This is a genomic window from Curtobacterium sp. MCSS17_007 (genome assembly GCF_003234175.2).
Taxonomy (GTDB): Bacteria; Actinomycetota; Actinomycetes; order Actinomycetales; family Microbacteriaceae; genus Curtobacterium.
In genome coordinates this window covers 3,014,528-3,071,791 of the sequence record NZ_CP126257.1, presented here as the reverse complement: position 1 = coordinate 3,071,791, position 57,264 = coordinate 3,014,528, and the positions used below count along the sequence as shown (strand labels likewise).

The 57,264-nt window shown below is 71.7% G+C and carries 53 protein-coding genes (2 of these 53 only partly in view); 36 read left to right on the top strand and 17 right to left on the bottom strand.

All coding sequences use genetic code 11. The features are described from left to right. The 4 genes from DEJ22_RS14530 to DEJ22_RS14515 form a co-directional block, all read left to right on the top strand. On the top strand, positions 1-915 hold the 3' portion of the coding sequence (locus DEJ22_RS14530; protein WP_111227407.1) for a DNA-directed RNA polymerase subunit alpha. 81 nt of this gene lie to the left of the window's left edge; the window shows 915 of its 996 coding nt (coding positions 82-996); the start codon falls outside the window, past its left edge; it ends in the stop codon at positions 913-915. Positions 916-981: 66 nt separating this feature from the next. Continuing rightward, complete coding sequence (gene rplQ, locus DEJ22_RS14525; RefSeq protein ID WP_111227408.1) at positions 982-1,539, top strand: 50S ribosomal protein L17; 558 nt, start codon at positions 982-984, stop codon at positions 1,537-1,539. A 167-nt stretch (positions 1,540-1,706) separates the two neighbouring features. Next, a complete protein-coding gene (locus DEJ22_RS14520) occupies positions 1,707-2,819 on the top strand; it encodes an FUSC family protein (protein ID WP_111227409.1) in 1,113 nt (370 codons plus the stop codon). 51 nt (positions 2,820-2,870) lie between these two features. Further along, entirely contained in the window at positions 2,871-6,074 is a 3,204-nt protein-coding gene (locus DEJ22_RS14515) for an AfsR/SARP family transcriptional regulator (RefSeq protein WP_111227410.1), read from the top strand. Positions 6,075-6,085: 11 nt separating this feature from the next. On the opposite strand, the gene DEJ22_RS14510 is transcribed toward DEJ22_RS14515, so the two are convergent. Both DEJ22_RS14510 and DEJ22_RS14505 read right to left on the bottom strand, forming a co-directional pair. Beyond that, positions 6,086-6,925, bottom strand: coding sequence for an ABC transporter permease (locus DEJ22_RS14510; protein WP_111227411.1), 840 nt, complete (start codon positions 6,923-6,925; stop codon positions 6,086-6,088). Next, positions 6,922-7,917, bottom strand: coding sequence for an ATP-binding cassette domain-containing protein (locus tag DEJ22_RS14505; RefSeq protein WP_111227412.1), 996 nt, complete (start codon positions 7,915-7,917; stop codon positions 6,922-6,924). The genes DEJ22_RS14510 and DEJ22_RS14505 overlap by 4 nt, the downstream gene beginning before the upstream one ends. Positions 7,918-8,082: 165 nt before the next feature. Here DEJ22_RS14505 and DEJ22_RS14500 point away from each other — a divergent pair, with 165 nt between their 5' ends. The 6 genes from DEJ22_RS14500 to glmM all read left to right on the top strand — a co-directional run bounded on the left by DEJ22_RS14500 (position 8,083) and on the right by glmM (position 15,698). Then, positions 8,083-9,015 carry a tRNA pseudouridine synthase A gene (locus tag DEJ22_RS14500; RefSeq protein WP_111227413.1) on the top strand — a complete coding sequence of 311 codons (933 nt, stop codon included), beginning with the start codon at positions 8,083-8,085 and terminating at the stop codon, positions 9,013-9,015. Continuing rightward, on the top strand, positions 9,012-9,758 hold the full coding sequence (locus DEJ22_RS14495; protein WP_111227414.1) for an MBL fold metallo-hydrolase: 747 nt from the start codon (positions 9,012-9,014) through the stop codon (positions 9,756-9,758). The genes DEJ22_RS14500 and DEJ22_RS14495 overlap by 4 nt, the downstream gene beginning before the upstream one ends. 195 nt (positions 9,759-9,953) lie before the next feature. Further along, the gene (locus DEJ22_RS14490) at positions 9,954-13,019 is read left to right on the top strand and encodes an ExeM/NucH family extracellular endonuclease (RefSeq protein WP_111227415.1); all 3,066 of its coding nucleotides are present in this window, start codon (positions 9,954-9,956) and stop codon (positions 13,017-13,019) included. A 311-nt stretch (positions 13,020-13,330) separates the two neighbouring features. Beyond that, a complete protein-coding gene (rplM, locus tag DEJ22_RS14485; RefSeq protein WP_022904636.1) occupies positions 13,331-13,777 on the top strand; it encodes a 50S ribosomal protein L13 in 447 nt (148 codons plus the stop codon). A gap of 36 nt (positions 13,778-13,813) precedes the next feature. Next, a complete protein-coding gene (gene rpsI, locus DEJ22_RS14480) occupies positions 13,814-14,299 on the top strand; it encodes a 30S ribosomal protein S9 (RefSeq protein WP_111227416.1) in 486 nt (161 codons plus the stop codon). 22 nt (positions 14,300-14,321) lie between these two features. Next, a complete protein-coding gene (gene glmM, locus DEJ22_RS14475; RefSeq protein WP_111227417.1) occupies positions 14,322-15,698 on the top strand; it encodes a phosphoglucosamine mutase in 1,377 nt (458 codons plus the stop codon). A gap of 117 nt (positions 15,699-15,815) precedes the next feature. On the opposite strand, the gene coaA is transcribed toward glmM, so the two are convergent. Further along, positions 15,816-16,760, bottom strand: coding sequence for a type I pantothenate kinase (gene coaA / locus DEJ22_RS14470; RefSeq protein WP_111227418.1), 945 nt, complete (start codon positions 16,758-16,760; stop codon positions 15,816-15,818). A 122-nt stretch (positions 16,761-16,882) separates the two neighbouring features. Next, positions 16,883-17,368 (bottom strand): glutathione peroxidase, encoded by a 486-nt coding sequence (locus DEJ22_RS14465; protein WP_111227419.1) that lies wholly within the window; start codon positions 17,366-17,368, stop codon positions 16,883-16,885. Positions 17,369-17,438: 70 nt separating this feature from the next. Between DEJ22_RS14465 and glmS the strand changes: the two genes are divergently transcribed. The 9 genes from glmS (at position 17,439) to DEJ22_RS14420 (ending at position 25,531) form a co-directional block, all read left to right on the top strand. Further along, on the top strand, positions 17,439-19,286 hold the full coding sequence (glmS, locus tag DEJ22_RS14460; RefSeq protein ID WP_111227420.1) for a glutamine--fructose-6-phosphate transaminase (isomerizing): 1,848 nt from the start codon (positions 17,439-17,441) through the stop codon (positions 19,284-19,286). 6 nt (positions 19,287-19,292) lie between these two features. Continuing rightward, on the top strand, positions 19,293-19,667 hold the full coding sequence (locus tag DEJ22_RS14455; RefSeq protein WP_111227421.1) for a holo-ACP synthase: 375 nt from the start codon (positions 19,293-19,295) through the stop codon (positions 19,665-19,667). Continuing rightward, positions 19,664-20,767 (top strand): alanine racemase, encoded by a 1,104-nt coding sequence (gene alr, locus DEJ22_RS14450; RefSeq protein WP_258379637.1) that lies wholly within the window; start codon positions 19,664-19,666, stop codon positions 20,765-20,767. The genes DEJ22_RS14455 and alr (DEJ22_RS14450) overlap by 4 nt, the downstream gene beginning before the upstream one ends. Further along, positions 20,764-21,924, top strand: coding sequence for an alanine racemase (gene alr / locus DEJ22_RS14445; protein WP_181430841.1), 1,161 nt, complete (start codon positions 20,764-20,766; stop codon positions 21,922-21,924). The genes alr (DEJ22_RS14450) and alr (DEJ22_RS14445) overlap by 4 nt, the downstream gene beginning before the upstream one ends. Beyond that, positions 21,921-22,433, top strand: a complete 513-nt coding sequence (gene tsaE, locus DEJ22_RS14440) for a tRNA (adenosine(37)-N6)-threonylcarbamoyltransferase complex ATPase subunit type 1 TsaE (protein WP_111227424.1) — start codon at positions 21,921-21,923, stop codon at positions 22,431-22,433. The genes alr (DEJ22_RS14445) and tsaE overlap by 4 nt, the downstream gene beginning before the upstream one ends. Positions 22,434-22,515: 82 nt before the next feature. Beyond that, positions 22,516-23,139, top strand: coding sequence for a tRNA (adenosine(37)-N6)-threonylcarbamoyltransferase complex dimerization subunit type 1 TsaB (tsaB, locus tag DEJ22_RS14435; RefSeq protein ID WP_111227425.1), 624 nt, complete (start codon positions 22,516-22,518; stop codon positions 23,137-23,139). After that, positions 23,136-23,681: a ribosomal protein S18-alanine N-acetyltransferase gene (gene rimI, locus DEJ22_RS14430; protein WP_349775149.1), complete on the top strand. Its 546-nt coding sequence runs from the start codon at positions 23,136-23,138 to the stop codon at positions 23,679-23,681. Before tsaB ends, rimI begins: the two co-directional genes overlap by 4 nt. Next, positions 23,668-24,723: a tRNA (adenosine(37)-N6)-threonylcarbamoyltransferase complex transferase subunit TsaD gene (gene tsaD, locus DEJ22_RS14425; protein ID WP_111227426.1), complete on the top strand. Its 1,056-nt coding sequence runs from the start codon at positions 23,668-23,670 to the stop codon at positions 24,721-24,723. Before rimI ends, tsaD begins: the two co-directional genes overlap by 14 nt. A 91-nt stretch (positions 24,724-24,814) precedes the next feature. Beyond that, on the top strand, positions 24,815-25,531 hold the full coding sequence (locus DEJ22_RS14420; protein WP_181430842.1) for a DUF4190 domain-containing protein: 717 nt from the start codon (positions 24,815-24,817) through the stop codon (positions 25,529-25,531). A gap of 102 nt (positions 25,532-25,633) precedes the next feature. Here the strand turns inward: DEJ22_RS14420 and DEJ22_RS14415 are convergent, their stop codons facing one another. Next, complete coding sequence (locus tag DEJ22_RS14415; RefSeq protein ID WP_111227428.1) at positions 25,634-26,836, bottom strand: class I SAM-dependent methyltransferase; 1,203 nt, start codon at positions 26,834-26,836, stop codon at positions 25,634-25,636. 159 nt (positions 26,837-26,995) lie between these two features. On the opposite strand from DEJ22_RS14415, the gene groES reads away from it, so the two are divergent. Together groES and rarD are read left to right on the top strand one after the other, a co-directional pair. After that, positions 26,996-27,292, top strand: a complete 297-nt coding sequence (gene groES / locus DEJ22_RS14410; RefSeq protein ID WP_056121496.1) for a co-chaperone GroES — start codon at positions 26,996-26,998, stop codon at positions 27,290-27,292. Between the two features lie 159 nt (positions 27,293-27,451). Beyond that, complete coding sequence (gene rarD, locus DEJ22_RS14405) at positions 27,452-28,414, top strand: EamA family transporter RarD (protein ID WP_111227429.1); 963 nt, start codon at positions 27,452-27,454, stop codon at positions 28,412-28,414. A 100-nt stretch (positions 28,415-28,514) separates the two neighbouring features. Here rarD and DEJ22_RS14400 read toward each other — a convergent pair whose 3' ends face one another. Then, entirely contained in the window at positions 28,515-29,849 is a 1,335-nt protein-coding gene (locus DEJ22_RS14400) for an ABC transporter substrate-binding protein (RefSeq protein ID WP_111227430.1), read from the bottom strand. A gap of 334 nt (positions 29,850-30,183) precedes the next feature. Here DEJ22_RS14400 and DEJ22_RS14395 point away from each other — a divergent pair, with 334 nt between their 5' ends. Further along, positions 30,184-31,002 (top strand): SDR family oxidoreductase, encoded by an 819-nt coding sequence (locus DEJ22_RS14395; protein ID WP_111227431.1) that lies wholly within the window; start codon positions 30,184-30,186, stop codon positions 31,000-31,002. A gap of 193 nt (positions 31,003-31,195) precedes the next feature. Here the strand turns inward: DEJ22_RS14395 and guaB are convergent, their stop codons facing one another. Continuing rightward, positions 31,196-32,698 carry an IMP dehydrogenase gene (gene guaB, locus DEJ22_RS14390; RefSeq protein WP_111227432.1) on the bottom strand — a complete coding sequence of 501 codons (1,503 nt, stop codon included), beginning with the start codon at positions 32,696-32,698 and terminating at the stop codon, positions 31,196-31,198. Positions 32,699-33,003: 305 nt separating this feature from the next. On the opposite strand from guaB, the gene DEJ22_RS14385 reads away from it, so the two are divergent. From DEJ22_RS14385 to DEJ22_RS14355, 7 genes are all read left to right on the top strand, one after another. Continuing rightward, positions 33,004-34,422 carry a branched-chain amino acid ABC transporter permease gene (locus DEJ22_RS14385; protein ID WP_258379638.1) on the top strand — a complete coding sequence of 473 codons (1,419 nt, stop codon included), beginning with the start codon at positions 33,004-33,006 and terminating at the stop codon, positions 34,420-34,422. A gap of 12 nt (positions 34,423-34,434) precedes the next feature. After that, positions 34,435-35,421, top strand: coding sequence for a branched-chain amino acid ABC transporter permease (locus DEJ22_RS14380; RefSeq protein ID WP_058727582.1), 987 nt, complete (start codon positions 34,435-34,437; stop codon positions 35,419-35,421). Then, positions 35,414-36,328 (top strand): ABC transporter ATP-binding protein, encoded by a 915-nt coding sequence (locus DEJ22_RS14375; protein ID WP_111227434.1) that lies wholly within the window; start codon positions 35,414-35,416, stop codon positions 36,326-36,328. The genes DEJ22_RS14380 and DEJ22_RS14375 overlap by 8 nt, the downstream gene beginning before the upstream one ends. Then, on the top strand, positions 36,325-37,134 hold the full coding sequence (locus tag DEJ22_RS14370; RefSeq protein WP_111227435.1) for an ABC transporter ATP-binding protein: 810 nt from the start codon (positions 36,325-36,327) through the stop codon (positions 37,132-37,134). The genes DEJ22_RS14375 and DEJ22_RS14370 overlap by 4 nt, the downstream gene beginning before the upstream one ends. A 206-nt stretch (positions 37,135-37,340) precedes the next feature. Then, positions 37,341-37,556, top strand: coding sequence for a hypothetical protein (locus DEJ22_RS14365; protein WP_146241810.1), 216 nt, complete (start codon positions 37,341-37,343; stop codon positions 37,554-37,556). 76 nt (positions 37,557-37,632) lie between these two features. Beyond that, on the top strand, positions 37,633-38,754 hold the full coding sequence (locus tag DEJ22_RS14360; protein WP_111228189.1) for a GuaB3 family IMP dehydrogenase-related protein: 1,122 nt from the start codon (positions 37,633-37,635) through the stop codon (positions 38,752-38,754). A 91-nt stretch (positions 38,755-38,845) separates the two neighbouring features. After that, positions 38,846-40,792, top strand: a complete 1,947-nt coding sequence (locus DEJ22_RS14355) for a glycerol-3-phosphate dehydrogenase/oxidase (RefSeq protein ID WP_258379723.1) — start codon at positions 38,846-38,848, stop codon at positions 40,790-40,792. Positions 40,793-40,904: 112 nt separating this feature from the next. On the opposite strand, the gene DEJ22_RS14350 is transcribed toward DEJ22_RS14355, so the two are convergent. Continuing rightward, a complete protein-coding gene (locus DEJ22_RS14350) occupies positions 40,905-41,423 on the bottom strand; it encodes a hypothetical protein (RefSeq protein ID WP_111228190.1) in 519 nt (172 codons plus the stop codon). Between the two features lie 74 nt (positions 41,424-41,497). Here DEJ22_RS14350 and DEJ22_RS14345 point away from each other — a divergent pair, with 74 nt between their 5' ends. From DEJ22_RS14345 to guaA, 5 genes are read left to right on the top strand one after another with little or no spacing between them, the layout of a single operon-like run. Continuing rightward, on the top strand, positions 41,498-42,028 hold the full coding sequence (locus DEJ22_RS14345; protein WP_058728934.1) for a cation:proton antiporter regulatory subunit: 531 nt from the start codon (positions 41,498-41,500) through the stop codon (positions 42,026-42,028). A gap of 3 nt (positions 42,029-42,031) precedes the next feature. Beyond that, complete coding sequence (locus tag DEJ22_RS14340) at positions 42,032-43,537, top strand: cation:proton antiporter (protein ID WP_111228191.1); 1,506 nt, start codon at positions 42,032-42,034, stop codon at positions 43,535-43,537. Positions 43,538-43,542: 5 nt separating this feature from the next. Further along, positions 43,543-44,322 carry an SURF1 family cytochrome oxidase biogenesis protein gene (locus DEJ22_RS14335; protein ID WP_111228192.1) on the top strand — a complete coding sequence of 260 codons (780 nt, stop codon included), beginning with the start codon at positions 43,543-43,545 and terminating at the stop codon, positions 44,320-44,322. Between the two features lie 10 nt (positions 44,323-44,332). After that, the gene (locus tag DEJ22_RS14330; RefSeq protein WP_111228289.1) at positions 44,333-44,779 is read left to right on the top strand and encodes a DUF3817 domain-containing protein; all 447 of its coding nucleotides are present in this window, start codon (positions 44,333-44,335) and stop codon (positions 44,777-44,779) included. Continuing rightward, entirely contained in the window at positions 44,776-46,371 is a 1,596-nt protein-coding gene (guaA, locus tag DEJ22_RS14325) for a glutamine-hydrolyzing GMP synthase (protein ID WP_111228193.1), read from the top strand. Before DEJ22_RS14330 ends, guaA begins: the two co-directional genes overlap by 4 nt. A gap of 232 nt (positions 46,372-46,603) precedes the next feature. On the opposite strand, the gene DEJ22_RS14320 is transcribed toward guaA, so the two are convergent. Both DEJ22_RS14320 and DEJ22_RS14315 read right to left on the bottom strand, forming a co-directional pair. Further along, the gene (locus DEJ22_RS14320) at positions 46,604-47,473 is read right to left on the bottom strand and encodes a Bax inhibitor-1/YccA family protein (protein WP_111228194.1); all 870 of its coding nucleotides are present in this window, start codon (positions 47,471-47,473) and stop codon (positions 46,604-46,606) included. A 31-nt stretch (positions 47,474-47,504) separates the two neighbouring features. Beyond that, entirely contained in the window at positions 47,505-48,593 is a 1,089-nt protein-coding gene (locus tag DEJ22_RS14315; protein ID WP_111228195.1) for a DUF817 domain-containing protein, read from the bottom strand. Between the two features lie 113 nt (positions 48,594-48,706). Here DEJ22_RS14315 and DEJ22_RS14310 point away from each other — a divergent pair, with 113 nt between their 5' ends. Beyond that, positions 48,707-49,711 carry a glycerophosphodiester phosphodiesterase family protein gene (locus DEJ22_RS14310; protein WP_111228196.1) on the top strand — a complete coding sequence of 335 codons (1,005 nt, stop codon included), beginning with the start codon at positions 48,707-48,709 and terminating at the stop codon, positions 49,709-49,711. Here the strand turns inward: DEJ22_RS14310 and DEJ22_RS14305 are convergent. After that, positions 49,694-50,236: a hypothetical protein gene (locus DEJ22_RS14305; protein WP_146241811.1), complete on the bottom strand. Its 543-nt coding sequence runs from the start codon at positions 50,234-50,236 to the stop codon at positions 49,694-49,696. The genes DEJ22_RS14310 and DEJ22_RS14305 overlap by 18 nt on opposite strands. 139 nt (positions 50,237-50,375) lie before the next feature. Between DEJ22_RS14305 and DEJ22_RS14300 the strand changes: the two genes are divergently transcribed. After that, positions 50,376-52,838 carry an ATP-dependent helicase gene (locus DEJ22_RS14300; RefSeq protein WP_111228198.1) on the top strand — a complete coding sequence of 821 codons (2,463 nt, stop codon included), beginning with the start codon at positions 50,376-50,378 and terminating at the stop codon, positions 52,836-52,838. A 19-nt stretch (positions 52,839-52,857) separates the two neighbouring features. Here the strand turns inward: DEJ22_RS14300 and DEJ22_RS14295 are convergent, their stop codons facing one another. The 6 genes from DEJ22_RS14295 to DEJ22_RS14270 all read right to left on the bottom strand — a co-directional run. Next, positions 52,858-53,268: a GNAT family N-acetyltransferase gene (locus tag DEJ22_RS14295; protein WP_349775148.1), complete on the bottom strand. Its 411-nt coding sequence runs from the start codon at positions 53,266-53,268 to the stop codon at positions 52,858-52,860. Between the two features lie 214 nt (positions 53,269-53,482). Next, positions 53,483-54,118, bottom strand: coding sequence for a pyridoxal 5'-phosphate synthase (locus DEJ22_RS14290; RefSeq protein WP_111228199.1), 636 nt, complete (start codon positions 54,116-54,118; stop codon positions 53,483-53,485). An 18-nt stretch (positions 54,119-54,136) separates the two neighbouring features. Next, positions 54,137-54,790, bottom strand: a complete 654-nt coding sequence (locus DEJ22_RS14285; protein ID WP_111228200.1) for an NUDIX hydrolase — start codon at positions 54,788-54,790, stop codon at positions 54,137-54,139. Continuing rightward, on the bottom strand, positions 54,787-56,358 hold the full coding sequence (locus DEJ22_RS14280) for a nicotinate phosphoribosyltransferase (protein WP_111228201.1): 1,572 nt from the start codon (positions 56,356-56,358) through the stop codon (positions 54,787-54,789). The genes DEJ22_RS14285 and DEJ22_RS14280 overlap by 4 nt, the downstream gene beginning before the upstream one ends. Then, a complete protein-coding gene (locus tag DEJ22_RS14275; RefSeq protein ID WP_111228202.1) occupies positions 56,355-57,185 on the bottom strand; it encodes a phosphoribosyltransferase family protein in 831 nt (276 codons plus the stop codon). The genes DEJ22_RS14280 and DEJ22_RS14275 overlap by 4 nt, the downstream gene beginning before the upstream one ends. A gap of 49 nt (positions 57,186-57,234) precedes the next feature. Continuing rightward, positions 57,235-57,264, bottom strand: the end of a protein-coding gene (locus tag DEJ22_RS14270; RefSeq protein ID WP_181430972.1) for an oxygenase MpaB family protein. It continues 777 nt past the right edge of the window; only the last 30 of its 807 coding nucleotides appear in the window; its start codon lies beyond the right edge, outside the window; its stop codon occupies positions 57,235-57,237.

Sequence of the window (57,264 nt, the reverse complement as noted above, 5' to 3'; positions counted from 1 at the left end):
CCGGGCTTCGGTTACACCCTCGGCAACTCGCTGCGCCGCACGCTCCTCTCCTCGATCCCCGGCGCGGCTGTCACCAGCATCCGCATCGACGGCGTCCTCCACGAGTTCAGCACCGTCCCCGGTGTCAAGGAAGACGTCACCGAGATCATCCTCAACATCAAGAGCCTCGTCGTCTCCAGCGAGCACGACGAGCCGATCACCGCGTACCTGCGCAAGCAGGGTGCCGGTCAGGTCACCGCGGCGGACATCTCCGCCCCGGCCGGCGTCGAGATCCACAACCCGGACCTCGTCATCGCGACCCTGAACGACACCGCGCGCTTCGAGCTCGAGCTCACGATCGAGCGTGGCCGTGGCTACGTCTCGGCGACGCAGAACCGTTCGGAGTTCAGCGAGGCCGGGCAGATCCCGATCGACTCGATCTACTCGCCGGTCCTCAAGGTCACCTACCGCGTCGAGGCGACGCGTGCCGGTGAGCGTACGGACTTCGACCGCCTGGTCGTCGACGTCGAGACGAAGCCGGCGATCTCGCCGCGCGACGCCATCGCGTCGGCCGGTCGCACGCTGGTCGAGCTGTTCGGTCTCGCCCGCGAGCTGAACACGGCGGCCGAGGGCATCGAGATCGGCCCCGCGCCGGTCGACGCGGTGCTCTCGAACGAGCTGCAGACCCCGATCGAGGACCTCGACCTGTCGGTGCGCAGCTACAACTGCCTCAAGCGGGAGGGCATCAACACGGTGTCCGAGCTCGTCGCCCTGTCGGAGACGCAGCTCATGAACATCCGCAACTTCGGTCAGAAGTCGGTGGACGAGGTCAAGGACAAGCTCACCGAGCTCGGCCTGTCCCTCAAGGACACCGTCCCCGGATTCGACGGCGCCCACTTCTACAGCGGGTACGACGAGGACGAGTCCAGCAACTGACCTCGCGCTGACGCGCACGCGCGCCGCTGACGCAGCGCGCACCACCATCACCACTGGAGAACTGACATGCCGAAGCCCACCAAGGGCCCCCGCCTCGGTGGCGGCCCCGCCCACGAGCGCCTGCTCCTGAGCAACCTCGCCAACGCCCTGTTCACGCACGGCCGCATCACCACCACCGAGACGAAGGCCAAGCGCCTCCGTCCCGTCGCCGAGCGTCTCATCACGTTCGCGAAGCGTGGCGACCTGCACGCCCGTCGTCGGGTCATCGCGCAGCTGCGTGACAAGTCCGTCGTGCACACGCTGTTCACGGAGATCGCCCCGCAGGTCGAGGACCGTCAGGGCGGCTACACCCGCATCACGAAGCTCGGCTTCCGCAAGGGTGACAACGCGCCGCTGGCCTCGATCGAGCTCGTGCTCGAGCCGGTCTCGGGCAAGCCCGCCCCCGTGAAGCGCGACGCTGCCCCGGCCGCTGCCGCGCCGGTCGAGGAGACCCCGGCCGAGGAGACCCCGGTCGAGTCGACGGAGACGACCGAGGAGTCCGCTCCGGTCGAGGCCGAGACCGAGACCCCGGCTGCCGCCGAGGTCGAGGCCGACGCCGCTGCGAAGTCGGACGACGCCAAGTAGGTCCCACCACCACGAGGAAGCCCCCGCGACGTTCGTCGCGGGGGCTTCCTCGCGTTCCCAGGGCCACCAGGGACGGACGGGAGGCGCACTGCGGGCCCGTGCCGTGCCTCCCGTCCGGTGCGCACCCGCGTCGGCTCACAGGGGCACCGCCGTACGGTGATCGCGACATGGCGAGAGCGGAACGGATCACCGGCGCGGGGCGCCGCCTGTGGCGGTGGAGCCGCGACTCCGGCACCCAGCCGCGGCTGTTGCTCGCGGCCAAGGCCGCACTGGCCGCGGTGATCGCGTGGACGCTCGCGAAGTACGCGCCCGGCGTCGCCGCCGAGTACCCGTACTACGCGCCGCTCGGTGCGATCGTGGCGATGCGCACGACCGTCTTCGCGGGGATCCGCGCCGGCGTGCAGACGCTGGTCGGGATCACGCTCGGCATCCTCATCGCGGGTCTCACGATGCTCGTCGGGGATCCCGGCGTCGTGGCGGTGGCTCTGGCGGTCGGACTCGGCGTGCTCGTCAGCGGGTTCCGGGTGCTCGGCGAGGGCTACTCCTGGGTGCCGATGGCCGCGCTGTTCGTGCTGCTCGTCGGAGGTGGCAACGCCGAGGGGTACTCCTTCGCCTACGTCGTGCAGATGGCGATCGGCATCGGGATCGGCCTCGCCGTGAACTTCGCCGTGGTCCCGCCGCTGCACTTCTGGGACGCGGAGCGCCGCATCGACCAGGTGAACGGCGTGCTCGCGCAGCAGCTCGACGACCTCGCCGACGTGCTCGACAAGGGCGAGCCGGACACCGGGGCGTGGGACCGGCAGCAGGAGCGTCTCGACAAGGCGATCGCCGACGTGCGGGACCGGGTCTCGACCGCGCAGGAGAGTCGCCGCATGAACCCCCGGAGTGCGCTCCGGGGGTCGCGTGCGCGCCTGCAGACCGACGGCGCACGTTTCCGGGCGCTCGAGCGGGTGGCCTGGTACACGACCGACCTCACCGAGCTCGTGGCGCGGTCCGGACCGGTCGCGGAGAACATCGGACGGCCGGACCCGGCGTTCGCCGGACCGTTCGCCGCCGCACTCCGGAAGGTCGCCTGCGTGGTGCGCGGCGACTGCCCCGAGGACGGGGCGGACGAGTCGATCGCGGAGCTCGAGCGTGCGCTGGACGCCAGCGACGCCGACCCGTCGCAGGTCACCGTGACGTCCAGCGCGATCGTCGCGTTGCGGGGCGTCCTCGAGTCCGAGAAGCGCGCGACAGCGGACGTCGACACCGAGACCGGACCCTCCGGTCGGCGGGGCTAGGAGCGCCCGGCACCAGCCGCGGGACGCCGTCCCGCTCAGTAGGATCGGGTCGTGCCCGTCGCGTCCCGTGTCGCCGTCCTCGGACCGGTGACGGTGGCGGGACCGGACGGTGCCACGGTCTCCGTTCCCGGTGCGCTCGCGCGGTCGTTCGTGACCGCGCTGGTGCTCGCGCCCGGCCACGCGCTCGGTGCCGACGCGCTGATCGACGAGCTCTGGGGGGACGACCGGCCGAAGGGCGCCCGGGCGGCCCTGCAGACCCTGGTCTCCCGACTGCGCCGGACGACCGCGGACGGCCTCGTCGTGTCGACCAGCACGGGCTACGCGCTCGGTGGCGACCCGACGGGCATCGACCTCGTCGCCGCGGAGCGGGCGGTGCACGTGCCCGACAGTGCAGCGGTGCGGGGAGTGCTCGCCCGCTGGCGGGGTGCACCGGGCGCGGACGTCGACGGGGACCTGGGATCGGCACTCGCCGACCGCGCGGCCGCGGCCGAGCACGCCCTGCGTCGTCGGCTCGCCGCACTGCTGCTCGAGGAGGGTGACGCCGCCGCTGCCGCGACCACCTGGCTCGCCGAGGTCGACGCGGCACCCTTCGACGACACGGCCGCCGGCGGAGCGATGCGCGCCCTCGACGCCGACGGGCGCACCGCCGAGGCGCTCGCGGTGTTCGCCGCGCACCGGGAACGGCTGGCGGACGGGCTCGGGGCCGACCCGTCCGCGGAGCTCGTGCGGCTGAACGCCGAACTCCTCAGGCGGTCCACGGCCGCGCACGACCACCCGGTCCGGCGCACCGGGCTCCGGGTCGCACCGAACGAGCTCGTCGGGCGGCAGGACGACGTCGCGATCGTGTCCCGGTTGCTCGACGAGCACCGCCTGGTCACGGTGCTCGGACCCGGCGGACTCGGCAAGACCCGGCTGGCGCAGGCAGTCGCCGCAGCACTGCCCCCGACCACCGGTGTCGTCGTGTGCGAGCTGGCCCCGCTCGGCGACGGCGAGGACCTGCTGCCGGCCCTCGGCGCCCTGCTCGGCATCGCCGAGGTGCGGACCGCCCGGATGCTCCAGGACGCCGTGGTCACCGACCTCTGGGCGCGGGTGGTCCGGGCGCTCGACGACGGCCCGACGGTGCTCGTGCTCGACAACTGCGAACACCTGCTGCACGCTGTCGCCCGCCGCACCGCCGACCTGCTCGCCGCCGTGCCCGGGCTCCGTGTGCTCACCACCTCGCGTGCGCCGCTCGCGATCGCGGGCGAGGTCGTCGCACCCCTCGGGCCGTTGCCGGTCGAGGCCGACGGCGCCGCGGTCCGGCTGTTCACCGAACGCGCCCGTGCCGCCCGGCCCGGTGCCGTGCTCCCCGTCGACGCGGTGCGCAGGATCTGCACCCGGCTCGACGGTTCGCCGCTCGCCATCGAGCTCGCCGCCGCCCGCATCCGGGGCATGTCGGTCGACGAGGTCGAACGTCGGCTCGACGACCGCTTCGCCCTGCTGCGCGGAGGTGACCGCAGCGCTCCCGAACGGCACCGCACCCTGCTCGCGGTCATCGAGTGGAGCTGGCGGCTCCTCGACGAAGGTGCTCAGGACCTGCTGACCCGGTTGGCACTGTTCCCCGACGGTGTCTCGGTCGAGGCCGTCGAGTCGGTCGCCGAGCCCGCCAGACGCCCGGACGCGCTCGACGACCTCGCCGACCTGGTGGAGCAGTCCCTCGTGCAGCTCGTCGAGGTCGAGGGGGACCCGGTGCGCTACCGGCTGCTCGAGACCGTCCGCGAGTTCGGTGCCGCGCGGCTCGCCGAGCGCGGGACCACCGAGGCCGTCCGCGCGGCGATGACCGCCTGGGGCCGGGAGCTGGCCGTGGCACGGGACCTCTTCGCGGTGCGGGGTCCGGCACAACTCGTCGCGTTCACGGAGGTGCGGCGTGAGGCAGACAACCTGGTCACCCTGCTGCGCTGGGCGCTCCGCGCCGACGACGTGCCGACCGTCGCACACGTCTTCGCGGCGCTCGGCGGGTACTGGACGCTCCGAGGCCTGCACCGCGAGGTCGCCGCGACCGCGCCCGACGTCGTCGCTGCCCTGCGCTCGCGCACCCCGGAGCCGGCCGACCACACCGCAGCGGTGATCGGCCTCGTGATGTGCGGCGCGACCGCGGCGTTCACCGACCTCCGCACCACCGCCCGGGCGATCAACGGGCTGCGGGAGCTGCACCGCTCCGGCCGTGCCGAGGACCCGGTCGTCGACGCGCTCGCCGGGCTCCTGCTCACCCTCGGGCGGCCCGAGCAGGGCTTCGCCGAGCTGGCGCGACTGCGTGCTCACCGCGAGCCCGCGGTCTCCCTGCTCGGGCACATGCTCAGCGCGCCGCTCGCCGAGAACGCCGGCGACCCCGTCGGGGCACTGCGGTACGTCCAGCGCGCCGAGGAGCTGACGCGCACGACCGGCGAGGCCTGGACCACGGGTACCGTCGCGGTCACGCTGACCCAGCTGCTCGCGCAGTCCGGGCGGTACCGGGAGTCCCTCGCCGCTGCCGTCACCGCCCGGGAGCACCTCGAGCTGTTCGGGGCGGAGGACGACCTGTACGAGATCGGGTGGACCGTCGGGCTCGCATCGGCCGCGACCGGCGACGTCGACCGTGCCCGCACCGTCGCAGCGGACCTGCGGCACCGGCCCGAGGGCGGCCGCGGCGGGTTCGAGGACCGCGGGCTCATCGCCGTGCTCGCGGTCGCGATCACCGCCGAGTGCGCGCGGTACGAGGGCGACCTCGTGGCAGCCGCGACGGCCTACGCCACGGCCTGGGACGTCGTGCAGCCCGGACGCGGGCCCGCCGCGCACTGGGCGCTCATGGCGGGGGCGGCCCGCATCGCCGCGGTGGACGAGGCGGGCGCGGGCAGGTCCGACGGCGCAGCACCGGGCCTCCCGACCGCCGAGCTGGCGGTGGCCCGCCGGATCCGCGTCGGCACTCTCGTGCAGCTGCGGCTCCGGCAGGCCCGCCGGGACATGCCGGTCATCGGGACGGCGCTCGCCGGGTTGGCGATCGCGTACGCCCGCACCGGCCGTCCGGCCGCAGCGGCGGGCTGCTGGGGCGCGCTCGCCCGGCTCGGCTCGCGACAGGACTTCGCGGTCCTCGCCCACGCACGGCTGCGCCCGCTGCTCGCGGACGCCGTGGGGGAGCAGGAGCTCGTCGACGCCGAGGCGACCGCGGCCGGCTGGGACCGGGCCGAGGCCGCCTCGCGGGTGCGCGCTCTGCTCGAGGGGACCCGGCTGCCGGACTGACGTCGGTGGCGTCAGGCCTTCCGCATGTAGGCGCGGACCGTCAGGGGTGCGAACACCGCGACGACCACGGCGGCGCCGAGCAGGCTGAGCCACAGGTCGCTGCCCACCACGCCGTGGTTCACGAGGTCGCGGACGGCGGTGATGAGGTGCGAGACCGGGTTGACCTCGGTGAACCAGCGCAGCCAGCTCGGCAGCGTGTCGGTCGGGACGAACGCGTTGGACAGGAACGTCAGGGGGAAGAGCACGAGGTTCGCGATCCCGGAGACGCTCGACGCCGTGCGCGCGATGACCCCGAAGTAGGCGAAGACCCAGCTGATCGCCCACGCGACCACGATGACGAGGAGCGCCGCGAGGAGCACGGCGCCGAAGCCCCCGGTCGGCCGCAACCCCATGACGATCCCGACGACGAACGTGATCGTCGTCGCGATGGCGTAGCGGACGGTGTCGGCGAGCAGGGCTCCGGCCAGCGGGGCGATCCGGGCGATGGGGAGCGACCGGAAGCGGTCGAACACGCCCTTGTCCATGTCCTCGCGGAGCTGCACCCCGGTGACGATCGACGACGTGATCGCCGTCTGCACGAGGATGCCGGGGATGATCACGGGCAGGTAGCTGCCGACGTCGCCCGAGATCGCGCCGCCGAAGATGTACGTGAACATCACCGTGAAGACGATCGGCATGAGCGTGACGTCGAACAGCTGCTCCGGGGTGCGGCGGATCTTCACGAGCCCGCGGTACGCCATCGTGAACGACTGGCGGACCGTGGCCGCGAGGCCGGAGCCGCCGACCCCGGGTCGCGGGGTGACGCGTGGCGTCGAGGACGGGCGGGTGGTCGGGGCGGTGGTGGTGGTCATGCGAGGCTCCCTTCGAGGTCGGCGGCGGCGGACGCGTCAGCGACCTCCGCTTCGCCGGTGATGTGCAAGAAGACCTCGTCGAGGGTCGGCTTCTGCACGCTCATCTCGGCGAGGGAGACGCCCGCGTCGCGGAACGAGACGAGCAGGTCGGTGACGCGGTCGGGCGCGGTCATCGGGGCGGTGAGCCGTGCACCCTCCGGGCTGACGACCGCCGGGGTGCCGAGCACGCGCTCGACGAGCGCGGCCGCGGTCGCGAGGGCGTCCGGCTCCGCGTCCCCCAGGCGGAGCTGCAGCGAGGCGGTGCCCACCGAGGACTTCAGGTCGTCGGCGGTGCCCTCGGCGACCACGCGCCCGTGGTCGATCACGGCGATGCGGTCGGCGAGCTGGTCGGCCTCGTCGAGGTACTGCGTCGTGAGCAGGACGGTCGACCCGCTCGCGACGAGCTCGCGGATCGTGTCCCACATCTGCGCGCGGGTCCGCGGGTCGAGGCCGGTGGTCGGCTCGTCGAGGAAGATCAGCGGCGGCTGCGCGATGAGGCTCGCCGCCAGGTCCAGCCGGCGCCGCATGCCGCCGGAGAACGCCTTGAGCGGGCGCGACGCGGCCTCGGTCAGCCCGAAGCGCTCGAGCAGCTCGCGTGCCTTGCGCTTCGCGTCGCCGCGGGACAGCCCGAGCAGTCGCGCGAAGATGACGAGGTTCTCGGTGGCGCTCAGGGTCTCGTCGACGCTCGCGTACTGCCCGGTGACCCCGATCAGGGAGCGGACGGTCTGCGGCTCGCGGCGGACGTCGTGCCCGAAGACGCGGGCCTCGCCGCCGTCCGGCCGGAGCAGGGTCGCGAGCATCGAGATCGTGGTGGTCTTGCCGGCGCCGTTCGGGCCGAGCACGCCGTACACCGTGCCGGCCTCGACACGGAGGTCGACACCGTCCACGGCGCGGTTGGTGCCGAACGTCTTGACGAGGCCGGTCGCCTCGACGGCGAGTGGTGTGGTGGTCATCGCACAGGTCCTTTCGTCGATGTCGGGACGATCGTGCCGCCGGCCGCTCACGCGGCACTGACGCGGCGCTGACACCGGCGGACGGCCGCCGTCAGCGGTGCAGGGTCGGTCTCCGACAGCGCGGTCGGACGGGAGGCCCGTCCCGGCCCCGGTACGCTCGCTCCCGTGGCAGGGACGGACGACTCGGGCGCCGGCAGCAGCGGTGCCGTGCGGCTGCGGCTGGACGTTGCCTACGACGGCGGGGCGTTCTCCGGGTGGGCCCGACAGCCCGGGCTGCGGACGGTGCAGGGCGCGCTCGAGTCCGCGCTCGCCACGGTCTTCACCCGGTGGGGCGAGCCGCCGCTGCTGACGGTCGCCGGTCGGACGGATGCCGGGGTGCACGCCACCGGGCAGGTCGCCCACCTCGACCTGACACCGGAGCAGTGGGGCGCGCTCACCCGTCCGCGGCGGTCGTCGCCGGACGGGCCCCCGCGGACCTCGCTCGACGGGCTCGTCAAGCGGGTGAACGGGCTCGCCGGGGCGACGGGCGACGTCGTCGTCACGCGGGCCTCGGTCGCGCCGGACGGGTTCGACGCCCGGTTCTCCCCGCTCTGGCGGCGCTACGAGTACCGGGTCGCCGACGCCGACGCCCCGCGCGATCCCCGTCGTCGCAGTCACACGCTGTGGCACCCGGCGCGTCTGGACCCGGCGGCGATGGAGCGCGGTGCGCTGACACTGCTCGGGCTGCACGACTTCGCGACCTTCTGCAAGCCGCGCGAGGGCGCGACCACCATCCGGACGCTGCAGGAGTTCCGCTGGGACCGCGAGCCGGACGGCGTGCTGGTGGCGCGCCTCCAGGCCGACGCCTTCTGCCACTCGATGGTCCGCGCCATGGTCGGTGCGACCATCGCCGTCGGCGAGGGACGCTTCGGGCCGGACCGTCTCGAGGAGCTGCGCGTCGCCGAGCAGCGCACGAGCGCGTTCAAGGTGGCGCCCGCGGTCGGCCTGACGCTGACCGAGGTCGGCTACCCCGCCGACGACGAGCTCGCGGCGCGGGCCGCGCAGACCCGTGCGCGGCGGACCGACGACGAGCCGCGCGCCGGTACCGTCGGGGGATGAGCTCGCGCACGCCCCGTTCCGTCGTCTCCGTCGGCCCCGGGGTGGTGTTCGTCGAGGGACCGGTCTCGAACTGGGTCGTGCTCGCCGAGGAGGACGGCGTCGCACTCGTCGACGCGGGCTACCCGGCGGACACCGACCTGGTGCTCGACACCGTGCGCTGGGCCGGTCACGACCTCGCCGACCTGCGGCGCGTCTACGTCACGCACGGGCACGTCGACCACGTCGGCGGCATCCCCGGGATCCTCGAGCGCTTCCCGCACGTGCAGGTGCTGGCCCACGCCGACGAGCTCGACAACGTCCGTGGGCCGGCGCGGCAGCAGGTCACCCCGGCGGACATCGGCGGACGGCTCGCCGCGCCGCGGACCCTCCGGTGGCTCGCCCGCGCGATCGGTTCGGACGGACTGCGGCCGGTGACGGTGCCGACCGCCCGCGCCTTCACCGCCCGCGACTTCGAGGGGCGTGCGATGACGCCGTTCCCCGCCGTCGGGCACACCGCCGGGTCGACCGCGTACCTGCTGCCCGCAGCACGGGCGATCGTCACCGGTGATGCCGTCGTCACGCACCACGACACGCAGCCGGCGTCCTGGCCGCCGCGACCGCGGATGATCACGCCGTTCTTCACGGCGGACCAGGCGACGGCGCTCGAGTCCGCTCGGGCGCTGCCGTACCCGGAGATCGTGCTGCCGGGGCACGGGCCGGCCGTGCACCGGGTGGGGAGCGAGTGGGTGCCGGTCGTCGGCTGACCACCGCGCCGGGGCCCGTCCGGCCCCCGCGCCGCGTCCGCGCCGCGTCCGTGCCGCATCTGCGCCGGGCCCCGTCACGACCCCGCGCGGCACGCCCCGGACGGGGGTGGACCGGATCGTTCACCTGCCGGAAACCTGAGCGCCCCCGCAGGTGGCTAGCGTGCTGAGGTCCCCCTCCTCCTGCCGAAGGTCAGCATGCCCAACCTCCTGCGGCGCACCGTGCTGTGCGCCACGGTGGCCGCGACGCTCGTCGCCGCCCCACTCGTCACCGTCTCCACCGCCGTCGCGAACCCCGCGGGTACCGGCCTCGTCATCTCCGAGGCGTACCTCAAGGGCGGCAGCGCGAACGCCTTCTACAAGGAGAAGTTCGTCGAGATCGCGAACCCGACCGCGACGCCGGTGTCGCTCGCCGGGTGGTCGCTCCAGTACCGCGCGGCGGGCAGCACCGGGAACTTCTCGGTGAGCGCCCTCGAGGGCACCGTCCCCGCGAACGGCACGTTCCTCGTCTCGATGGCCGGCAACGGCGGCGCGAACGCCGTCGGGGCCGACCTGCCGACCGCGGACGACACCGCCTCGATCAACCCGTCCGGCACCACCGGGACGCTCGCGCTCTCGGACGGCACCGGTGCGCTCGCGCTCCCGGCGGGTCCGGTGGCGACCGGGACGCCGGGCGTCGTCGACCTGCTCGGCTACGGCGCGTCCAACACGTACGAGGGCGCCGTCCGCTCGGTGACTGGCGCGAACAGCGAGCCGAACGGCCTGACCCGGACCGGGACGACGGACACCGACGTCAACGGCACCGACTTCTCCGTCACGGCGGCCCTGACACCGACGAACGCCGCGGGCGAGACCGGCGGCGCGGACCCGACCGACCCCGATCCGACCGACCCCGGCACGCCGGCCGGTCCCGCCGAGGCGGTCACCATCGCGCAGCTGCAGGGCACCGGCACCGCGTCGCCGTACGTCGGCGGGCGCGTGGTCACCGAGGGTGTCGTCACCGCGGTCTACGCCACCGGCGGCCTGAACGGCTACACGGTCCAGACCGCCGGCACCGGGGGCACGGTCGACCTCGCCACCCACGATGCGTCGGACGCCGTGTTCGTGTACTCCGCCGCGACCGCGGGCAGCGTCTCGATCGGCGACGCTGTGCGCCTCACCGGCTCGGTGGCAGAGTTCAACGGACTCACCGAGCTCGAGGTCGCTTCGACCGCCGACGTCGAGCGGCTCCCCGCCGCGGGCGTCGTGCAGCCGGTCCCCGCCACGCTGACCCTGCCGCGCACCGACGCCGAGCGCGAGTCGCTCGAGAGCATGCTGATCGCGCCGCAGGGCGACTACACGGTCGCCGACAACTACACGACGAACCAGTACGGCGAGATCGCCCTGGCCGCCGGGACCGAGCGCCTGGTCCAGCCGACCGAGGTCGCCCGCCCGGGCAGCCCCGAGGCCGCAGCGGTCGCCGCCGACAACGCCGCACGCAAGGTCGTCCTCGACGACGGCGCGAGCACGAACTTCCTGAGCGCCGCGAACCAGTCGATCCCGGTGTCCTGGCTCACCCAGGGTCCGGTCACGGTCGGCGCCGCAGCGACCTTCACCCACCCGGTCGTCCTCGACCACCGCAACGACTCGTGGAAGTTCCAGCCCACGACGCCGATCACGGGCGCGACGCCCGCGGCCGACCTGCCCGCGTCCTTCTCGGACGTCCGCACCCCGGCGCCCGAGGCGGTCGGCGGTGACCTGAAGCTCGCCGGGTTCAACGTGCTCAACTACTTCCCGACCACCGGCGACCAGCTCGCCGGGTGCACGTACTACAGCGACCGCGACGGCGACCCCGTGACCGTCCGCGGTGGCTGCGACGCCCGTGGCGCCGCGAACGCCGACGACCTCGCCCGCCAGCAGGTGAAGATCGTGAAGGCGATCAACGCCCTCGGCGCCGACGTCGTCTCGCTCGAGGAGATCGAGAACTCCGCACGCTTCGGCAAGGACCGCGACGCCGCCGTCGGCACGCTCGTGGCCGCGCTGAACGCCGCGACCGGTCAGGACACCTGGGCGTACGTGCCGTCCCCGGCGACGCTGCCCGCGAGCGAGGACGTCATCCGTCTCGCGCTCATCTACAAGAAGGACCGGGTCGCACCCGTCGGCGAGTCGACCATCCTCGACGACCCGGCGTTCGTCAACGCGCGACAGCCCGTCGCCGACGCGTTCCGCCCGCTCGGCGGGACGGCCGACGACGACTTCCTGGTCATCGCGAACCACTTCAAGTCGAAGGGCTCCGGCACCGGCGAGAACGCCGACAAGGGCGACGGCCAGGGCGCCTCGAACGCCGACCGTGTGCGCCAGGCGCAGGCGCTCGCCGCGTTCTCGACCACCGAGCAGGCGAAGTACGGCACCGACAAGGTGTTCATGCTCGGTGACTTCAACGCCTACAGCGAGGAGGACCCGATGGTCGTCCTGCGCGACGCCGGGTACACCGACCTCGGTCCGGCGGAGGACTCCACCGAGTACTCCTACGTCTTCAGCGGCCTGAGCGGCTCGCTCGACCACGTGCTCGCGTCTCCGGCGGCCCTGGAGACGGTCACGGGCGTGGACATCTGGAACATCAACTCGACCGAGTCGGTGGGCCTGGAGTACAGCCGCCACGACTACAACGTCACGGACCTGTACCGCGACGACGTGTACCGCGCGAGCGACCACGACCCGATCCTGGTCGGCTTCGAGACGGCTGCCACCGAGGCTCCGGGAGACGGCGAGACCCCTGGTGACGGCGAGACGCCTGGTGACGGTGAGACGCCCGGCCCGGGCCCCGGCACCACGCCGACGCCGGGCCCCGGCACCGGTCAGGCCCCCGTCGCACCGGACGCGTCGTCGCTCACCGAGGCCGACCGCGGCGGCATCACCGCGCCGGCGTCGGCCCGTGCGGGCGAGACGATCACGGTGGGTGTCGGCGCGGCGCTCGCCGGGCAGCGGATCTCGGTGTGGCTGTACTCCGACCCGGTGCTCCTCGGCACCGAGGTGGTCGCCGCCGACGGCACCGTCCATGTGACGATCCCGGTCGGCACGACGGCGGGTGCGCACCGCCTCGCGGTCACCACCACCGACGGTTCGCTCGTCGGCTGGACCGACATCCGGATCGATCCGGCGACGGGCTCGCTCGCGTTCACCGGGGCCGAGCTCACCGGTGGCCTCGCCGCCGCGCTGCTCCTGCTGGCGTCCGGCGCCGGCCTGGTCGCGGCACGACGTCGCCGGGCGGCGCACACGGCCTGACCCCCGCGCCGACACGCGAACAGCGACATCGCACCCGTCGTCCGACGGGTGCGATGTCGCGTTCCGTGCGTCGTCGCGCGACCGCGGACGGACGGGAGGCGCGTGGCCCGGCCGCCCCGCGCCTCCGGACCGCCATCGTCCCGGTCGACAACGCGCGCCGCGTCGGGTAGGCTCTCTCCTTGGTCTGTGCGCCCCGTGCGCCGGACAGTCAGATGAGCCCTCCACCGGGCAGTTCCACGAGCATCGCCCGCGGAACACCCACCGGAGCGGGATTCACGGACTCCTCACCTCGACACGAAAGCAGCACACCTGTGACTCGTACGTTCTCCCCGAAGCCGGCAGACGTCCAGCACGACTGGATCGTCATCGACGCGACCGACGTCGTCCTCGGCCGTCTCGCCACGCACGCTGCGGCGCTCCTGCGCGGCAAGCACAAGGCCACCTTCGCCCAGCACATGGACATGGGTGACTACGTCATCATCATCAACGCGGACAAGGTCGCCCTCACCGGCTCCAAGCTCGCCAAGAAGGTCTACTACCGCCACTCGGGCTACCCGGGCGGCCTCACGGCGACCTCCTACCCGGAGATGCTCGAGAAGCACCCGACCCGCGCCGTCGAGAAGGCGATCCGCGGCATGCTGCCGAAGAACACCCTCGGTCGTGAGCAGCTCAAGAAGCTGAAGGTCTACGCCGGCGCGGAGCACCCGCACGCCGCGCAGCAGCCCAAGGCGTACACCTTCGACCAGGTCGCGCAGTAACGACGGCCACGACGACTTCAAGGACTGATAACACTCATGGCTCAGATCGCTGACTCCCTCGACCAGACCCCGGAGAGCTTCACCACCGAGAGCGCCCCGGCGTCCTCGGAGGCCGCTCCCCGCCAGATCCTCAACGTCTCGGGCGGTGCCGTGGGGCGCCGCAAGGAGGCCATCGCCCGCGTGCGCCTCGTCCCCGGTGGCGGCTCGTTCACGGTCAACGGCCGCACGCTCGAGGACTACTTCCCGAACAAGCTGCACCAGCAGCTGATCAACGACCCGTTCAAGGTGCTCGAGCTCCTCGGCGCCTACGACGTCACCGCCCGCATCACCGGCGGTGGCCCCTCGGGTCAGGCCGGTGCGCTCCGCCTCGCCATCGCGCGTGCGCTGAACGAGATCGACCGCGAGAACAACCGCGCCACCCTCAAGAAGGCCGGCTTCCTCACCCGTGACGCCCGCGTCATCGAGCGCAAGAAGGCCGGTCTCAAGAAGGCCCGCAAGGCGTCGCAGTTCTCGAAGCGCTAGTCGCGCGACGAACCCGATCGCAATGCCGCGTCTGTTCGGTACCGACGGTGTTCGTGGACTCGCCAACGGCGAGCTGACGGCCGCGCTGGCACTGGGTCTCGCCCAGGCCAGCGCGGCCGTGCTCACGCACGGACACCATGCGGACGCCCGCCGGGCGTCCGGTCGACCGCGCCCCCGCGCGGTCCTGGCGCGCGATCCGCGCGTCTCCGGTGAGTTCCTGGGTGCCGCGGTCGCGGCCGGTCTCGCCTCCGCCGGCGTCGACGTGCTCGACGCCGGGGTCATCCCCACCCCCGCCGCCGCGTTCCTGGTCGCGGACATCGACGCCGACTTCGGCGTGATGATCTCCGCGTCGCACAACCCGGCGCCGGACAACGGGATCAAGTTCTTCGCCACGGGCGGTCGCAAGCTCCCCGACGAGGTCGAGGACCGCATCGAGGCGGCCATGCGCGACCAGTCGGCGCCGACGCCCACCGGCGCCGAGGTCGGCCGGATCACCCGGTTCGCCGACGCCGAGGACCGCTACGTCGTGCACCTGCTCGGCACGCTGCCGCACCGGCTCGACGGGATCCACGTCGTGCTCGACTGCGCGAACGGCGCGGCCGCGGGCGTCTCGCCCGAGGTGTTCGTCAACGCCGGTGCGAAGGTCACCCTGATCGGTGCCGACCCGGACGGCATGAACATCAACGACGGCGTGGGCTCGACGCACATCGACAACCTCGCCCGGGCGGTGCTGGCGCACGGTGCGGACGTCGGCATCGCGCACGACGGCGACGCAGACCGCTGCCTCGCGGTGGACGCCGCGGGCAACGCGATCGACGGCGACCAGATCATGGCGATCCTCGCGTTGTCCCTCAAGGAGCGCGGCCGGCTCGTCGAGGACACGCTCGTCGCGACCGTCATGTCGAACCTCGGGCTGAAGCGTGCCATGGCCGACGCGGGCATCATCGTGCTCGAGACCGGCGTGGGCGACCGCTACGTGCTCGAGAAGATGAACGAGGGCGGCTTCTCCCTCGGTGGCGAGCAGTCCGGCCACATCATCTTCAGCGACTACGCCACGACGGGTGACGGGGTCCTGACGGGTCTCCACCTGGTGGCCGAGATGGCGCGCACGGGCAAGAGCCTGCAGGAGCTCGCGTCGTGCATGACCGTCTTCCCGCAGGTGCTCCTCAACGTTCGCGGCGTCGACCGGCACGGGCTGGACGACCAGGGCGTGCAGGACGCGATCGCCGCGGCGACCGAGGCGCTCGGCCAGTCCGGCCGCGTGCTCCTGCGTCCGTCGGGCACCGAGCCCGTCGTCCGCGTCATGGTCGAGGCCGCGTCGCAGGAGGACGCCCAGCGCGTCGCCGAGGAGCTGGCCGACGTCGTGCGCGACCGGCTCGCGATCGACGAGGCCGCGTAGGGCGCGCGTCCGTCGCGTTGCCCCGGCATCGAACCACGGGAGCGACATCGAACCAGGTACCGCTCCTGGTTCGATGTCGGTTCCCTGCTTCGACACCAGGGGAGCAGGGCCCCCGCGTCAGATCTTGCGGAGCAGCACCGAGTTGACCTTGTGGTTCGCGCCCTTCTTGAGCACGAGCGTCGCCCGGGAGCGCGTCGGCAGCACGTTCTCGAGCAGGTTCGGCTCGTTGATCGCCCGCCAGACCTCGGTCGCCGTGCGCACCGCGTCCTCGCGGGACAGCGACGCGAACCGGTGGAAGAACGAGTCCGGACTCGAGAACGCCTCCTCCTGCAGGGCGAGGAACCGGTCGACGTACCAGGACTCGATGTCCTTCGTCTTCGCGTCGACGTAGATCGTGAAGTCGAACAGGTCGGACAGCGCGAGCCGCCCGTGCACCGGCGGCGCGAGCACGTTGAGGCCCTCGACGATGAGGACGTCCGGCTGCCGCACCACGATCTCGGCGTCCGGGACGATGTCGTAGACGAGGTGCGAGTAGAACGGCGCCCGGACCTCGGCCGCCCCGCTCTTCACCTGGCTCACGAACCGCAGCAGTGCCCGACGGTCGTACGACTCCGGGAAGCCCTTGCGGTCCATGATCCCGCGGCGCTCGAGCTCCGCGTTCGGGTACAGGAACCCGTCGGTCGTCACGAGCTCCACCCGGGGGGTGTCCGGCCAGCGCTTCGTCAGTTCGCGCAGCAGACGCGCGACCGTGGACTTGCCGACCGCCACCGACCCGGCGACACCGATCACGAACGGCGTCCGTCCGGCGCGCTCGCCGAGGAAGCGGCTCGTCTCGGCGTGCAGGTTCCTGGCGCCGGCCGCGTACAGCGTCAGCAGGCGGGAGAGGGGCAGGTAGACCTCCTGCACCTCCTGCATGTCGAGCCGGTCGCCGAGGCCGCGCAGCTGCACGATCTCGGTCTCCGTGAGCGACAGGTGCTCCTTCGGGGCGAGCTGGGACCACTCGTCGCGCGGGATCTCCACGAACGGGGTCGGGTGCGCGACGGGGGTCTCCGTGATCGGCATGGGGACGAGCGTACAGACGGGAGGCGCGGATCGAGTGCGCCGAGCGGCTGCGGTGATCCGCGCCTCCGGTCCGGAGCACGGTACGCGACCGCAGGACGCGCGCCGGCGGGTGGACCGGTGGGTCAGGCGGGCAGGGCCGCTTCGATGGCGGCGACGACCTCGGGGGCGTCCGGCTTGGTCGTGGGACGGAAGCGCGTGACGGTGCCGTCCGGAGCGACGAGGAACTTCTCGAAGTTCCACGAGACCCGACCGGCCTTCCCGGACGCGTCCGGCGTCTCCTTGAGGGCCTGGTAGAGCGGGTGGGCACCCTTGCCGTTCACCTTGACCTTCTCGGACATCGGGAACGTGACGCCCCACGTGGTGGAGCAGTACTCGTCGATGGCCTCGGACGAGCCGAGCTCCTGCAGGAACTGGTTGCTCGGGAAGCCGAGGACCGTGAAGCCGCGCTCGGCGTAGGTCTTCTGGAGCGCTTCGAGCTGCTCGTACTGCGGTGCCAGCCCGCAGCGCGACGCGACGTTCACGACCAGGACGGCCTTGTCCGAGAACTGCCTGAAGGTGGTTCGCTCCCCGTGCAGCGTGGTGATCTCGATGTCGTCGAAGTGTCCCATGACCCGAACGCTATCCCCACTCCTGCGAGCATGCAGGGTTGCTCTCCAGCCAGACCGTAGGATCGGACCCATGTGTGGAATCGTGGGCTACGTCGGCAGCAAGAGCAGCCAGGAGGTCCTCCTCGGTGGTCTCCGTCGTCTCGAGTACCGCGGCTACGACTCGGCGGGCATCGCCGTCGTCGACCGCCCGGGCGACCTCGTCTCCGCGAAGAAGGCGGGCAAGCTCCAGGCCCTCGTCGACGCGCTCGAGGCCCAGCCCATCGCGGACGGCAGCACCGGTATCGGGCACACCCGCTGGGCGACGCACGGCGGCCCGACCGACGGCAACGCGCACCCGCACCTGGCCGACGGCGGCAAGCTCGCCCTCATCCACAACGGCATCATCGAGAACTTCTCCGAGCTGAAGCAGGAACTGCTCGCCGACGGTGTCGAGTTCGCCAGCGAGACCGACTCCGAGGTCGCCGCGCACCTGGTCGGCCGAGCCTTCCGTGAGACCGGTGACCTGACCGCCGCCATGCAGCAGGTCGTGCAGCGGCTCGAGGGCGCGTTCACGCTCCTCGTCGTGCACGCCGACCAGCCGGGCGTCGTCGTCGGTGCCCGCCGCAACTCCCCGCTCGTCGTCGGTCTCGGTGACGGCGAGAACTTCATGGGCTCCGACGTGGCCGCGTTCGTCGCGTACACGCAGCGTGCCCTCGCCATCGGGCAGGACGAGATCGCCACGATCCGCCCCGACGGCGTCGACGTCGTCCACTTCGACGGCACCCCGGCCGAGCCGACCGAGTTCGAGGTCAACTGGGACGCCTCGGCCGCCGACAAGGGCGGCTGGTCCTCCTTCATGGCGAAGGAGATCAGCGAGGAGCCCGAGGCCGTCGCCAAGACGATCCTCGGCCGCGTGCACGACGGCGCGGTCACGCTCACGGACCTCGACCCGATCGCGGACCGGCTGCAGCAGGTCGACCGGGTCATCGTCATCGCCTGCGGCACCGCTGCCTACGCCGGCATCCTCGGCAAGTACGCCATCGAGCAGTGGGCCCGCGTCCCCGTCGAGGTCGAGCTCGCCCACGAGTTCCGCTACCGCGACCCCGTGTTGAACGACCGCACGCTCGTCGTCTCGATCAGCCAGTCCGGCGAGACCATGGACACGCTCATGGCGGTCAAGTACGCCCGCGAGCAGGGCGCGCAGGTGCTTTCGATCTGCAACACGCAGGGCGCCACGATCCCGCGGGAGTCCGACGCGGTGATCTACACGCACGCCGGTCCCGAGGTCGCCGTCGCGTCGACGAAGGCGTTCATCGCGCAGGGTGTCGCCCTGTACCTGCTCGGGCTCCACCTCGCGACGCTCAAGGGCACGCTGACGTCGGAGCAGATCGCCGAGCAGGTCGCCGAGCTCGAGGGCCTCGCGCCGAAGCTCCAGCAGACCATCGACGACGCGTCCGGTATCAAGGACCTGGCGCGCTGGATGGCGGACACCCGGAGCGTGCTGTTCCTCGGCCGCCACGTCGGGTACCCGATCGCGCTCGAGGGTGCGCTCAAGCTCAAGGAGCTCGCGTACATCCACGCCGAGGGCTTCGCCGCCGGTGAGCTCAAGCACGGTCCGATCGCCCTGATCGAGCCGGGCCAGATCGTCTTCGTCATCGTCCCGTCGCCGCGCGACCCGCGCTCGCTGCACCCGAAGGTCGTCTCGAACATCCAGGAGATCCGCGCGCGCGGGGCACGGGTCATCGCGATCGCGGAAGAGGGCGACGCCGCGGTGCTGCCCTTCGCGGACGAGGTCCTGCGCATCCCGCTGGCGACCCCGCTGTTCGAGCCGCTGCTGGCCGTCGCGCCGCTGCACATGTTCGGCATGGAGCTCGCGGCGGCCAAGGGTCTCGACGTCGACCAGCCGCGCAACCTCGCGAAGTCGGTCACCGTCGAGTAGTCGGTCGTGATCATCGGCATCGGGGTCGACGTCGTCGACACGGAGCGGTTCCGGGGTGTGCTCGAGCGCACCCCGGCGCTCCGGGCGCGGCTGTTCACCCCTGCCGAACAGCTGCGGGACGGCGAGCCGCGGCCGGTGTCGTCGCTCGCGGCCCGGTTCGCGGCGAAGGAGGCCCTCATCAAGGCGTTCGGTTCGAGCGCCGGGTTGAGCTGGCAGGAGCTCGAGGTCGTCGCGGACGACCAACGGAACCCGTCGCTCACCCTGCACGAGGGTGCCCGGCGTGTGGCCGCGGACCGCGGTGTGACGGACGTCCACCTGTCGCTGTCGCACGACGGCGGGATCGCGACGGCGTTCGTCGTCATCGAAGGGAAGCAATCGTGAGTGCGTTCACCGGGATCACCGTGGACCGCGAAGCGTTGATCGCGAACTACGCGACCGTGTCCGAGCGGGTGTCGCCGGCCGGGGTCATCGCGGTCGTCAAGGCCAACGGCTACGGGCACGGTGCGGCGGACGCCGCGCGGGCGTTCGTCGATGCCGGGGCCGAGTGGCTCGGGGTCGCCGACGTGGACGAGGGCATCGCGCTCCGCAGGGCCGGCATCGACGAGGGGGTCCGGATCCTCGCGTGGTTGCACGCCCCGGACGAGGACTTCCGCCGTGCAGCGCAGTACGACATCACCCCGGCGGTCTCGAGCGTGTCCCAGCTCGCCGCCGCAGCCGACTCCGAGGTGCCCGCGGTCCACGTCTGCGTCGACACCGGCCTGAGCCGGAACGGCGCCGTCGAGTCCGAGTGGGCCGAGCTCTTCGCGACGGCCGGGCGCATCGTCCGCTCGGGCGGTCGCACCCGCGTCGAGGGGCTCATGTCGCACCTGTCGAACGCCTCGCGCGCCGACGACCTCGACCAGGACGCCGCGCTCGGACGCGCGCTCGACGGCCTCGCGGCGCAGGGGATCGTGCCGGACGTCGTGCACCTCGCCGCGAGTGCCGCGAGCATGGCCGTCCCGGAGACCCGCCACGACGCCGCCCGGGTCGGTCTCGCGCTGTACGGGCTCAGCCCGTTCGCCGACCGCACCTCGGCCGACCTCGGACTGCGGCCCGCGATGCGGGTGACGGCCGCGGTGCTCCGGACCGTGCCGGTGGCGGCGGGCGAGGGCGTGAGCTACGGCTACACCTGGCGTGCCGAGACGGACACACGCCTCGCGGTGATCGGGCTCGGGTACGCCGACGGCTTCGACCGCGACCTCGGCAACCGGGTCTCGGTGCGGATCGGTGACCGGCGGTTCCCGGTCGTGGGACGCGTGGCGATGAACGCCATGCACATCGACATCGGCGACGCCGACGTCCGGGTGGGCGACGAGGTCGTGCTCTGGGGCGACCCGTCCGACGGCGACCCCGCGGTCGAGGACTGGGCGGCGGCGATCGGCACCATCAACTACGAGGTGGTCGCCAGGGTCGGCCGCAGCGTGGAACGGAGGACGACGTGAACGCGCCGCTGCGCCGGGCCCGGATCGACCTCGACGCCTACCGGTCGAACCTCGACCTCGTGCGCGAGTGGATGCGCCCGGTCGAGGTCATGGCGATCATGAAGGCCGACGCCTACGGGCACGGTCTCGAGCCGATCGCGCTCGCCGCGGTCGACGCCGGCGTCCGCTGGATCGGCGTGCTGACCGTGCCGGCGGCCCTGCGCCTCCGCTCGATCGGCGTCGGCGAGGACGTCCACCTGTTCACCTGGCAGCACGACCCGGCGCTCGACTTCCGTGACGCGATCGACTCCGCGGTCGACCTCGGCGTCTCGAACGTGGCCGAGCTGCAGCGGGTCGTCGATGCCGTCGACCAGCGCCCCGCACGGGTCCACCTCGGCGTCGACTCCGGGTTGCACCGCGACGGTGCGACCGCGGACGCCTGGCCGGAGCTGGTCGCGCTCGCGGTCGAGGCACAGCGCGCCGGGCGGATCGAGGTCGTCGCCGCGTACACGCACCTCGCCGAGTCCTCCGACGACGACGACAGCGCCGCGGTGGCCGTCTTCGACCGTGCCGTCGAGACCGCGGAGGACCTGGGGCTCGACCTGCCGATGGAGCACGTCGCCGCATCGCTCGCCGGGCTCGAGCGCAAGGAGTTCCGCAAGGACATGGTGCGGATGGGCGCGAACCTGTTCGGCATCCCCGGCGCGGACGGGGTCTCCGCCGCCGACCTCGGGCTCGAGCCGGTGATGACGCTGACCGCCTCGGTCGCGAAGACGAAGCGCGTGCCGGTCGACACCGGGGTCTCCTACGACTACACGTACCGCACGGCCTCGGAGACGACGCTCGCGCTCGTGCCCGTCGGCTACGCGGACGGTGTACCGCGCCTGGCGCAGGGCCGCATCGAGGTCACCATCGCCGGCAAGCGGTACCCGATCGCCGGCCGTGTCGCGATGGACCAGTTCCTGGTCGACGTCGGCGACGACGAGGTCCGCGTCGGCGATCCGGTCGTGCTGTTCGGCACCGGGGAGCACGGCGAGATGACCGTGCTCGAGTGGGGCGAGGCGCTCGGGACCATCGGCGAGGAGATCACCTGCCGGATCGGCGCCCGTGTCCCGCGGGAGGTCGTCGGGCACGACGTCGAGGGCCGCGTCGGCGCGTACCTGCGGGAGCAGCCGTGACCGACGCCCGCGTGCTGCTCGACACGACGGTGTCGACCACCGACGAGATGGGCGCACTCGGTGCCCGGCTCGCGGGTGTCCTGCGTGCCGGTGACCTCGTCGTGCTGACCGGCCCGCTCGGTGCCGGCAAGACGACGCTGACACGTGGCCTCGGCGCCGCGCTCGGTGCTCGCGGGCAGGTCTCGAGCCCGACGTTCGTGCTCGCCCGCACCCACCCGACGACGGCCGGGCCGGACCTGGTGCACGTCGACGCGTACCGGTTGAGCGACCCCGTGGAGCTCGACGACCTCGACCTCGACTGGGACACCTCGATCGTGGTGGTCGAGTGGGGCCGGGGCTTCGTCGAGGGCATCTCCGACGACGTGCTCGACGTCGAGATCGTCCGGGCGACGGGAGCCGACGCGACCGACCCCGGCGCCGACGGCCTCGACCCCGACGACGTACCGGACGAGCCCCGCAGGGTGGTCGTCACCGCCACCGGGACTCGTTGGTCCGACGTCACGCTCTGACCGTCCGCTGCCCGACGTCCGGCGGGACACCACCGGACAGGACGCTCTCCGAGCCCGGTGCGATCGCGCCTACGATGGACGGGTGCTCCTCGCCATCGACACGTCCGCCGGTACCGCCGTCGCCGTCGTCGACCCGGCGACCGGCCGCGCCGTCGCCGAGCGCAGCACCGACGACTCGCGTCGCCACGCCGAGGTCGTCGGTCCGTTCCTCGCCGAGGTGCTCGCCGAGGCCGGCATCACCGGCGCCGACGTCACCGGCGTGGTCGCCGGCATGGGCCCCGGCCCGTTCACCGGCTTGCGCGTGGGCATCGCCGCCGCCCGCACCTTCGCGGCCGCGCGCGGCGTCCCGTTCCTGCCGCTCGTGAGCCACGACGGGATCGCGGCGGACCTGGAGCAGCGACCGGTGGTCGTCCTGACGGACGCCCGCCGCCGCGAGGTCTACTGGAGCGCGTACGACGAGACCGGCGCGCGGGTGGCGGGCCCGGGACTCGCGAAGCCGGCCGACGTGGACGAGGCGATCCGTGCCTCCCGTCCGGAGGCATCCGCATGGGAGCGCGTGACGGTCGCGACCGTCCCGGCCGGGAGGCTCGGGGCGCTCGCCGCGGACCGGCTCGCCTCCGGCGCACCCTTCGCCGACGACACCCCGCTCTACCTGCGCGACCCCGACGTGACGATGCCGGGGGCCCCGAAGCGGGTCGTCCGGTGAGCGGCCTGCCCGACGGCCTGCGGCTGCGGCGAGCGGTGCCGCAGGACCTCGACGACATCATGTGGCTCGAGCACGTGTCCTTCCCGACCGACGCGTGGTCGGCGTCGCAGATGGCGGGGGAGCTGTACTCGCCGCACGGGTACTACGTCGTCGTGGAGACGACGGACGACGGTGCGCCGACCGTCGTCGGGTACGCCGGACTCTCGTCGCTCGCGGGCAACCCGGTCGCCGACGTGCAGACCATCGCCGTCGCCGCCGACCAGCGCGGGAACGGCATCGGCAAGGTGCTCTTCGGCGAGCTCCTCGACGAGGCCCGACGTCGGGGCGTGCACGAGGTGTTCCTCGAGGTGCGCGCCGACAACCCGGTGGCGCAGGCGATGTACGTCGCGTTCGGGTTCGAGCGGATCGCCGTGCGGCCCCGCTACTACCAGCCGGACGGCGTCGACGCGTGGGTGATGCGGACGGAGCTCGACGCCCTCGACGCCGGGCCCCGGACCGGACCCGGCCCCATCGGACAGGAGACCCTCGATGACCGCAGCTGAACCCCTCGTGCTCGGCATCGAGACGAGCTGTGACGAGACGGGCGTCGGCATCGTCCGCGGCACCACGCTGCTGGCCAACGTCATCGCGTCGAGCATGGACGAGCACGCCCGCTACGGCGGCGTCGTGCCCGAGGTCGCCGCGCGGGCACACCTCGAGGCCATGACCCCGACGCTGCACGAGGCCCTCGACCGTGCGGGGGTCACCCTCGACGAACTCGACGCCGTCGCCGTGACCGCCGGGCCCGGGCTGGCGGGCGCGCTCATGGTCGGGGTCGGAGCGGCGAAGGCCCTGGCGGTCGCCACCGGCAAGCCCCTGTACGGCGTGAACCACCTGGTCGGGCACGTCGGCGCGGACGTCCTGCGTGCCGACGGCAGCGCGATCGAGCTGCCGACCGTGGCGCTGCTCGTGTCCGGTGGCCACACGTCGCTGCTGCTCGTGCGCGACCTGGTCGGCGACGTCGAGCTGCTCGGCGAGACGATCGACGACGCCGCGGGCGAGGCGTTCGACAAGGTCGCGCGGTTGCTCGGCCTGCCGTACCCGGGCGGCCCGCAGATCGACCGGGCCGCCGCGGACGGCGACCCGACGGCGATCCGGTTCCCCCGCGGGCTGACGCTGCCGAAGGACATGGCGCAGCACCGCTACGACTTCTCGTTCTCCGGGCTGAAGACCGCGGTCGCCCGGTGGGTCGAGAAGTGTCGCGACGAGGGCCGCGAGGTCCCGGTCGCCGACGTCGCCGCATCGTTCCGTGAGGCCGTCGTCGACGTGCTGCTCACCAAGGCGCTCGCCGCGTGCCGGGACACCGGCGTCGACCGGCTGCTGCTCGGTGGCGGGGTGGTCGCGAACGCGCGGCTCCGGGCCGTCGCCGAGGAACGCTGCGCCGCCGCCGGGGTGGCCCTGCGCATCCCGCCGTTCGACCTCTGCACCGACAACGGCGCCATGATCGCCGCCGTCGGGGCACGGCTCGTCGCCGAGGGGCGCGCGCCGAGCGACCTCGGGATCGCGGCCGACTCCACGCTGCCGGTCACGACCGTCCAGGTCTGACACCGCGGGGCGCCTGAACCCGCTGCGGGTCGCTGTGGGAGGATGCTCAGCAGGCACCGACCGACCGACCGGGTGCCGGGAGGGGTGGACGGTGTCCGATCAGAACCAGTGGCCGAAGCCGGGCGGGTCCGACGGCGCAGCCGACGGGCAGCAGCACGACGGGCAGTCGCGCGACGAGCAGCCGCACGGTGGGCAGCCGTCGCAGGGCACCCCGTACGGGCAGGCCGCGCAGGGTGGCTCGTACGGGCAGCAGCCGCAGGGCACCCCGAACGCACAGCCGTCGCAGGGCAGCCCGTACGCACAGTCGTCGCAGGGCAGCCCGTACGGACAGCCGTCGCAGGGCGGCCCCTCCGCGCAGCCGGGCCAGGGCGCTCCGTACGGTCAGCAGCAGGGCAACCCGTACGCCGCCAGCGGTCCCCAGCACAACCCGTACGCGCCGCAGCAGGGGCACAACCCCTACGCCACCCCGTACGCCACGGGCGGGTACCAGCCCTACGCGCAGCGTCCGAAGACGAACACCCTGGCGATCCTGTCGATCGTCTTCGCCTTCGCCGGCATCATCATCTGGCCGATCGTCATCCTCACGAGCCCGGCCGGCGCGATCATGGGGCACATCGCCCTCGGCAAGATCAAGCAGAGCGGCGAGGGAGGGCGCGGGCTGGCCCTCGCGGGTGTCATCGGCGGATGGGTCATGACCGGTCTCTGGATCCTCATCGTGGGACTCGTCGTGATCCTCGGCATCGCAGCGGGCAGCTCCGGCGGCTACTCCGACCCGTACGACTACGACCCGGGCGCCTTCATCGGCTGACCAATCGGCGACAGCGACAGGACCCCGCGGACAATCCGCGGGGTCCTGTCGTCCGTCCGGAGGAGTCGCGGGGACCGCGCGGACGGTTGCGCGCCCCGATCGCTAGCCGGCCAGCTCGGTGAGCCGCTCGCACAGGACCGCGGTGTGCCGTCCCTCCAGACGGGTGAGCACGAGCGTGACCGATCGCCGCCCCCGTAGCCGCAGCCGCTTCCGGAACTGCGCCGGGTCGACGTCGACCCCGCGCTTCTTGATCTCCACCGTGCCGACGTCCTCCGCCGCCAGGCGGGCCGCGAGCTGCTTGACGTCGAGCGGCATGGTGTCGAGCACCCGGAACCCCTGCGCGAACGGTGTCGTCAGCGCGCGGTCGGACGTGACGTACGCGATCCCCTCGGACAGCATGCGCCCGTCCATCGAGCGCACCAGGTCACCGATGAGGCGGGCGCGGATGACGGCCCCGTCGGGCTCGTAGAGGTACGCGCCGATCGGCCCGACCTCGACGTCCTCGGCGTCGGCCGCCCCGGTCAGCTCGGCGATCCCGTGCGCGCCGATGACCGTCGCCGCGCGACGGACCCCCTCGCGGGCGAGCGGTCCGGACCACAGGACGAGCTCGACGACCTCGCGGTCGACGGACACCCACTGGGCCTCGAGCGTGTCCGGGATGAGGTCGCGGTCGATGCCGGGCCCGAGCTTCACGCCCGTCGGGGTCGTCGTCGCCGCGGCGAACACCGTGTCGAGCGAGGGCGACCAGTCGTCCGGGTCCGCCAGGCGCTTCGTGTTCGCGTGCCCGGCCGTCCGCCGTGCCGGGTCCATCCACACGCCGTCGACGCGGGACAGGTCGAACGTCGCCGCGTCGCCGAGCTCCACGCGGGCGTTCGGCCAGAGCGCGAGGTTGTGCGTCGCGACCGCCGCGGTCACCTCGTCGCGGTCGACGGCGGTCACGTCGAGGTCGAGTGCGGCCATCGCCATGGCGTCGCCTCCGATCCCGCAGCCGAGGTCGGCGACCCGTCGGAGCCCCGCTGCCGCGAAGCGTCCGGCGTGCTGCGCGGCGACCTGCAGCCGGGTGGCCTGCTCGAGCCCGGCCTCGGTGAAGAGCATCCGCGCGGCGAAGTCCCCGAACTTCGCGCGGGCCTTCTGCCGCAGCTTCGCCTGGGTGAGCACGGCGGCGACGAGCCCGGGATCGTGGCCCTCGGAGCGCAGCCGGGAGACCACCCGGACGATCTCGCCCCCGTCCGAGACGCCGGGGGTACGGTCGAGCAGGGCCATCCCCTCGGGGGTCAGCAACTGGGCGAGGTCGGCGGCTTCCACCCGACGATCCTCCCAGGTCGCCGTGGACCCCGACACGTGCTGGCACTCGGATTGACCGAGTGCCAGACTGTCCCTAGAGTTGGCGTTGGCACTCTCCTGTGCGTAGTGCCAACCGGTTCCCATCTGTACCGAGTCAGTACCGAGAAAGAAGAGGTCACCGTGGCCGTCACCATCAAGCCGCTCGAGGATCGCATCGTCATCCGCCAGGTCGAGGCGGAGCAGACCACCGCTTCCGGTCTCGTCATCCCGGACACCGCGAAGGAAAAGCCCCAGGAGGGCGAGGTCGTCGCCGTGGGCCCGGGTCGCATCGACGACAACGGCAACCGCGTCCCGCTCGACGTCGCCGTCGGCGACAAGGTCATCTACTCGAAGTACGGCGGCACCGAGGTGAAGTACTCCGGTGAGGACCTGCTCGTCCTCTCGGCGCGCGACGTCCTCGCGGTCATCGAGCACTGAGACCAGTACTCCTCGACGAACGCCCCGTCCGGCCCGCAGCCGGCGGGGCGTTCGTGCGTCCGGGGTCCGCGACGGCACCGGTCACTCGTTCGGCGCGTGGGTCGGCCTGGAGGCTCGGTGCCCGCCCGCAGCGTCGGCCCGGGTTCCTAGGATGGTTCCGTGACTGAACCGACGCCGGCCCGTCCGGCACGCAGCGAGGCTTCCGTCGGCGTCGTGCAGGCGATCGTTGCGTACGGGCTCTGGGGCCTCATGCCCCTGCTCTTCGCGGCGATGGCCCCCGCCGGCGCGTTCGAGATCGTCGCCTGGCGGATCGTCTTCGGCCTGGTCTTCTGCGCGGTGGCGATCCTCGTCACGCGCTCCTGGCTCCGCACCCGTTCCCTCATCGCCCAGCGCCGGGTGATGCTCGTGATGGGGCTCGCGGCCGTGCTCATCCTGGTGAACTGGACCGTGTACGTCGCCGCCACGACGACGGGCCACACGGTCGAGGCCGCGCTCGGCTACTTCATCAACCCGCTCGTCACGATCGCGCTCGGCGTCGTCGTGCTCCGCGAGCGGCTCCGGGCGGCGCAGTGGGCGGCGGTCGGCATCAGCGTCGTCGCGGTCGTGGTCATCGCGGTCGGCTACGGGCAGGTGCCGTGGATCTCGCTCGCCCTGGCGTTCTCGTTCGGCCTGTACGGGCTCGTGAAGAAGCGCGTCGGCGGCACCGTGGACGCGCTGAGCGGGCTCACGATCGAGACCGTCTGGCTGCTGCCGATCGCCGTCGGGGCACTCGTCGTGCTCGGGGTCACGGGCCTCGGCGGCGGGGTGACCTTCACGAGCGAGGGGTGGCCGCACGCCCTGGTCACCGTGCTCACCGGGCCCGCGACCGCCGTCCCGCTGCTGCTCTTCGCGTCGTCGGCCCGGCGGGTGTCGCTGTCGACGCTCGGGCTGACCCAGTACCTGGCGCCGGTGATGCAGCTGCTCGTCGGGGTCGTCGTGCAGCACGAGGCGATGCCGCCCGCGCGGTGGGTCGGGTTCGGGATCGTCTGGGTCGCGCTCGTGGTCCTGACGGTCGACAGCTTCGCCGCGTCCCGTGCCGCGCGGCGTCGGACGCTCCCGTCCACGGCAGCCGAGCCGGCCTGACGAGGGCGGGCCGCGCCTCCCGTCCGGCTCGCCGACTGGTACGCGAAAGCGACAGTCCCCCACCGAAGTTCGGCGGGGGACTGTCGCTTTCGCGGAGGTGTTACTTCGAGACCGAGCCCTGGATGGCGCTCTGGTACGCGGGCTTGTTGTCGCCGTCGAACTTGTAGATGCCGATGTAGGCGCTCGACGGGTCGTTCTTGCTGTCGAACGGACCGATGCCGGACGGGCCGGTGTACTGGATGTCCTCACCCTTGTCGAGCAGGTCCTTGCACGCCTTGAACGTCTCGCACTTGGTGCCGCCGTCCGCACCGGACACCGCGGCCATGTTGGCCTGGATGGTGCCCGAGTCGGTGCCCTTGCCCTTCACCGCGGCCAGCGCGGCGAGGGTCGTGGCATCGTAGGACTCCGCCGCGTACGAGTAGTCGGCGAGCTCCTTGCCCGACGACTGCTTGTAGAAGTCGGACAGGCGCTGCTTCAGCTCGTCCTTCGGGCTCGCACCGGGGATGGTGCCCTGCGCGCCCTCGAGCGTGCCCGGGTCGAAGTCCTTCGAGTAGTCCGCGGTGTTGCCGTCGGACATGTAGATCTTCGACATGTCGGCGTTCTGCGACTTGAGCTCGGGGATGATCGACTTCGTCTCGTCGAAGGCGAGCACCACGATGGCGTCCGGCTTCGCCGCGAGGGCAGCCGTCACCTCGGACGAGAACGTCGTCTGTCCGGGCGGGAACTCCTGGCCCTTGCCCTTGCCGCCGTAGACGACCTGGCCGCCCGAGTCCTCGATCGCCTTCTGCACGGTGTCGCGGAGACCCGTGCCGTAGGTGTCGTTGAATACCAGGAACGCGACCTTGGCGTTGCCGTCACCCGTGACGAGCTGACCGAGGGCCGAACCCTGCACCGAGTCCGGCGGAGCGGTCCGGAAGTAGTGCGAGGAGTAGCCGGACAGGTCGGTCGCGGTGTTCGCCGGCGAGATCTGCACGATGCAGTTGCTCGTCAGCTGGTCGATGACGTTCAGCGTGACGCTGGACGACTCGGCGCCGATCACGACCGGCACCTTGGCGTTGACGAGCTTCGTCGCGGCCGAGCTCGACACGGTCATGTCGTTGCTGTCACCCGAGTCGGTCGCGGGGTCGATGCTGACGTCCTTGTCGAGCACGCCACCGGCCGAGTTGATGTCCTCGACCGCGAGGCCGACGCCGGACTCGGCGGGCGGGTTGAGGTACGACAGCGTGCCCGTGAGCGGGAGGATCGTGCCGATCTTCAGCGCGTCGGTGCCCGGGGTGTCGGGGGCCTTGCAGCTCGCCGCCGGGTCCTTCTTCGCGCCGCCGGCGGAGGCGGAGGAGGTGGATTCGGCGCTGCCGCTGGTGGAACACGCGGCGAGGAGGAGCGCTGCCGCTCCCGCCACTGCCAGTGCCGTGGTGGCACGGGTGGTTCTGGTCATCCGTGGAGCCCTTTCTCTGCGCGGAGGCCCAACCGCATCGGGTCGAGCGCGGTCTCCTCCACGTGGGTTGCCGAGAAAACTAGGGCCGAAGTGTTTCGCCTGTGTGTCCGAGATCGGCACCTGGACGTTTCGTTACACACCCGTGACGAAACTGAGGGGGCGCACGGGAACCCCTGATGAGGAGTCCGTCCGGACGGTCGTCGGGCTCGCCGGGACTCGCACAGGCGGACCGTGAGGGGCTGGAGCGCTCCCGCGTGGTGCTCGTCCAGGCCGTTCTGTGCAGGGGGCGCGGACCCGGGGGAGCGCAGCGGCAGCCGCGCGTACGGTCCGGCTCATGAGCGAAGAAGCTTCCACGACCACGTTCCGTCCGACCCGCGCGATCGTCACCGGGGCCGAGTCCGGCATCGGCAAGGCCACCGCGGTGGCGCTCGCCGCCGCGGGGATGGACGTCGGCATCACCTACCTGTCCGAGCCCGAGCGTGCGGAGGAGACGGCCGCCGAGATCCGGCAGGCCGGGCGGCAGGCCTTCGTCGAGCAGATCGACGTGACGCAGCTCGACCAGGCCGGCGCCGTGATCGACCGGCTCGTCGGACAGCTCGGCGGCGTCGACGTGATCGTCGCGGATGCCGGCACGGGCGACAACGCACCGTTCCTCGACATCACGCTCGACCAGTGGCGCCACACGGTCGCGACCGACCTCGACGGAGCGTTCGTCACCCTCCAGGCGGCTGCGCGGCACATGGTGCGGCAGGGCACCGGTGGACGGATCATCGGCATCACCAGCGTCCACGAGCACCAGCCCCGGTACGGGTCGAGCGCGTACGACGCGGCGAAGCACGGACTCGGCGGACTGCTCAAGACGGTCGCGATCGAGCTCGCGGAGCACGGCATCACCGCCAACGCCGTGGCGCCGGGGGAGATCGCGACCCGCATGACCGGAGCCGAGGACGAGGACCCGCACACGATCTCCCGCCCGGGGGTGCCCCTCGGCCGACCGGGCAACGCGTGGGAGATCGCCGCGGCGGTGGCGTTCCTGGCCTCACCCGCGTCGTCGTACATCACCGGGGTGTCCCTGCCCGTCGACGGCGGGATGCTCCAGATGGGCCCGCACGGCGGCAGCCACATCACGTCCGACGACTGGCGGAGCGCCTAGGCCGCGGGCGGCGGCTTTCGCTGCCGAGTCGCCGCCGCCGTCGCCGTCGGCCCGAGACGCCGCCGTCGGCTCGAGACGCCCCGAAAGCGGCGAGACGCCCCCGAAGCTTCGAGACGCCGCCGGATTCGGCGGTCTCGACGCAACGGAGGCGTCTCGCGGACGGGGCGTGCGGAAGGCGCGGAGACCGGGCGGGTCAGCCGCGGTAGTTCGGCGCCTCGACGACCATCTTGATGTCGTGCGGGTGCGACTCCTTCAGCCCGGCCGCGGTGATGCGGACGAACTTGCCGCGGGCCTTGAGCTCCGGGACCGTGCGGCCACCGACGTAGAACATCGACTGCCGCAGCCCGCCGACGAGCTGGTACACGGCGTTCGCGACCGAGCCGCGGTAGGGCACCTGGCCCTCGATGCCCTCGGGGATGAGCTTCTCGTCCGAGGGGACGTCGGCCTGGAAGTAGCGGTCCTTCGAGTAGGAGGTCTTCTCGCCACGGGTCTGCAGTGCGCCGAGGGAGCCCATCCCGCGGTACGCCTTGTACTGCTTCCCGCCGACGAAGACCAGGTCGCCCGGGGACTCGTCGGTGCCCGCGAGGAGGGACCCGAGCATGACGGTGTCCGCACCGGCGACCAGGGCCTTCGCGATGTCGCCCGAGTACTGCAGGCCGCCGTCGGCGATGACGGGCACACCGGCCTCACGCGCGGCGAGCGATGCCTCGTACACGGCGGTCACCTGCGGGACGCCGACACCGGCGACGACGCGCGTGGTGCAGATCGACCCCGGGCCGACACCGACCTTGACGGCGTCCACACCGGCGTCGACGAGCGCCTGCGCACCCTGGCGGGTGGCGACGTTGCCGCCGATGACGTCGATGCCGGCGAACGACGGGTCTGCCTTGAGGCGGCGGACCATGTCGAGCACGCCCTCGCTCTCGCCGTTCGCGGTGTCGACGACGAGCACGTCGACGCCCGCGTCGCGCAGGGCCTCGGCACGCTGCCAGGCGTCGCCGAAGAAGCCGATGGCGGCGCCGACGCGCAGGCGGCCCTCGTCGTCCTTCGTGGCGTCCGGGTACTTCTCGCTCTTGTCGAAGTCCTTGACGGTGATGAGCCCGCGGAGCTTGCCGTCGGCGTCGACCAGTGGGAGCTTCTCGATCTTGTGCTGCGCGAAGATCGCGACGGCTTCCTCGGGGTCGATGCCCTCGCGCGCGGTCACGAGCGGTGCCTTGGTCATGACGTCGCGCACGAGCGTGGTCGCCATCTCGAACGGGGCGACGAAGCGCATGTCCCGGTTCGTGATGATGCCGACCAGGGTGCCGTCCGACTCGACGACCGGCAGGCCGGAGACGCGGAACTGCCCGCAGACGGCGTCGACGTCGGCGACGGTGGCGTCCGGGGTGGTCGTGACCGGGTTCGTGATCATGCCCGACTCGGAGCGCTTGACCTTGTCGACGTAGGCGGCCTGGTCCTCGATCGACATGTTGCGGTGCAGGATGCCGATGCCGCCCTGGCGGGCCATGGCGATCGCCATCCGGGCCTCGGTCACGGTGTCCATCGCCGCGGACAGCAGCGGGACGTGCACCTCGATGTTCTTGGTGAGCCGGGACGTCGTGGACGCCTCGCTCGGGATGACGTCGGTGTGCCCCGGCAGGAGCATGACGTCGTCGTACGTGAGTCCGATGAATCCGAACGGATCCGGCTGGTCCATGGGTCCCCTTCGTGGGCGAGGTGAAGTGGTGGCACCGGGGCACGTCGTCGGGTTCCCGATGGGCCATGGTAACGCGCGCGACACGCGCGCCATTCCGGCGTCCCCCGACGTCGGGACCTGGGCGGATGCTGACAGTCACTCCCGATGACGTTCCTGAGCGTCCTGTACCGGCCGGACGGGCGGATCCATGCGGATCGGCCGGGTGTCGGTCACGAAAGCAGCACGATTTGTGCAGGAGACGTGATGGAAACACGGGGGACACAAAAAATGCCTAGGGTCTCGACATCCGAACGAGAGGCTCATCCGTGGGTTCCATCACTCCGCCGGGGTCAGCGCTCATGCGCCGATTCCGCCGTGGGGCACCAGGTCGCAACCGCCTGGTCCTCGCCGCAGTACTCTTCCTCGCTTTCCTCGCCACCTTCGCGGTCGACTGGGCAGTGTCGCCCTCGGCCCAGGCGGCGACGAGCAGTCCCTCCGCCAGCAGCAGCCCGTCCGAGGCCACCGGTCCGTGCGTGGTCAGCCCGACGAACGGCTGCATCCGCGGCACGATCCTCGACTCCGAGCGGAAGCCCGCCGCGGGGATCGACGTCGACGTCGCCGGAGCCGGCGGCTTCGAGCAGACGGCCACCACCGACGACACCGGTCGCTGGTCCGTCTCGGTCACCACGGCCGGGCAGTACACCGTCAGCGTCGACCAGGACTCGCTGCCGAAGGGGCAGTACCTGACCAACGCCGCCGACGCCGAGCGCAAGGTGAACGCGACGCTGAACGCCAACGTCGGCCAGATCTTCCAGCTGTCCGACCAGCAGGGCGCCACCACCGCCGACGACTCGAGCAGCGTCAGCGCCGCACGCGCTTGGCAGCAGCTCGCGTCCGGCATCCGGCTCGGGCTCCTCATCGCCCTCGCCTCGGTCGGCCTGTCGCTCATCTACGGCACCACCGGCCTGTCGAGCTTCTCGCACGGCGAGCAGGTGACCCTCGGCGGTCTCCTCGCCTACGTCTTCGCGAACCAGCTCGGGTGGAACATCTGGGTGACCGGCATCGTCGTCACGCTGCTGTGTGCGGCGACCGGGTACCTGCAGGACGCCGCGATCTGGCGGCCACTGCGACGGCGTCGGATCAGCCTCACCCAGCTCATGATCGTCACGATCGGTCTGTCGATCGCCGCGCAGTACGCCTTCCAGTACTTCTTCGGCGCCTCGACCGTCCGCATCCAGCAGGGCAACCCCGAGACGGTGACCTTCGCCGGGCTCACGCTGACCGTGCAGTCCTACGTCGCCATGGCCATCGCGCTCGTGGTGCTCGTCGGTACCGGCCTGTTCCTCGCCAAGACCCGCTTCGGCCGTGCCACCCGCGCCGTGTCGGACAACCCGGCGCTCGCCGCGGCGTCCGGCATCGACGTCGACCGGGTCATCCGCTTCGTGTGGACGCTCGCCGCCGGCCTCGCTGGCCTCTCCGGCGTCATGCTCGGCCTGGTGCTCAACGGCGTGAACTGGCAGACCGGTCTCCAGCTGCTGCTGCTCATGTTCGCGTCCGTGACGCTCGGCGGTCTCGGCACCGCGTACGGCGCCCTCGTCGGCTCGATGATCATCGGCATCGTCGTCGAGCTCACGAACCTCGTGCTGCCGGGTGACTTCAAGTACGCCACGGCCCTCGTGATCCTCATCCTCATCCTGCTGTTCCGGCCGCAGGGCATCTTCGGTCGCGCCGAGCGCATCGGCTAAGGGAGCACCGACATGGACTACATCCTGAACCTGCTGTCCTCGCTGACGCAGGAGGCCCTCGCCCCCACCACGGCGGCGTTCGCCCTGGCCGCGATCGGCCTCAACGTGCACTTCGGTCTGACCGGACTGATCAACATGGGCCAGGCAGCGTTCCTGCTGCTCGGTGCCTACGGCTTCGCGATCTCGATCACGAACGGCCTGCCCTTCGTCATGGCGGTGCTCGTCGCCCTGGCGGTCGCGATCGTCTTCGCGGTCATCCTCGGCATCCCGACCCTGCGGTTGCGCGGGGACTACCTGGCGATCGTGACGATCTCCGGTGCCGAGATCATCCGCATGGTCGGCCGCTCCAGCCTGCTGACGACCACCACGGGAGGCTCGAACGGCATCGCCGGGTCGGCCTACCGCGACCCGTTCAACGCCCTCAGCCCGCTGCCCGACGGCACCACGAGCATCCTGTGGTTCACCTACTCGAACAACGGGGTCAACGGCTGGTGGATCCGCATCGCCGCCTGGGGTCTCGTGGCGCTCTTCACCCTCGTGCTCTTCCTGCTCATGCGCAGCCCGTGGGGTCGCGTGGTGAAGGCGATCCGCGAGGACGAGGACGCCGTGCGCTCCCTCGGCAAGAACGTCTACTCGTACAAGATGCAGGCGCTCGTCTTCGGTGGTGCGCTCGGTGCGCTCGCCGGGGTCATCTACGTGCTGCCGAGTTCCGTGCAGCCCGACGCCATGGGCCGCTCGATGACGTTCTTCATCTGGACCGCGCTGATCCTCGGCGGCGCAGCGACCGTGTTCGGCCCGGTGCTCGGAGCGATCCTGTTCTTCGTCGTGCGGCTCTTCGTCCGCACCCTCGCCGGGGACTTCATCCCCGACTCGATCATGAACGCGCAGCAGGCGGAGCAGTTCTCCTACGTGCTCGTCGGCGTCGCGCTCATGCTCCTCATCGTGTTCCGGCCACAGGGACTCCTGGGCAACAAGAAGGAGCTGTCGTTCAGTGTCTGAGACCTACACCCACACGAAGTCCGACCCGATCCTGACCGTCGACGGCGTCACCCGGCACTTCGGCGGCATGACCGCGGTCGACGTCGACCACCTCGAGGTGCAGCGCGGCACCATCACCGCGCTCATCGGTCCGAACGGCGCCGGCAAGACGACGTTCTTCAACCTGCTGACCGGCTTCGACAAGCCGAGCCCCGGTGCGACGACCCGCTTCAACGGCGACACGCTGCAGAAGACGAGTGCGACGCACATCGCGAACAAGGGCATGGTCCGCACGTTCCAGCTGACGAAGGCGCTGAGCCGCCTCACCGTGATGCAGAACATGCTGCTCGGTGCCCGCGACCAGCCGGGCGAGAACTTCTTCGTCGGCCTGGTCCCGGCGCTCTGGCGGAAGCGCGAGCGCGAGATCACCGCGAAGGCCGAGGACCTGCTCGCGCGCTTCAAGCTCCTCGAGAAGAAGGACGACTACGCCGGTTCGCTCTCGGGCGGTCAGCGGAAGCTCCTCGAGATGGCCCGTGCGCTCATGTCCGACCCGACGATGATCATGCTCGACGAGCCGATGGCCGGTGTGAACCCCGCGCTCACCCAGTCACTGCTCGGGCACATCCAGTCCCTGCGCGACGACGGCATGACCGTGCTCTTCGTCGAGCACGACATGCACATGGTCCGGCACATCTCGGACTGGGTCGTCGTGATGGCCGAGGGCAAGGTCGTTGCCGAGGGCCCGGCCGACACGGTGATGGACGACCGCGCCGTCATCGACGCGTACCTCGGTGCGCACCACGACACCGACCTGGGCGACGACTCGCTCCTCACCGAGGAGACCTACGAGGAGCTGGCCGAAGAGGTTGCGGAAGAAGAAGCGGCGGACGACCACCGCAAGCAGGACGAGCAGGAGGCGACCCGATGACCGACGCAACGAACGCAGCGGAGTCGAGTCGCGCCTCCGGTCCGGCGACGAGCGCGACGACGGCCACCGTCGAGCCCGTCCTCACCGCGAAGAACCTGGTCGCCGGGTACCTGCCCGGCGTGAACATCCTCAACGGCTGCGACCTCGACTGCTACCCGGGCGAGCTCATCGGCATCATCGGCCCGAACGGCGCCGGCAAGTCGACGCTCCTCAAGGCGCTGTTCGGCCTGGTCTCGATCCGCGAGGGCTCGGTGTCCCTGCAGGGCGAGGACATCACGAACCTCAAGGCGAACAAGCTCGTGCAGGCCGGCGTCGGCTTCGTGCCGCAGACGAACAACGTGTTCCCCTCGCTCTCGATCGAGGAGAACCTGCAGATGGGCCTGTACCTGCGCCCGAAGAAGTTCGCCGAGCGGCTCGAGGTCATCTACGACCTGTTCCCGGTGCTCGGGCAGCGGCGCAACCAGCGCGCCGGCTCCCTGTCCGGTGGTGAGCGGCAGTCGGTGGCGATGGCCCGCGCGCTGATGATGGACCCGAAGGTGCTGCTGCTCGACGAGCCCTCCGCGGGGCTGTCGCCGGTGCGACAGGACGAGACCTTCATCCGCACGCGCCGGATCAACAAGGCCGGGGTGTCGATCATCATGGTCGAGCAGAACGCGCGACGCTGTCTGCAGATCTGCGATCGTGGGTACGTGCTCGACCAGGGGAGGAACGCGTACTCGGGCACCGGGCGTGAGCTCGCCGACGACCCGAAGGTCATCGAGCTCTACCTGGGGACGCTCGCCAAGGACGTCGACTCCGCTCGCTGAGCGAGGTCGGCCCGCGGGTACTGCTGTGGGGGTGGTACCCGCACCCCGACGGGGCCGCGCAGGCTGCTGATGCGCCGCGCGGCCCCGTCCTCACGCCGGAGAGCGGCGCGGTCGTCGCGCCGAGACGCCGGCGTCTCGCGTCGCGCGCGCACCCGCCCCGGCCGGGAGGCACGACCCACCCCCGCCCGTCGACTAGCGTGGCGCGCGTGCGCACCCCCGGCCCCCTCGTGCTCGACACCCTCGTCTGGCTCGTCTTCGCCGTGCTCTTCGTCGGCGCCGCGCTGCTGGTGAAGGTCGCCGCCGCACTCCTCGTGGTGCTGATCGTGCTGGCGCTCCTGCTCGGGCTCGTCCTGCGGGCGCTGCGGAAGCGACGCGCGCGGCGTCCCGGCACCCGGCACCCCCGCTCCCGGCACCCCCGCTGACACCGTCCCTGCAGCGACTGCTCCGCTGCACCGTCCACCCGTCCCACTCCGGGACCCCGCCCGCTAGGCTTGCCCGGTGACTGAAGTCGAGATCGGTGCAGGCAAGCGCGGCCGTCGGGCCTACGCGTTCGACGACATCGCGGTGGTCCCCTCGCGGCGCACCCGCGACCCGCACGACGTGAGCGTGCAGTGGTCGATCGACGCGTTCACCTTCGCGTCGCCGATCCTCTCCGCGCCGATGGACTCCGTCGCCTCGCCCGCGACGGTCATCCAGATGGGCAAGCTCGGCATGCTCGGTGTCCTCGACCTCGAGGGGCTGTGGACCCGGTACGAGGACCCGACGCCGTTCTACGAGGAGATCAAGACCCTCACGGACGGCAACGTCACGAAGCGCATGCAGGAGATCTACTCCGAGCCGGTCAAGGCCGAGCTGATCACCGCGCGCCTGGCCGAGATCCGTGCCGCCGGGGTGCCGGTCGCAGGCTCGCTCAGCCCGCAGCGCACCCAGGAGTTCTCGCAGACGGTCGTCGACGCCGGAGTCGACCTGTTCGTCATCCGCGGTACGACGGTCTCGGCGGAGCACGTCTCCCAGAACCAGGAGCCGCTCAACCTCAAGAAGTTCATCTACGAGCTCGACGTCCCGGTGATCGTGGGCGGTGCCTCGACGTACACGTCGGCGCTGCACCTCATGCGCACCGGGGCCGCGGGCGTCCTCGTGGGCTTCGGTGGTGGCGCTGCCTCGACGACCCGTGCGGCGCTCGGCATCCACGCGCCGATGGCGACCGCGGTGGCGGACGTCGCCGGTGCGCGCCGTGACTACATGGACGAGTCGGGCGGTCGCTACGTGCACGTCATCGCCGACGGCGGCCTGGACACCGCCGGCGACATCGTCAAGGCGATCGCCGTCGGCGCCGACGCGGTCATGCTCGGCACCGCCCTGGCCCGCGCGACCGAGGCGCCCGGCGGTGGGTTCCACTGGGGTGCCGAGGCGCACCACCCGGAGCTGCCCCGTGGCCGCCGTGTCGAGGTCGGACAGATCGCCCCGCTCGAGAACGTGCTCAACGGCCCGACCCCGTCGTGGGACGGCCGCGCGAACCTCGTCGGCGCGCTCCGTCGTTCCATGGCGACGACCGGGTACTCCGACGTCAAGGAGTTCCAGCGAGTAGAAGTGGTCGTGGCGCCGTACCACCAGCAGTGACGGTGGCACCCGTGCTCCCGCACGGGTGACGCCTCGGTGCCGCCCGTGCGCGGAGGCCGGCTCCGCGCGCGCAACCCGCACGGAGGCGATGATGGCCAAGGCACCCAGCAGCAGCGGTTCGACGGGCGAGGCCCCCGCGGACGCGACCACGCAGACCAGCACCGACGCGACGGAGAACGACGCGGCGAGCAGCCCGCGCACGCCGACGACCGGCGGCGTCGGCTTCGACCCGTCCGCGAAGCTCGGACCGGAGGAGCGCGCGGCGGCGATCGAGACGCTGAAGACGAAGGAACTCGACGTCCTGGTCGTCGGCGGCGGCATCGTCGGCGGCGGCAGCGCGCTCGACGCCGTCACCCGCGGCCTGAGCGTCGGGATCGTCGAGGCCCGCGACTGGGGTTCCGGCACGTCCAGCCGTTCGTCGAAGCTCGTGCACGGCGGCATCCGTTACCTCGAGCAGCTGAACTTCGCCCTCGTCCGCGAGGCCCTCATCGAGCGCGGCCTGCTGCTGCAGCGCATCGCCCCGCACCTGGTGAAGCCCGTCCGCTTCCTCTACCCGCTCAACCACCGCGTGTGGGAGCGCTTCTACATCGGCATCGGCATGGCGATGTACGACGTCTTCAGCTGGTCCGGCGGCCGCCCGCCCGGGGTCCCGCACCACCGGCACCTCAGCCGCAAGCAGGTCCTCAAGAACATGCCCGGGCTGAAGAAGGACGCCTTCGTCGGCGGCATGACGTACTACGACGCGCAGGTCGACGACGCCCGCTACGTCGCCTCGCTCGTGCGCACCGCGGCCTCGTACGGCGCGGTCGCCGCGAGCCGCGTCCGCATCGAGGGCTTCATCAAGGTGGGGGAGCGGGTCGTCGGCGCGCACGCGCACGACATCCAGACCGGCGAGAAGTTCGACATCCGAGCAAAGCAGGTCGTCAACGCCACCGGCGTCTGGACCGACGACACCCAGGCGATGGTCGGCACCCGCGGGCAGTTCAAGGTGCGGGCGTCGAAGGGCGTGCACCTGGTCATCCCGCGCGACCGCTTCCAGTCGAACACGGGCATGATCCTCCGCACCGAGAAGAGCGTCCTCTTCGTGATCCCGTGGGGCCGGCACTGGCTCGTCGGCACGACGGACACCGACTGGAACCTCGACAAGGCGCACCCGGCGGCGACCGCGGCGGACATCGACTACATCCTCGAGCACGTCAACAAGGTGCTTGCCGTGCCGCTCACCCGCGAGGACGTCGAGGGCGTCTACGCCGGCCTCCGACCGCTGCTCGCGGGCGAGTCGGACCAGACCTCGCAGCTCAGCCGTGAGCACGTCGTCGCGCACACGGCCCCGGGCCTGGTGGTGGTCGCCGGTGGCAAGTGGACGACCTACCGGGTCATGGGCAAGGACGCCATCGACGAGGCCGTCGCCGCGATGGACGGCAAGATCCCGGCGTCGACCACCGAGGACATCCCGTTGGTCGGTGCCGAGGGGTACCCGGCCGCCTGGAACCGCCGCGGCCGCACGGCACGGCAGTTCGGCGTCCACAAGGTCCGGATCGAGCACCTGCTCAACCGCTACGGCACGCAGGCGACCGAGGTGCTGCAGCTCGTGCAGCAGGACCCGTCGCTCGCCGAGCCGCTGCCGCAGGCCGACGACTACATCGGCGCCGAGGTCGTGTACGCGGCATCGCACGAGGGAGCCCTGCACCTGGAGGACGTCCTCGCCCGCCGCACCCGCATCTCGATCGAGGCGTGGGACCGCGGCGAGTCCGCAGCGCCCGTCGCCGCGAAGCTCATGGCGGGCGTGCTCGGCTGGGACCAGGAGACGACCGAGCACGAGGTGGCGAACTACCTCAAGCGCGTCGCCGCCGAACGCGAGTCGCAGCTGCAGCCCGACGACGAGTCGGCGGACCGCGTGCGCCTCGAGGCGCCGGACATCGCGTTCGGCTTCGACGAGGACGACGTCGTCGTCGGCGGTGGCCGATCGAGCGGCGCCGACGGCGCCAAGGCGACCGACGAGCAGGTCGAGGGCGAGAAGACGAGCGAACCGAGGTAGGTCCCACCGGACGGCCCACCGGACGGGAGGGGCGTGGCGACCCCGCCACGCGCCTCCCGTCCGCCTGTCCCCACGTCTCCCGCGGAACGCAACGTCGGCGGTGCGCCCAGCGCTACTCCGCTGCGAGCCGCCGCCGACGTTGCGTGTTGCGGGTCCGGACCGTCGCGACGAACAGGACCACCGGGATCGCGACGAGGGCGGCCAGGCTGGTCATGTACAGCACGCCGGACCAGATCGTGTGCGCGCCGCCGTGCGTCGGGAACGTGTCGGCGACGTCCGTGCCGAGCCAGAAGCCCGACTGGAACGTCGCGAGCGCGCCCGCGGCGAGGACGCCGAGGTGCATCACCGCGACCACCGTCGCGGGCAGCCGTGCCGCGAGCCCGACGATCGACGCGGCGAGTGCCAGCACCACGCCGACGGCCGCCACCACGACGACGCCGCGGACGTCGCCGGCGACGGACGTCCCCGCAGCGTCGACGCGGGCGTGGATCTGCGGCAGGGTCGCCCCGGGTACGGCCGCGAGCGGGTCGAGCACGAGGGCGTTGACGGCGATCAACGCCGCGTACGCCGCGACCACCACCACCCCGACGACGGCGACGACGATGCGGACGGCCCCCCGTGTGCTCCCCATGGCACGACCGTAGCGTGCGGAATGGTCGGGGCGACCCGGTGGTTATCATCGGGGTACTCACCAAGGGAGCCATCATGGTCGACGTCCATCGCGTCAAACTCCCCGGAGTCGGCGTGCTGCACAGCTTCTACACCGACGACGGTGGCAAGTGCGGTGTCATCACGCACCGGTCGGGACACTCCGACCTCATCTCGTTCGCGGACGTCTCCGACGGCGCGGACAAGTCCGAGAAGGTCTCGCTCCGCCTGAGCGAGGACGAGGCGCACACCCTCGCCGAACTGCTCGGCGGCACCCGGATCACCGAGGGCCTCGACAAGCTCGACGAGATCCCCGGCCTGTCGATCGACTGGTTCAGCGTCGACTACGAGGACGCCATCGCCGGCAAGCCCCTCGGCGACCTGCACGACTCGGGCTTCATCGGCCTGACCGTCGTCGCGGTCGTCCGCGGCGACAGCGCCAACCCCGCTCCCTCGCCGGACTTCGTCGTGTTCCCCGGCGACACCATCGTCGTCGCCGGCGCTCCCGAGAAGGTCGCCAAGGCGTTCTCCTTCTACCGCAGCGGACAGCTGGCGGCGGCTGCCGCCGAGGCGCCGCCCGGGAGCTGACCCGTGCACCTCGGCGGCGAGCTGCTCACCATCGGTGTGCTCTTCGTCATCGCCTACGTGCTCGGGCGCCTGGGCAAGACCATCGGCCTGCCCGCCATCCCGATCTACATGGTGGTCGGGCTCATCGCGAGCCCGCACACCCCGTGGATCGGCCTCAACGTCGAGTCCCACACGATCGAGCTCATCGCGACGTTCGGACTCATCCTCCTGCTCTTCAACCTCGGGTTGGAGTTCGACCAGGAGGAGTTCTACGGCAACGCCGGCAAGCTCCTGGTCTCCGGCGGCACCTACGTCGCCATCAACATGGGCGTCGGCTTCGCCTTCGGGTTCTCGCTCGGGTGGGGCACACGGGAAGCCCTGATCATCGCGGGCATGACGGCCACGTCGTCGAGCGCGATCGTCACGAAGCTGCTCATCGAGCTGCGACGCCTGGCGAACGACGAGACCCCGATGATCCTCGGCGTCACCGTCATCGAGGACGTCTTCATCGCCATCTACCTCGCGATCGTCTCCGTCGTGCTCTCCGGCGACACGAACCTGTGGGCCGTGGTCGGCAAGCTCGCGCTCGCGTTCGGGTTCCTCGTCGTGATGTTCACCCTCGCCCGGTTCGCCGGCAAGTGGGTGTCGAAGATCTTCGCCACCCGTGACGACGAGCTGTTCACCGTGCTGTTCTTCGGACTCGCGGTGATGTTCGGCGGCATCGGTGACCTGCTCGGCGTGACCGACGCCATCGGCGCGTTCGTCATCGGTCTGCTCTGCGGCGCGACCCGCTACCGGGACCGCATCGAGCAGCTCGCGCTCCCGATGCGCGACGTCTTCGCGGCGTTCTTCTTCGTCAACTTCGGCCTCGGTCTCGACCTGTCGACCTTCGGCGAGGTGCTCTGGCCGGTGCTCGGCGCGATCGGCATGACGATCGTGCTGAACGCCGTCGCCGGGCAGCTCGTCGCGCGGATGAACGGCTTCAACGTCCAGCAGGGCATCAACACCGCGGTGATCCTGGTGAACCGCGGCGAGTTCGCGCTCATCCTCGCGACGCTGTCGGCGGCCGCCGGTCTGGAGGCACGGATCACCGCCTTCGCGGGCCTCTACGTCCTCGTCATGGCCGTCCTGGGGCCGCTGCTCGCCGTGAACTCGGACCGCATCGGCCGCCTCGTGGTGCGCCCCGCCCGCGTGGCGCGGCTGCGCCAGCGCCTGCGCGCGCGGCTGGGTCGTGGCGGTACTGGTCAGGGCGGTGCCGGTGGCGCCGTCCCGGCGGGTCCCGCGCTCGACGAGGCGATCGACACCGCCGCCGAGGCCGCCGTCGCCGACCAGGACGCGGCCGCAGCCGCCCGCCGTGCCGAGCGCGACCGGCAGTTCGCGGAGGAGTTCGCCCTCGTGGAGGCTGCGGGCAGGGAAGAGCGCGACAATGGATCGTCCGAGCCGACGACGAGCGAACCCGTGACGTCGTCGATCGAGATCCCCGCCGAGCGCCCGAAGCGCCCGGCCCGCCAGCGCGATCCGGAGTACTGATACAGATGTGGGCCGTAGCCCGACGACCGAGGTGGATCGCGCTGCTCCTGCTGGCGCTCGTGCTCGCGGGGGTGTTCGCCGGGCTGGGGAAGTGGCAGCTCGAGCGCAGCATCGCGAACGGCAAGCCGCTGCCGGCGACGACGGAGACCCGCAGGGCGCTCGACGACGTCACCGAACCGGGGCGTGCGGCGTCCGAGACCATCGCCGGGCAGAAGGTCACCGTCACCGGCACGTTCGTCGCCGGGGACACCACGCTGCTGACCGGTCGGTCGGGTGGCGGGACCTACCAGGCGGTCGGCCACCTGGTCGACACGGACACCGGTGCGAGCCTCCCGGTCGTGATCGGCTGGTCCGACCAGCGACGGGACGCCGAGGCGGGCGGGGAGCGCCTGGCCGACGGCGACGAGGTGACCGTCGAGGGCCGGTACTACCCGGCCGAGTCGCCGGACCAGGACGCCTACACCAGGGGCGAGTTCTCCGCGGTCGCCCCGGCTCGGCTGGTGAACACGTGGCAGGCCTTCGACGACCGGATGTACATCGGGTACGTCGTCGCCGACGGCACCACCGCGAAGGCGGCCGACCTCGGCACCATCGCCGACCGTGCTCCGACGCGCGAGGTCCAGTTCGACTGGCTCAACCTGTTCTACGCGATCGAGTGGGTCGTCTTCGCCGGGTTCGCCGTGTTCCTCTGGTACCGGTTCGTGAAGGACGCCTGGGAGCGCGAGGAAGAGGAGCGGCGTGAGGCCGCGCTCAGCGTCGACGGGGCCCTCGCGGACCGACGGTAGGATGGACCGCATGGCCTTGACCGTCCGCACCCGTGACATCCCCAAGATCCCGGGAGCCGTCAAGTGGTACCGGGTCTCGGCGTACATCACCGGTGTGCTGCTGCTGGCCCTGGTGATCGAGGTCATCATCAAGTACACACCGTTGCAGCTCGAGATGCAGCTCGGCAACGGCCCGTTCTTCGTGCCGAACGGCACGGCCGGCGAAGCCCCGGGCACGTTCAACCTGTCGATCGCGATCCTCATCGCGCACGGCTGGCTCTACGTGCTCTACCTCTTCACCGACTTCCGTCTGTGGAGCATCATGCGCTGGAGGCCGACCCGCTTCCTGCTCATCGCCCTCGGCGGCATCATCCCGTTCATGTCCTTCGTGGTGGAGCACCGCATGCAGAAGAAGGCCATGGACACCTACCACGAGCTGACCGCTGCCCAGCAGCGTGAGAAGGAGGCCGCTCGGTGAGCGAGACCGAACAGCGTCCCGTCCTCGTCGTCGACTTCGGCGCCCAGTACGCCCAGCTGATCGCACGGCGCGTGCGTGAGGCGAACGTCTACAGCGAGATCGTCCCGCACTCGATCACGGCGGACGAGATCCGCGAGAAGGACCCGGCGGCCATCGTGCTCTCCGGCGGCCCCTCGTCCGTGTACGAGGACGGCGCCCCGTCCCTCGACGGCGAGATCCTCGACCTCGGTGTCCCCGTGCTCGGCATCTGCTACGGCTTCCAGGCCATGGCCAAGTCGCTCGGCGGCGAGGTCGCGCACACGGGGCTCCGCGAGTACGGCGCCACCGACGTGACCGTCTCCGGTACGGGCAGCGTGCTGCTCGGCGACCAGCCCGAGTCCCAGGTCACCTGGATGTCGCACGGCGACTCCGTGGCGAAGGCGCCGGAGGGCTTCGAGGTCCTCGCGTCGAGCGCCTCGACCCCGGTCGCCGCCTTCGCGTCCGACGAGCGCAAGCTCTACGGCGTGCAGTGGCACCCCGAGGTCAAGCACTCCGTGCACGGCCAGGCCGTGCTCGAGAACTTCCTGCACCGTGCCGCGGACCTGCCCGGTGACTGGAACTCCGCGAACGTGATCGAGGAGCAGGTCGCCCGCATCAAGGAGCAGGTCGGGTCCGCACGGGTCATCGCCGGCCTGTCGGGCGGTGTCGACTCCGCCGTCGCCGCGGCCCTCGTGCACAAGGCCGTCGGCGACCAGCTCACCTGCGTCTTCGTCGACCACGGGCTCCTGCGCGCCGACGAGCGCAAGCAGGTGGAAGAGGACTACGTCGCCTCCACCGGTGTCCGCCTGGTCACGGTCGACGCGGAGCAGCAGTTCCTCGACGCCCTCGCCGGCGTCAGTGATCCGGAGCAGAAGCGCAAGATCATCGGGCGCGAGTTCATCCGCACGTTCGAGGCGGCGGCTGAGGCCCTGGTGCTCGAGGCCCGTGCGGACGCAGCGGCGTCGGACGACGACTCCGGCGAGGTCAAGTTCCTCGTGCAGGGCACGCTCTACCCGGACGTCGTCGAGTCCGGCGGTGGCTCGGGCACGGCGAACATCAAGTCGCACCACAACGTCGGCGGTCTGCCCGAGGACATGACGTTCGAGCTCGTCGAGCCGCTGCGCACCCTGTTCAAGGACGAGGTCCGTGCCGTCGGTCGTGAGCTCGGGCTGCCCGAGGTCATCGTCGGACGCCAGCCGTTCCCCGGCCCGGGCCTCGGGATCCGGATCGTCGGGGAGGTCACGAAGGACCGCCTCGAGCTGCTCCGCGCGGCGGACAAGATCGCGCGCGAGGAGCTCACTGCGGCCGGCCTCGACGAGGAGATCTGGCAGTGCCCGGTCGTCCTGCTCGCCGATGTCCGCTCCGTCGGCGTCCAGGGCGACGGCCGCACCTACGGCCACCCCATCGTGCTCCGTCCGGTCTCCTCCGAGGACGCCATGACCGCCGACTGGACGCGCCTGCCGTACGACACCCTGGCGAAGATCTCGAACCGCATCACGAACGAGGTCCCCGACGTCAACCGCGTCGTGCTCGACGTCACGAGCAAGCCGCCGGGGACGATCGAGTGGGAGTAGCCACTCCCTCACGCCACGAGGGCCCGGTACGCACAGCGTGCCGGGCCCTCGTCGCATCCGCGGTCGGGTGGCTCCGGCAGCCGTCCCGGTCGCACGACATGCCGTCCGCGCGCGTTCCGGTCGCACGACGTGCCGTCCGCGCCGGAGGTGAGCGGCACGTCGTGCGACGAGAGCGGCGGGGACGACGAAGGGCCCCGGCGTGTGCCGGGGCCCTTCGTCGATCGGGTGTGCGCTACTCGCGGTTGCTGGCGAGCAGGGCGAGGATGCGCAGGATCTCGATGTAGAGCCACACGAGGGTGACGATGAGACCGAAGGCCGCGGTCCACGCGTAGATGCGGGGAGCACCGCGCTGGACGCCGGTCTTGATCTGGTCGAAGTCGAGGACCAGCGAGTACGCCGCCATGAGCACCACGAGGATGCCGATGATGACGCCCAGCGGGATGCCGAAGATCTCGAAGCTCCGCAGGCCGAACGCGGAGTTGGTCACACCGGTCCACATGAGCACGAGGTTCACCAGCGAGAAGACGAGGTAGCCGACCATCGCGACGAGGAAGAAGCGCGTCGCCTTCGGCGTCGCACGGACCTTGCCCGAGGTGAAGAGCAGCAGGGTCACGGCGAAGACACCGAGGGTGCCGAACACCGCCTGGGTGACGATGCCGTCCCACATGCCGTTGTACAGCGCCGAGATGCCACCGACGAACAGGCCCTCGAAGAACGCGTACGCCAGGACGAGGCCCGGCGACGGCTTCTTCTTGAACGTGTTCACGAGCGCCAGCACGAAGCCGACGATCGCGCCGACGATCCAGACGATCGGCGGCAGGTTCCAGCCGGCGACGGCACCGACGAGGAGCACGCCGAACGCCAGGAGCGTCTTGACGATGGTGTCCTCGTACGACATGCGGTCGGTGTCGACCGGGCTCGCCGTCGGGCGGTCGTACATGTACTGCAGCTGCTCGGGCGTCATGCCGCCCTGCTGCGGGTACTGCCCCTGCTGTGGGGTGCGTCCCCAGCCCGCCTGCTGCTGACCAGCGCCGGCGCCCCAGGCGTTCCGGCCCTGGTCGTTGAAGGCGGGGGACTGGTCGAAACCGGGCTTGAAGGCCATGGTGTCCTCTTCCTTGGAGATTCGAGTCCTCTCAGCCTAGGGGCGCGTCGTCGCGGAAGGCTGAGGATTCGCGGCGAGCGGAAGCGGGTCCTGGCGGGCCCGACAGCTGAACACTATGGGGGCGGTCTGCGTGCGCGCCCCGAGGTGGTCGTGAACCAGCCGACCACCGGGCGGCGGCCGACGCGGCGGCGGTGGGGCGCGCCTCCCGGCCGGACGGCGAGGCCCCCGCTCCGGGAACGGCAACGGGGACGGGGACGGGACCGGCGGGTGCGGACCGCACCTGCGGGTACAGCCATGCGACCAGCGCAACCGAGATCACCATGAGGAGCAGCCAGGCGACGACCTTCGTCGGCGCGACCGGCTGCCAGGCGGCCGTCTGGTCCGGGTAGGCCCACGCCCCGGCCCACGTCGCGACGTTCTCCGCCAGCCAGATGAACAGGGCGACCAGCAGCATCGCGAGCAGGACCGGCATCCGCAGGGTCGCACGGTGCACACGCACGTGCATCGTCGTGCGCACGAACAGTGCGACGACCAGCGCGAGCAGCACGTACCGCGCATCCCACACGACGTGGTGGGCGAAGAAGTTGGCGTAGATCCCGGCGGCGACGACGACCAGGAGCCACTGCCGCGGCCACCGGTCGAAGTGCAGGTCGAAGAGCCGGACGACCCGGACCATGTAGGACCCGACGGCGCCGTACATGAACCCCGAGAAGAGCGGCACGCCCGCGATCGCGAGCCAGCCGTCACTCCCGTACTCCCACGAGCCGACGTGGGTCTTGAAGACCTCCATCGCGGTGCCGACCACGTGGAAGACCAGGACCACCCGGAGCTCCCGCACGGTCTCGAGGCCGAACACGAGCATCGCGACCTGGATCACCGCGGCGGCGAGCGTGAGCACGTCGTTCCGGCTCTCCGCCGGCAGGGTCAGGTGCGCGACGACCATCGTCGCGAGCAGCAGCGCCCCGAACGTGCACGCCCATGCCTGCTTCGCCCCGAACACCAGGAACTCGGTGACGGCGAGACGGACGGGACGGTGCGGCTGGTGGCCGGCATCGAGCAGGCGGCGGGCCGCGCGGTCGATGCGGGCCTCGACGGCGGTGGACAGGTGGCGGGCGGTCACGGTGCGACCCTCCGAGGGCGGCCTGGGAACGAGGGCCGTCGGCTGAACGGATGTGTCCACGGGCACACCGGGAGGACACCTGCCGGCAGGGCGGAGCGGCTACGGTTCGGCGCATGACCCGTGTGATCGCCCACAGAGGTGCCTCCGGCCACCGACCGGAGCACTCCCGGAGCGCCTACGAACTGGCCGTCGAGCTCGGCGCGGACGCCATCGAGCCCGACCTGGTGCCGACGAAGGACGGCGTGCTCGTGCTCCGCCACGAGAACGAGGTGTCCGGCACGACCGACGTCGCCGACCACCCCGAGTTCGCGCACCTGCGGACGACGAAGACCGTCGACGGGCAGCGCGTGACGGGCTGGTTCACCGAGGACTTCACGTGGGACGAGCTGCGGACGCTCCGGGTGCGCGAGCGGCTGCCGCAGCTGCGTCCAGCCTCCGCGGCGCACGACGGCGAGGACGGGGTGCTGCGGCTCGAGGACCTGCTCGGCATCCTCGACGCGGCCCCGCGCCCGGTCGGGCTCGTCGCCGAGGTCAAGCACGCGCACTTCTTCGAGCAGGCCGGGTTGCCGTTGGCGGAGCTGCTCGACGACGCGCTCGGGGCCACCGGGTGGCGCGGCGACGACCGGCTGACGATCGAGTCGTTCGAGAAGACCGTGCTCCGGCAGCTCGGCTCGCTGGGCACCGGTGGTCGGCTCGTGTACCTCCAGGAGGCCCGTGGCAGCGCCGCGGACGAGGTCGCCGCCCACGGGTCGGCGGCTCCGTCGTGGGCGTCCGAGCGCACGGACGCCGCCTTGGCCGGGTTCGCGGGCGAGTTCCACGGGATCAGCGTCGACCTGAAGACCCTGATGGCGGGCGTCGACAGCGCCGCCGTCGCCGACCCGCGGCCGATCCGGAGCGTCATCGTCGAGCGGGCGCACGCCGCAGGCCTCGCCGTCTACACGTGGACGCTCCGGCCGGAGAACCGGTTCCTGCCGGCGCCGCTGCGGCGCGGGGGCGACGTGGCGGCGCACGGCGACTGGGAGCGCTGGTTCACCTCGGTGCTGCGGACCGGGGTCGACGGGGTGTTCGCGGACCACCCGGACCTGGCGGTGCGGGCGCGGTCACTCGTCGGCGGGTGACGTCGCCGAGCGCCGGACCTCGTCGACCGTGCCCGCCGTCCGGTCGTCGCCGCCCGGCGCCTCGGACCGCGGCGCCGCGGCCCGGACCGGCGCGGTGTGCCGTGCCGTACCGACCGCGGCAGCGAGTGCTGCCGGGACCGACACGAGCAGTGGCCAGCTCAGGGCCGGTGTCCACGAGCCGCTCCACAGTGCGATCACGACCTGCATGCCGAGCGCTGCCAGGGCGCCGGCGAGCAGCGCGTGGGCGATGACCGCGGTCAGCCGGCGGGCCCGGCAGCGCGCGAGCACGCGTCCGAGGACGACGGTGAACGGCATCGCCAGGACCGCTCCGCCGAGCGACACGACCCCGGTGGGGACCGAGACGAGCAGGACCGTGAGCGCAGCGGCGCCCACGTCCGGCGGGCTGGACGCGGCCGCGAGCCAGGCCGCGCCGAGCAGGGTCGTGGCCGGCGTCGTCACGAACGCCATCCAGAGCCAGCTCCGGAGCGCGAGCCCGACGGCATCACCTGCGGTCCACGTCCTCATGCCCGACAGCATGGACGCCGACGAGCCGCATCCCCGTGCTGACGGGGCGCACTGTGTCGCACGGCCCACGGCGCACTGCCCACGGTCACCGCTGGCAGCCGCTGCGCCTGTCGGAGGGCGCGCCTAGACTGACCCGGTCATGACGATCGTGCTCGACCCCTTCGACCAGTCCCCCGAGCCGGGCGCGAGCAACCGCCCCGGCGGGTACGACGACCCGTTCACCGCGGGTCTCAACCCCCAGCAGAAGGAAGCCGTCGAGTACCGCGGCGAGTCCCTGCTCATCGTGGCCGGTGCCGGGTCGGGCAAGACGAGCGTGCTCACCCGACGCATCGCCCTGCTGCTGGCGAACCGCGAGGCCTGGCCGTCGCAGATCCTCGCGATCACGTTCACGAACAAGGCCGCAGCCGAGATGCGCGAGCGTGTGCAGGCCCTGGTCGGTCAGGCAGCCGAGGGCATGTGGATCTCGACGTTCCACTCGGCGTGCGTGCGGATCCTCCGGCGCGAGGCCGAGCGCTTCGGCTTCCCGCAGTCCTTCACCATCTACGACTCGGCCGACTCGCGCGCGCTCCTCAAGCGGATCATCAAGGACCTCGAGGCGGACTCCCTCGGGCTGACCGTCGGTGCCGCGGCGTCGAAGATCTCCAAGCTCAAGAACGAGCTGCAGGACATCGACACCTACGCGCGGAACATCAACGCGAACGACCCGCAAGAGGTCATGTTCACCGAGGTGTTCCGTCGCTACACGAACGAGCTCCGCCGCGCGAACGCGTTCGACTTCGACGACCTGATCGGGCAGACGGTCTTCCTGTTCCGCGCGTTCCCCGAGGTCGCCGCGCTCTACCAGCGCCGCTTCCGCTTCGTCCTGGTCGACGAGTACCAGGACACCAACCACGCGCAGTACGCCCTGATCCGTGAGCTCACCCGCCCGGTGCCCGTCGAGCAGGTCGACAAGCTCGAGGACGCCGGGCAGCACGTGGAGCGCATGCGCGAGGCGGACGGGTCGATCGCCCCGGCGTCCCTCACGGTCGTCGGTGACTCCGACCAGTCGATCTACGCCTTCCGTGGTGCCGACATCCGCAACATCGTCGAGTTCGAGCGCGATTTCCCGAACTCGAAGGTGATCCTGCTCGAGCAGAACTACCGCTCGACGCAGACGATCCTCGACGCCGCGAACGCCGTCATCGCGAACAACTTCGACCGGCAGGCGAAGAACCTGTTCACCGACGTCGGTGCCGGCGACAAGATCATCGGCTTCACCGGGTACACCGGGCACGACGAAGCGCAGTTCGTCGCCGACGAGATCCAGCGCCTGCACGACGAGGGCACCTCCTACCGCGACATGGCGGTGTTCTACCGGACGAACTCGCAGACGCGTGCGCTCGAGGAGATCTTCATCCGCTCGGCGATCCCGTACCGGGTGCTCGGCGGCACGAAGTTCTACGAGCGTGCCGAGATCAAGGACGCGATGGCGTACCTGATCACCGTCGCCAACCCGGCCGACCCGCTGTCGCTCCGTCGCATCCTCAACGTGCCGAAGCGGGGCATCGGTGCCGTCACCGAGACGGCGCTGCAGCGCTACGCCGACGAGCACGAGACCTCGATGCGCGAGGCGCTGCGGCACGCCGACGAGCTCGGCTTCGGTCCGAAGGTGCGGAACGCAATCGCGTCGTTCGCCGAGCTGCTCGACGACGTCGCCTCGCGCGCGGCGACGCAGCCGGTCGTCGACACGCTGACGCAGCTGCTCGACGGCTCGGGGCTGCTCGAGAACCTGCGGAAGTCGCCCGACGCGCAGGACGCCGCACGTGCGGACAACATCGACGAGCTCGTCGCGGTGACGCGGGAGTTCCAGAAGAACAACCCCGAGGGCACCCTGTCGGACTTCCTGACCGAGGTCTCGCTGGTCGCGGCGGCGGACGAGCTCGACGACTCCTCCGGGACGGTGTCGCTCATGACGCTGCACACGGCGAAGGGCCTGGAGTACGACGCGGTGTTCCTCACCGGGGTCGAGGAAGACCTGCTGCCGCACCGGATGTCGGCGAACGAACCGGGTGGTCCCGCCGAGGAGCGCCGGCTGTTCTACGTCGGCATCACCCGCGCCAAGAAGTCGCTCTTCCTGTCGCTCGCGATGACCCGCGCGCAGTTCGGCGACGTCAACGTGGCGATGCCGTCCCGCTTCCTGCAGGAGATCCCCGAGGGGCTCATCGAGTGGAAGCAGTCGCCCGGCATGGCGAACAGTCGCGGCGGCACCGAGCCCCGCGCGCTGAACGCCCGTCGCGGTGGCGGCCCGGGCGGCTTCGGCGGTGCGGGCGGTGGCGGCGGGTACCGCGGTGGCGGAGGCTTCGGCGGCGGCTCCTACGACCGCGCGGCCGCGGCGGCGAAGACCCGCCCGAAGACCGAGTGGGCGAACCGGGTGTCCGGGCAGGTGCGCGACAACGGCGACATGGAACTCGTCGCCGGCGACCGCATCAAGCACGTCGACTTCGGCGAGGGCACCGTGTCCGCGGTGACCGGGCAGGGTGCCAAGCGCATCGCCGAGATCGCGTTCGACGCCGCGGGTCGCAAGAAGCTCCTCATCAAGATCGCCCCGATCGAGAAGCTCTGACGCCTCCGGGAGCGGGGCCTCAGCGCACCATCCGGACCGCGTCGAGCCCGTGCGGCCCGATCGGCTCGTGCTTGACGGTGCCGTCGCGCTCGAACCCGTTGCGGCGGTAGAAGGCCTCGGCCCGCGGGTTGCCGTCGGCGACCCAGAGGAACGCGGGTCCGGTGCCGATCGCTGCGTCGAGCAACGCCTGGCCGGCGCCCGACCCGTGGTGTGCGGCGAGGAGGTAGATGCCCTCGAGCTCACGGTCGCGTGGGTGCTCGCCGCGACCGGGGCCGGCGGACGCCCAGCCGACGACCGGGTCCCCGGCGGTGGCGACGAGCACGTCGACGTCCGGCTCGGCGATGATGCCGCGCCAGCGTGCCGCACGAGCGTCGACGTCGAGGGGGCGAGGAACCCGGCGGGCAACAGGTGTGCGTACGCCTCCCGCCACGACTGCACGTGCACGGCGGCGATAGCGTCGGCGTCCCGCACCTCGGCCGGTCGGACGGTGAGCGCGCGCGTGGTCCCCATCCGACGACGCTACCCCGGGCCCGGCTGCCGGCACCGAACCAGGGATCCGACGTCGAACCGGGTCGGCCGGCTGGTTCGGTGTCGGATTCGTGGTTCGACGTGGGGCGGCACGGCGCCCGCCGACCCGCGCCGCGCTACGGCTGCAGCCGCGCCACGTCCCAGCCGTCGCCTGCGCGGACGTACTGCAGCCGTCGGTGCATCCGGTCGCGGCTGCCCTGCCAGAACTCCACCAGGTCGGGCTCCAGCCGCCACGCCACCCACCCCTCGGGGCGCGGGACGTCGTCGTCGCTCTCGTCGAGCAGCACGTTGGCGTCGTCGATCAGGTCCTGCAGGGTCCGCGGTTCGAGCACGTCCGACTGGTCGGCGATCGCGGTGGCGGCGCGGGACTTCGGCGACCGGTCGGCGAACAGGGCGTCGGACTCCTCGTCGGAGAGCTGGACGGCCCGACCCTCGAAGCGCAGCTGCTGCATGCTCTCGCGCCAGTACACCTGCAGCGCCGCGTGCGGGTTCTCGGCGAGCTGCCGACCCTTCGGGCTCAGTGTCGAGGTGCCGAACACGAGTCCGCGGTCGTCGAGCCGCTTCACGTCGACGGTGCGGGCGGACACCCGTCCGTCGGATCCCGCGGTCGCGAGGGTCATCGACATCGGCTCGGACACCTCGCGGTCCGCGGCGCCGTCGAGCCACGCTCGGGCGACGTCGAACGGCGACACGGGCGGCGCGTCGAACTCGGGCAGGTGCAGGGAGTCGTCACCGGAGAGCGAACTGGACATGCCCCCACCCAACCGCGCTCAGTCGGTCCACGTCCAGGTCGCCGGGGGACGCCCGCCCCGCCCGGTCGACGCCGGTGCGGCCTCGCTCCGGACGAGCGCGGGGTTCGTCCGGAGCGCCCGGTTGAGGTTGCCGGCGTCCGGGGCGGTCCCGTGGAGGGCCGCGTGCAGCGCTGCGGCCGCGCTGGTCGGGAACGCGTCGCCGAGCAGCGCGCGCGTCATCGGGACGTCCCGCCAGAGCCGGGTGCGCACCTGGTCGAGGGCGGCGCGCACGATCGCGTCGTGGTCGAACGGGAGGCCCAGGTCGCCCCCGCCGAGCGGGTGCCACACCGCGGTCCCACCGTCCACCCCCGGGGCCACGACCGCCGTGAACGCGATGCTGATCGCGGTCTCGCGCGGGTCGCGGGACGGCCCGTCGAACGCGCCCACCTGCGCGAGGTGCCGGACCGCCCCGGGACCGATGTCGGCCTTGGTGCGCAGGGCGCGCTGCGCACCGTCGACGAGGCGTTCCGCAGCGTCCAGGAGGACGCCGGGCAGGGCCTCCCGGCCGGCGTACGGGTCGTACGCGCGGCGCGCGGTGGCGACCCGCAGACCGTCCGCCGTCGTGAACGACACCGGGACGACGTCGATCGCGATGAGCGGCTGGTCGCGGGCCGCCGACGGGGCGTCGGTCACGCCGACGCCCGACGGGCGGCGCGGGCGGCCCGCTCGCTGCGGAGCGTCTCGCGGACGTCGGCGAAGGACTGGTGCACCTGGAACCGGCCGTCGACCCACACGGGCTGGAGCAGGCTGGTCGCCTCGTCCTCGGGCGTCGCCTGGTCGGTCTGGCGGATCTCGCCGGTCTCGTCGCGGTGCAGGGCGATGCGGCCCTTCGCGCTCTTCTTGCCGCTGCCGGTCTTCGGGTCCTTCTGGATGTCGACCGGTTCGCCGTCGACCAGGGCCCACGTGGCCTTCACGGCGCTGCCGAGGTTGTCGCGGGTCATGTACTGGTACGTGTACGACCCGATGCCGAGCACGACGTTGTCGCTCGCGTAGCCCTTGGCGGCGAGGCGCTCGTAGATGCGGCGGGCACGGTCGAGGGTGATGCTGTCGCCGTAGATGACGCCGATGTGCTGGTCGAGGACCTTGTAGCCCTTCTCGTTGACCGTGTGGCCGAACAGCTCGTCGAGGAGCTCGACGACGCCCTTCTCCTCGTGGCTGCGCGACGGGTCGGTCAGCGCCGCCTGGTCGACGCCGTGCACGGTGCCGGTGACGATGTCGACCGGGTCGCCGGAGTCGGGGCGGATGACGAGCTTGCCGTCGCGGGCCGTGATGCGGTCCTCGAGCTGCGGGAGCGTCTCGGTGATGACCTTGAACAGGTCGAAGCCGTCGCTGACCGCCGAGACGATGCCCGTCGGGTACACGTCGAGGATCTGCGCGAAGGTCTCGAGCTCGCCGTCGGCGCCGCGGACGCACATCACGCTGTGCTCGGTGGCGGGGACGCTCGCCGCCACCCAGCCGTTGTCGCCCGGGTAGTAGCGGTCGATGAAGTCGAGCGACGGCATCGAGTCGGTCCCGAGGAACGACAGCAGGTGTCCCGCTCCGCCGGCTGCGGCGGACTCGATGCTCGTCTGCCCGCGGAACGAGAAGTCGTGCGCGGCGAAGTCGATGCTCGCCGGGTCGGCACCGGTGCGCTCGGCCCACTCCTCCATGAGGTCGCGGTACTCGAGCGCCTTCGTGGCGACGGTCGAGGGGTGCCAGATCGACGCCGACAGTGCGGTCTCGATGTAGTTCGGGAGCCAGAAGAAGTCGTCGAGGGTGTTCTCGACGGTCAGGGTGGCGACGCCGATCGGGGCGAGGGTGCCCTCGGGGAGCGCCCGGATCTCGAGCGGCAGGTAGCCGAGGCGGTGCAGCGCGCGGACGTGGTCGACACCGATGTGGTTCGGGCCGAAGTACCCCTGCAGTGCCTGCTCGAACAGGTCGGCGACCTCGTCCTCGTCAGCGGCGAAGAACGGCGCCCACGCCTCGACCAGGTACCGCTGGACGAACGCCTGCAGGCCGAAGACCACCGCGTGCGTCGACTCGGGCATGTGCGCGTTCGAGCGGTTCGTCCAGTTGATCAGGATCCGGGTCGTGCCCTGCGGGTAGACCTGTCGGTGGGAGTGCTTGTAGCCGTCGACCGCCAGCAGCGGTGCGATCGGGCTCGCGGTGGTGGTGCGGGGCTCGAGGCCCGTCGTCGCGGCGGTGCTGGCGGTGTTCGTCATCGGATCTCCTTCGTGAGGTACGGGCTGAGCGGGACGGTGCGCAGGCCCGGGACGTCCTGCTGTGCGGGGTAGCTGTCGGTGGTGACGATCTCGCCGAAGTGCTCGGCGAGCCGTGGGGCCCGGCCGGAGAAGACGCCGTGCGACACCCAGAGGCCGAGGCGCTCCGCGGGCAGGCCGGTCGCGCCGGCGAGGCCCGCGAAGGTGCCGCCGCCGTCGCAGATGTCGTCGACGACGAGCAGTCGGCCCGTCTCGGGGAGCGGCTCGCACGAGAACCCGTCGAGCGTGCCGGTGTCGGGGTTCCGGTGCTTCTCGGCGCGGAACAGCGGCAGGCCGGCGGCCTCGGCGACGAGCGATGCCCGGGCGACCGCACCTTTGTCCGGGGCGATGATGCCGCTGTAGTCGGATCCGGCCAGGACCGCGTCGTGCACGACCTGCTCGCTCGGCACCACGGTGAGGCGCTCGACCAGTCCGACGATCACGGGCGAGTGCGGGTCGAAGGCGATCACCTGGTCGATGGCGAAGCCGTTCAGGACGTCCGCGTAGACCTTCGCGCCGAAGGGGAGCCCGCGGTCCTGTCGCGCGCCGGGCAGGTACGGGACGAGCGCGACGGATCGTGTGCCGCGCTGTCGGGCGGCGTCCGCCCACATGCCGAGCATGACGAGGTCGTCGCCGCTGGTGCCGCGCAGGGTCGCGATCTCGGTGGTCGCCCCCGCGTCGGCGTCGTCCCGGACCTTGACGTGTGCCTCGCCCGCGGGGAACCGCATGGTGGAGAACGTCGGTGTCGTCGGTGTGCCCTGGGCGTCCCAGGTGCTGAGTTCGACTGCCATGACCCGACCGTACCACTGTTCTTGTCAGTCGGACAAGAACTTGGCGGGATCAGCGGGCGTACCGCGTCGCGACCCGGTG

Bases quoted from the DNA above. Each gene is read 5' to 3' on its own strand.
- DEJ22_RS14300 (WP_111228198.1), top strand. From the start codon at position 50,376: ATGACGATCGTGCTCGACCCCTTCGACCAGTCCCCCGAGCCGGGCGCG.
- DEJ22_RS14395 (WP_111227431.1), top strand. From the start codon at position 30,184: ATGAGCGAAGAAGCTTCCACGACCACGTTCCGTCCGACCCGCGCGATC.
- DEJ22_RS14505 (WP_111227412.1), bottom strand. From the start codon at position 7,917: ATGACCACCACACCACTCGCCGTCGAGGCGACCGGCCTCGTCAAGACG.
- DEJ22_RS14345 (WP_058728934.1), top strand. From the start codon at position 41,498: ATGGTCGACGTCCATCGCGTCAAACTCCCCGGAGTCGGCGTGCTGCAC.
- DEJ22_RS14335 (WP_111228192.1), top strand. From the start codon at position 43,543: ATGTGGGCCGTAGCCCGACGACCGAGGTGGATCGCGCTGCTCCTGCTG.
- DEJ22_RS14320 (WP_111228194.1), bottom strand. From the start codon at position 47,473: ATGGCCTTCAAGCCCGGTTTCGACCAGTCCCCCGCCTTCAACGACCAG.
- DEJ22_RS14380 (WP_058727582.1), top strand. From the start codon at position 34,435: ATGGACTACATCCTGAACCTGCTGTCCTCGCTGACGCAGGAGGCCCTC.
- coaA (WP_111227418.1), bottom strand. From the start codon at position 16,760: ATGCCGATCACGGAGACCCCCGTCGCGCACCCGACCCCGTTCGTGGAG.
- guaB (WP_111227432.1), bottom strand. From the start codon at position 32,698: ATGGACCAGCCGGATCCGTTCGGATTCATCGGACTCACGTACGACGAC.
- rpsI (WP_111227416.1), top strand. From the start codon at position 13,814: ATGGCTCAGATCGCTGACTCCCTCGACCAGACCCCGGAGAGCTTCACC.
- DEJ22_RS14330 (WP_111228289.1), top strand. From the start codon at position 44,333: ATGGCCTTGACCGTCCGCACCCGTGACATCCCCAAGATCCCGGGAGCC.
- DEJ22_RS14495 (WP_111227414.1), top strand. From the start codon at position 9,012: ATGAGCTCGCGCACGCCCCGTTCCGTCGTCTCCGTCGGCCCCGGGGTG.
- DEJ22_RS14465 (WP_111227419.1), bottom strand. From the start codon at position 17,368: ATGGGACACTTCGACGACATCGAGATCACCACGCTGCACGGGGAGCGA.
- DEJ22_RS14310 (WP_111228196.1), top strand. From the start codon at position 48,707: ATGACCCGTGTGATCGCCCACAGAGGTGCCTCCGGCCACCGACCGGAG.
- tsaD (WP_111227426.1), top strand. From the start codon at position 23,668: ATGACCGCAGCTGAACCCCTCGTGCTCGGCATCGAGACGAGCTGTGAC.
- DEJ22_RS14520 (WP_111227409.1), top strand. From the start codon at position 1,707: ATGGCGAGAGCGGAACGGATCACCGGCGCGGGGCGCCGCCTGTGGCGG.
- DEJ22_RS14275 (WP_111228202.1), bottom strand. From the start codon at position 57,185: ATGGCAGTCGAACTCAGCACCTGGGACGCCCAGGGCACACCGACGACA.
- glmS (WP_111227420.1), top strand. From the start codon at position 17,439: ATGTGTGGAATCGTGGGCTACGTCGGCAGCAAGAGCAGCCAGGAGGTC.
- DEJ22_RS14490 (WP_111227415.1), top strand. From the start codon at position 9,954: ATGCCCAACCTCCTGCGGCGCACCGTGCTGTGCGCCACGGTGGCCGCG.
- DEJ22_RS14355 (WP_258379723.1), top strand. From the start codon at position 38,846: ATGGCCAAGGCACCCAGCAGCAGCGGTTCGACGGGCGAGGCCCCCGCG.
- DEJ22_RS14305 (WP_146241811.1), bottom strand. From the start codon at position 50,236: ATGAGGACGTGGACCGCAGGTGATGCCGTCGGGCTCGCGCTCCGGAGC.
- DEJ22_RS14370 (WP_111227435.1), top strand. From the start codon at position 36,325: ATGACCGACGCAACGAACGCAGCGGAGTCGAGTCGCGCCTCCGGTCCG.
- glmM (WP_111227417.1), top strand. From the start codon at position 14,322: ATGCCGCGTCTGTTCGGTACCGACGGTGTTCGTGGACTCGCCAACGGC.
- rplQ (WP_111227408.1), top strand. From the start codon at position 982: ATGCCGAAGCCCACCAAGGGCCCCCGCCTCGGTGGCGGCCCCGCCCAC.
- DEJ22_RS14510 (WP_111227411.1), bottom strand. From the start codon at position 6,925: ATGACCACCACCACCGCCCCGACCACCCGCCCGTCCTCGACGCCACGC.
- DEJ22_RS14280 (WP_111228201.1), bottom strand. From the start codon at position 56,358: ATGACGAACACCGCCAGCACCGCCGCGACGACGGGCCTCGAGCCCCGC.
- DEJ22_RS14290 (WP_111228199.1), bottom strand. From the start codon at position 54,118: ATGTCCAGTTCGCTCTCCGGTGACGACTCCCTGCACCTGCCCGAGTTC.
- DEJ22_RS14350 (WP_111228190.1), bottom strand. From the start codon at position 41,423: ATGGGGAGCACACGGGGGGCCGTCCGCATCGTCGTCGCCGTCGTCGGG.
- DEJ22_RS14400 (WP_111227430.1), bottom strand. From the start codon at position 29,849: ATGACCAGAACCACCCGTGCCACCACGGCACTGGCAGTGGCGGGAGCG.